Source organism: Cytobacillus sp. EB106-05-05-XG126, assembly GCF_058791715.1.
Genome location: NZ_JBYTDU010000021.1, coordinates 1 through 45,544 on the forward strand (window position 1 = coordinate 1; position 45,544 = coordinate 45,544).

At 35.0% G+C, this 45,544-nt stretch carries 42 protein-coding genes; 29 read left to right on the forward strand and 13 right to left on the reverse strand.

Going from position 1 to position 45,544, the window contains the following annotated elements; translation table 11 throughout:
* Window positions 1-72: 72 nt before the first annotated feature.
* Both AC3WTL_RS23500 and AC3WTL_RS23505 read right to left on the reverse strand, forming a co-directional pair.
* A complete protein-coding gene (locus AC3WTL_RS23500) occupies window positions 73-513 on the reverse strand; it encodes a hypothetical protein (RefSeq protein ID WP_492370122.1) in 441 nt (146 codons plus the stop codon).
* An 86-nt stretch (window positions 514-599) separates the two neighbouring features.
* Window positions 600-725 carry a hypothetical protein gene (locus AC3WTL_RS23505; RefSeq protein ID WP_256815743.1) on the reverse strand — a complete coding sequence of 42 codons (126 nt, stop codon included), beginning with the start codon at window positions 723-725 and terminating at the stop codon, window positions 600-602.
* Between the two features lie 130 nt (window positions 726-855).
* On the opposite strand from AC3WTL_RS23505, the gene AC3WTL_RS23510 reads away from it, so the two are divergent.
* Entirely contained in the window at window positions 856-1,767 is a 912-nt protein-coding gene (locus AC3WTL_RS23510) for a DUF3109 family protein (RefSeq protein ID WP_009335983.1), read from the forward strand.
* Window positions 1,768-2,167: 400 nt separating this feature from the next.
* Entirely contained in the window at window positions 2,168-2,482 is a 315-nt protein-coding gene (locus AC3WTL_RS23515) for a hypothetical protein (RefSeq protein WP_492370123.1), read from the forward strand.
* Between the two features lie 106 nt (window positions 2,483-2,588).
* On the opposite strand, the gene AC3WTL_RS23520 is transcribed toward AC3WTL_RS23515, so the two are convergent.
* The 7 genes from AC3WTL_RS23520 to AC3WTL_RS23550 form a co-directional block, all read right to left on the reverse strand.
* A complete protein-coding gene (locus AC3WTL_RS23520) occupies window positions 2,589-3,440 on the reverse strand; it encodes a hypothetical protein (RefSeq protein WP_009336108.1) in 852 nt (283 codons plus the stop codon).
* Between the two features lie 21 nt (window positions 3,441-3,461).
* Window positions 3,462-4,091, reverse strand: a complete 630-nt coding sequence (locus tag AC3WTL_RS23525) for a hypothetical protein (RefSeq protein WP_009336107.1) — start codon at window positions 4,089-4,091, stop codon at window positions 3,462-3,464.
* Entirely contained in the window at window positions 4,088-4,774 is a 687-nt protein-coding gene (locus AC3WTL_RS23530) for a hypothetical protein (RefSeq protein WP_232292564.1), read from the reverse strand. The genes AC3WTL_RS23525 and AC3WTL_RS23530 overlap by 4 nt, the downstream gene beginning before the upstream one ends.
* A 23-nt stretch (window positions 4,775-4,797) precedes the next feature.
* Complete coding sequence (locus tag AC3WTL_RS23535) at window positions 4,798-5,670, reverse strand: tyrosine-type recombinase/integrase (protein ID WP_009336105.1); 873 nt, start codon at window positions 5,668-5,670, stop codon at window positions 4,798-4,800.
* Window positions 5,671-6,186: 516 nt separating this feature from the next.
* Window positions 6,187-7,101: a hypothetical protein gene (locus AC3WTL_RS23540; protein ID WP_492370124.1), complete on the reverse strand. Its 915-nt coding sequence runs from the start codon at window positions 7,099-7,101 to the stop codon at window positions 6,187-6,189.
* Window positions 7,102-7,816: 715 nt separating this feature from the next.
* Window positions 7,817-9,172, reverse strand: coding sequence for an FtsZ/tubulin family protein (locus AC3WTL_RS23545; RefSeq protein ID WP_009336103.1), 1,356 nt, complete (start codon window positions 9,170-9,172; stop codon window positions 7,817-7,819).
* On the reverse strand, window positions 9,169-9,510 hold the full coding sequence (locus tag AC3WTL_RS23550; RefSeq protein WP_009336102.1) for a hypothetical protein: 342 nt from the start codon (window positions 9,508-9,510) through the stop codon (window positions 9,169-9,171). The genes AC3WTL_RS23545 and AC3WTL_RS23550 overlap by 4 nt, the downstream gene beginning before the upstream one ends.
* 1,093 nt (window positions 9,511-10,603) lie before the next feature.
* On the opposite strand from AC3WTL_RS23550, the gene AC3WTL_RS23555 reads away from it, so the two are divergent.
* From AC3WTL_RS23555 to AC3WTL_RS23640, 18 genes are all read left to right on the forward strand, one after another.
* Window positions 10,604-11,926: a hypothetical protein gene (locus tag AC3WTL_RS23555; protein ID WP_236566287.1), complete on the forward strand. Its 1,323-nt coding sequence runs from the start codon at window positions 10,604-10,606 to the stop codon at window positions 11,924-11,926.
* The gene (locus tag AC3WTL_RS23560; RefSeq protein WP_492370125.1) at window positions 11,916-14,690 is read left to right on the forward strand and encodes a type IV secretory system conjugative DNA transfer family protein; all 2,775 of its coding nucleotides are present in this window, start codon (window positions 11,916-11,918) and stop codon (window positions 14,688-14,690) included. Before AC3WTL_RS23555 ends, AC3WTL_RS23560 begins: the two co-directional genes overlap by 11 nt.
* 205 nt (window positions 14,691-14,895) lie before the next feature.
* The gene (locus AC3WTL_RS23565; RefSeq protein WP_009336099.1) at window positions 14,896-15,801 is read left to right on the forward strand and encodes a S1 RNA-binding domain-containing protein; all 906 of its coding nucleotides are present in this window, start codon (window positions 14,896-14,898) and stop codon (window positions 15,799-15,801) included.
* Window positions 15,801-16,757 carry a hypothetical protein gene (locus tag AC3WTL_RS23570; protein WP_492370126.1) on the forward strand — a complete coding sequence of 319 codons (957 nt, stop codon included), beginning with the start codon at window positions 15,801-15,803 and terminating at the stop codon, window positions 16,755-16,757. The genes AC3WTL_RS23565 and AC3WTL_RS23570 overlap by 1 nt, the downstream gene beginning before the upstream one ends.
* 4 nt (window positions 16,758-16,761) lie before the next feature.
* The gene (locus tag AC3WTL_RS23575; RefSeq protein WP_492370127.1) at window positions 16,762-17,352 is read left to right on the forward strand and encodes an HD-GYP domain-containing protein; all 591 of its coding nucleotides are present in this window, start codon (window positions 16,762-16,764) and stop codon (window positions 17,350-17,352) included.
* A gap of 239 nt (window positions 17,353-17,591) precedes the next feature.
* Window positions 17,592-19,118 carry a hypothetical protein gene (locus AC3WTL_RS23580; RefSeq protein WP_492370128.1) on the forward strand — a complete coding sequence of 509 codons (1,527 nt, stop codon included), beginning with the start codon at window positions 17,592-17,594 and terminating at the stop codon, window positions 19,116-19,118.
* A complete protein-coding gene (locus AC3WTL_RS23585; protein WP_492370129.1) occupies window positions 19,115-19,879 on the forward strand; it encodes a hypothetical protein in 765 nt (254 codons plus the stop codon). Before AC3WTL_RS23580 ends, AC3WTL_RS23585 begins: the two co-directional genes overlap by 4 nt.
* 16 nt (window positions 19,880-19,895) lie before the next feature.
* Window positions 19,896-21,053, forward strand: coding sequence for a P-loop NTPase family protein (locus tag AC3WTL_RS23590; protein ID WP_492370130.1), 1,158 nt, complete (start codon window positions 19,896-19,898; stop codon window positions 21,051-21,053).
* 13 nt (window positions 21,054-21,066) lie between these two features.
* The gene (locus AC3WTL_RS23595) at window positions 21,067-22,593 is read left to right on the forward strand and encodes an ATPase, T2SS/T4P/T4SS family (protein WP_492370131.1); all 1,527 of its coding nucleotides are present in this window, start codon (window positions 21,067-21,069) and stop codon (window positions 22,591-22,593) included.
* On the forward strand, window positions 22,586-23,569 hold the full coding sequence (locus tag AC3WTL_RS23600; protein ID WP_492370132.1) for a hypothetical protein: 984 nt from the start codon (window positions 22,586-22,588) through the stop codon (window positions 23,567-23,569). Before AC3WTL_RS23595 ends, AC3WTL_RS23600 begins: the two co-directional genes overlap by 8 nt.
* A 99-nt stretch (window positions 23,570-23,668) precedes the next feature.
* The gene (locus AC3WTL_RS23605) at window positions 23,669-24,502 is read left to right on the forward strand and encodes a hypothetical protein (RefSeq protein WP_492370133.1); all 834 of its coding nucleotides are present in this window, start codon (window positions 23,669-23,671) and stop codon (window positions 24,500-24,502) included.
* Window positions 24,503-24,528: 26 nt separating this feature from the next.
* Window positions 24,529-24,672, forward strand: a complete 144-nt coding sequence (locus AC3WTL_RS23610; protein WP_157380284.1) for a hypothetical protein — start codon at window positions 24,529-24,531, stop codon at window positions 24,670-24,672.
* A gap of 11 nt (window positions 24,673-24,683) precedes the next feature.
* On the forward strand, window positions 24,684-24,836 hold the full coding sequence (locus AC3WTL_RS23615; protein WP_492370134.1) for a hypothetical protein: 153 nt from the start codon (window positions 24,684-24,686) through the stop codon (window positions 24,834-24,836).
* A 27-nt stretch (window positions 24,837-24,863) separates the two neighbouring features.
* Entirely contained in the window at window positions 24,864-25,025 is a 162-nt protein-coding gene (locus AC3WTL_RS23620; protein WP_251174918.1) for a hypothetical protein, read from the forward strand.
* 54 nt (window positions 25,026-25,079) lie between these two features.
* Window positions 25,080-25,457, forward strand: coding sequence for a hypothetical protein (locus AC3WTL_RS23625; protein WP_251168841.1), 378 nt, complete (start codon window positions 25,080-25,082; stop codon window positions 25,455-25,457).
* An 11-nt stretch (window positions 25,458-25,468) separates the two neighbouring features.
* Window positions 25,469-25,966 carry a peptidase M23 gene (locus tag AC3WTL_RS23630; protein ID WP_492370135.1) on the forward strand — a complete coding sequence of 166 codons (498 nt, stop codon included), beginning with the start codon at window positions 25,469-25,471 and terminating at the stop codon, window positions 25,964-25,966.
* A gap of 357 nt (window positions 25,967-26,323) precedes the next feature.
* Complete coding sequence (locus AC3WTL_RS23635; protein ID WP_492370136.1) at window positions 26,324-27,364, forward strand: hypothetical protein; 1,041 nt, start codon at window positions 26,324-26,326, stop codon at window positions 27,362-27,364.
* Between the two features lie 2 nt (window positions 27,365-27,366).
* Complete coding sequence (locus AC3WTL_RS23640; RefSeq protein WP_492370137.1) at window positions 27,367-31,128, forward strand: Ig-like domain-containing protein; 3,762 nt, start codon at window positions 27,367-27,369, stop codon at window positions 31,126-31,128.
* 51 nt (window positions 31,129-31,179) lie between these two features.
* On the opposite strand, the gene AC3WTL_RS23645 is transcribed toward AC3WTL_RS23640, so the two are convergent.
* Both AC3WTL_RS23645 and AC3WTL_RS23650 read right to left on the reverse strand, forming a co-directional pair.
* The gene (locus AC3WTL_RS23645; protein ID WP_492370138.1) at window positions 31,180-31,368 is read right to left on the reverse strand and encodes a hypothetical protein; all 189 of its coding nucleotides are present in this window, start codon (window positions 31,366-31,368) and stop codon (window positions 31,180-31,182) included.
* 11 nt (window positions 31,369-31,379) lie between these two features.
* Window positions 31,380-32,648, reverse strand: a complete 1,269-nt coding sequence (locus tag AC3WTL_RS23650) for a helix-turn-helix domain-containing protein (protein ID WP_492370139.1) — start codon at window positions 32,646-32,648, stop codon at window positions 31,380-31,382.
* Between the two features lie 754 nt (window positions 32,649-33,402).
* Here AC3WTL_RS23650 and AC3WTL_RS23655 point away from each other — a divergent pair.
* The 7 genes from AC3WTL_RS23655 (at window position 33,403) to AC3WTL_RS23685 (ending at window position 40,614) form a co-directional block, all read left to right on the forward strand.
* Complete coding sequence (locus AC3WTL_RS23655; RefSeq protein ID WP_492370140.1) at window positions 33,403-33,729, forward strand: hypothetical protein; 327 nt, start codon at window positions 33,403-33,405, stop codon at window positions 33,727-33,729.
* Window positions 33,730-34,023: 294 nt separating this feature from the next.
* On the forward strand, window positions 34,024-34,554 hold the full coding sequence (locus tag AC3WTL_RS23660; RefSeq protein ID WP_492370141.1) for a hypothetical protein: 531 nt from the start codon (window positions 34,024-34,026) through the stop codon (window positions 34,552-34,554).
* The gene (locus tag AC3WTL_RS23665; protein WP_341003632.1) at window positions 34,554-34,973 is read left to right on the forward strand and encodes a hypothetical protein; all 420 of its coding nucleotides are present in this window, start codon (window positions 34,554-34,556) and stop codon (window positions 34,971-34,973) included. The genes AC3WTL_RS23660 and AC3WTL_RS23665 overlap by 1 nt, the downstream gene beginning before the upstream one ends.
* 17 nt (window positions 34,974-34,990) lie before the next feature.
* Window positions 34,991-35,371: a hypothetical protein gene (locus tag AC3WTL_RS23670; protein ID WP_492370142.1), complete on the forward strand. Its 381-nt coding sequence runs from the start codon at window positions 34,991-34,993 to the stop codon at window positions 35,369-35,371.
* A 285-nt stretch (window positions 35,372-35,656) separates the two neighbouring features.
* On the forward strand, window positions 35,657-36,298 hold the full coding sequence (locus AC3WTL_RS23675; RefSeq protein ID WP_492370143.1) for a hypothetical protein: 642 nt from the start codon (window positions 35,657-35,659) through the stop codon (window positions 36,296-36,298).
* A 357-nt stretch (window positions 36,299-36,655) separates the two neighbouring features.
* Complete coding sequence (locus AC3WTL_RS23680; RefSeq protein ID WP_492370144.1) at window positions 36,656-38,629, forward strand: adenine nucleotide alpha hydrolase family protein; 1,974 nt, start codon at window positions 36,656-36,658, stop codon at window positions 38,627-38,629.
* A gap of 1,046 nt (window positions 38,630-39,675) precedes the next feature.
* Entirely contained in the window at window positions 39,676-40,614 is a 939-nt protein-coding gene (locus AC3WTL_RS23685) for a DNA/RNA non-specific endonuclease (protein WP_009336166.1), read from the forward strand.
* Window positions 40,615-40,703: 89 nt separating this feature from the next.
* Here the strand turns inward: AC3WTL_RS23685 and AC3WTL_RS23690 are convergent, their stop codons facing one another.
* Both AC3WTL_RS23690 and AC3WTL_RS23695 read right to left on the reverse strand, forming a co-directional pair.
* Complete coding sequence (locus AC3WTL_RS23690) at window positions 40,704-40,967, reverse strand: hypothetical protein (protein WP_034297906.1); 264 nt, start codon at window positions 40,965-40,967, stop codon at window positions 40,704-40,706.
* A gap of 3 nt (window positions 40,968-40,970) precedes the next feature.
* Window positions 40,971-42,692, reverse strand: coding sequence for a helix-turn-helix domain-containing protein (locus AC3WTL_RS23695; RefSeq protein WP_009336170.1), 1,722 nt, complete (start codon window positions 42,690-42,692; stop codon window positions 40,971-40,973).
* Window positions 42,693-43,565: 873 nt separating this feature from the next.
* Here AC3WTL_RS23695 and AC3WTL_RS23700 point away from each other — a divergent pair.
* Together AC3WTL_RS23700 and AC3WTL_RS23705 are read left to right on the forward strand one after the other, a co-directional pair.
* Window positions 43,566-44,678: a hypothetical protein gene (locus AC3WTL_RS23700; RefSeq protein ID WP_009336172.1), complete on the forward strand. Its 1,113-nt coding sequence runs from the start codon at window positions 43,566-43,568 to the stop codon at window positions 44,676-44,678.
* 481 nt (window positions 44,679-45,159) lie between these two features.
* Window positions 45,160-45,468: a hypothetical protein gene (locus AC3WTL_RS23705; protein ID WP_034297908.1), complete on the forward strand. Its 309-nt coding sequence runs from the start codon at window positions 45,160-45,162 to the stop codon at window positions 45,466-45,468.
* The last annotated feature ends 76 nt before the right edge of the window (window positions 45,469-45,544 follow it).

The window sequence follows — 45,544 nt, forward strand, 5'->3', positions numbered from 1 at the left end:
AACCGAAAAAGCATTTTTTCGGCAAAAGTGTAAAAAGGAAACGAGCAAAAAGTGTAAAATTCGACTTGACGTCTACACCCCACCAAATCCTTCTTTCTTAATAAAGTAGAGGGTTCCAATGTGTTTATTAATTAGGTAGTGGAGATCAGGATGGAGTAATTTTATTAAATCTAACGCTTTTTCAACATTATAAACAATTTCTCTGCGTTCCTCTTCGTTGAATAAATGTTTATCATCTAAGGTATCCTTTTTTTCTATTAAGTAATTATTGATTAAATGTTCACACAGAATATCGCTATCAAAAATTATCTTAATATTATCCAATTCAAAAGGAATCTGTGATTGTTGAAGGGCGTTTAATGTTTGAATAAAGTATCCTTTTTTTTCATTATCAGGAATTCCGCTACTAGTACCTTCCCCAAAATGATAATCAATAACAGCATCAATGTTTCTGTTAATTTCCCTTTTGTTTAAAAAAGTTAGGTTTGTTTTCTTTGAGACAACGCTACTCAATATTTTTACAACCCCTTTCGATAATTACTGGTTAGGGGCAAGCCCCTTATGACTTAATAGGGGGCTTGCCCCAATCAAATCACTGCTTACTCCTCGCTTGTTTTATTACCTTCATCATGTAATTGCATTACTAGGACGACAACAACACGTCTTCCTTTTTCATTAAAATGGTTCTTTGAGAATAGCTTTATGTTTTCATTGATTTTAGACATCAGCCCACCTCCTTTTTCCAAATTCAGAATTATAATACAATATTCTGTTTTAAATTTCAAATATTTTCTATTAATTTAAAATATTGTAATTATTTATTTTGTTGTTTTATAATTATTTTATTAAATCTATTTGAAAAAGAGAGGAGGGTTTAGTATATTATCAAATAAAAAAGCGAGGGAGTATGCTTACATTAACTTTCCAATGGCAACTGTTTTAAAAGAGAACTTAGATAAATACATCTCACAAAATTACAATATTAGTGTATTTGAATTTATGGGGAATCTTTTTGATATTAAATCTCTAAGCAGACCCGTTAATCTAGATTGTATGAATTGTCACTTAGCGCATTTCTCACTTTGTTGTGATGGCTCTCCCTATCCCCCAACTAAGGAAGATATTAATAAGGTATACAACCACGTAGATAATATTTTTAAAGAAACTCAATCAAATTCCGACTATTTTAAATCAAAAAAATATTATAGTGAAAACGGGATATTAGATAAAAACGGAAGCTTTATAGAGCATTGTGGGAAGTGTATATTTTCAATTAAAATAGGTGAAAAAGGCTCACATGGTTGTGCAATTCATGGTTATGCAATAAAGAACAATATAAACTACACAAAACTAAAACCCAAGGGTTGTATGATGTATCCTTTAGATATAGTAAAGTTATCAGATAATAGTGATTTTGTTTTTGGTGCTGATGATAATACAGTACTTGATGTCGTAAAACTAACTGAAAATGATGAAGTTATTTTATCAACAGTTAATGATAATAAAGGTTTCAGCAGATGGAATAAGTTTGATTTGAACTATATCTGTTTGAACAAAAATCATCGTAAACTCATCATGGATACTAGGAAACCACAGAGCGAATATAGTAAAGCATCACTTCCTGATGGTGTGTTTGTTTTAGATGAATACGTTCCTGCTTACGAACAAGAAAAACGATTTATAAAAGAATTATATGGTAATGAGACATATGAGTTTATTAGATCAAAAAGTGAACTACTAACTGAAAAGGGAATGCTCTCATTTTAGAATAGGAAATGTATTAAAAGTTTGACATTTCCTATTTCATAGAACTGTTGATTGGAAGGAGAACATGAATAAAACATTAGTCAATTTTATTGCTAGCTCTATAGTAGTATTAGTTCCTGGCAACAGAATTCTTTAAAGGGTTCTGCCTTTTCGTCGAAAAAGCAAATTGAGAGCTGTCTCCTCCAGAGAACTATTTGATCGAATTATGGTATTACTTTTAGGAAATCAACATATTGAAACTGATATTAGTGGAGTTTAATAAAGATTGAGTTCTCATTTTAGGAATACCCAAAAGCCCAATTTCTTTTGCGTTATACCGAGAAATTGGGCTTTTTATATTGGAACTTCCTTAACGTTGTAAATCCGCATTTTCCTGACTATACCCCGGACAGAAGAAGAGTTGGAAACTTATGAACGATCAGGCTTTACGGGTCAATTGGTATGTGGCCTTAAAATTAATGGGAATGTAATTTCTGAGCCAGTTGCTTCTGTATTTCCTGATATTTTAGAAGACCAGGATCAAATTGCCCCGTCCGAACTTTCATGTACTGAACTTGCTGCTTCTAATCCGCAGAGAGTGATAACTAATCGTTACTCAGCTCTAGCAGCATCCACAGTATTGAATGAAATATTCGAATTAGGAACAGTATCTACCCATAAGATATTTTATCATTCTAAGAAAGGATATATGAGAAGTGAGCCGATAACTCAATAAAATAAATTAATTTTTATAAGACCATCATTTTTTAGATGGTCTTTTGTGTACTTCGAAAAGAAGATATGTAAAGACCAAGCAGAGGCAATCTGCTTGGTCTTGTTTATTAGTTGTATTGAAAGAAACTGTCTACTTGAGCTAAGTTAACTGTAAGTTTATCTGTATCAAGAGTATTCATAACAACTGCTCTAGTAACTATTTGATCTAAAAGATTGTCCTGCTCTAAATCAGTTAGGCTAGTTTTTATTGAGATATTCAGGAAAAGACCTTTTTCGCTATCCCCGATATCAACAGCCAAAACTGTTACTTCTCCTATTTTGTCTAATCCTCTATAATCTGAATTTATAATCTCCCAAACTTCACTTAAACTATTTACTGCAGTTAAACTAAGATAGTTCTGAGGATTAATAAAGGTAATGTCATCTAGAGAAGCCATAATGCCTTTGTGTTGAGACTTATAAAAATGTATACCTCTTTTATTAGCCTCGTCTTTAAAAGCCCATAATGCCCCTAAACAAGCCGTATTTAAGGATATATCCATCAGGGTAGGGTAAACACCCTCATATTCAATTACCATCCATTTGATCAACTCTCTAAGGCTATCCATGGTTATTACTTCTTCTAGGTTATTATTTGAGCCGACTCGGAGCATATCGGGGATTTGTTGCGCTATTACCCCTTCTGCTTGTTTAAACCAATCATCCTCAAAGTTCGATTCGCTGTTTTGCATTAATTCCATTGCCATAAAGTAACCATTAAATATTTGTGATTGAATTCCTGCAAATAGCATATTCTCCATTTTCTCTACTTTGTCATGCTGCACGTATTGTAATAATCTATTTTTATAGAACTCATAGATTGTTGCTAAATCAATATTGAACTCTTGATTATTCTGTTGGTGGGCTTTTAATTTCTTTTGTGTGTATTCATAAATATTAATCTCAGTGGTTTGTGTCATCTAAATTCTCCTTTGTAAGTATTATGAAGCATTATCCTGAACTTCATATGGAGGTGAAGGACTATCATCAGCATATTTCCAAACTCCATTTTCCTTTTGAATTATAGATATAAAATACTCCTCCCCGTTTGTTGTTAAAACCTTACGATAAAAACTCCCTTCATTTTTAAGCCGGTTAAAAGTAACATTTGTTAATGTGTAGCTTTCGCCATTAATATTTTGTTTTAGATACAGGTCCTGTAATGAAGAAAATACAGTTACAGCATCATCCTTAGAAGGTAAAGATTCCTTTACTGACTCAGTTCCATATTGTAAAAGGAATTCATAATAGTTTTCCGGAGAAAGTTGCACTGTGTAGAATTTATACAATGCGTCTGCGACAAATTTTGAAAACTCTGCAGCATCCTTATACTCTTCTAAATTTTTGTAGTCTAGATTTTCAACTTCTTTTAAGGTATCTAACTCATTTTCATAGACTACCTCATTAACTGGTCTCTCTTGTTCTTCTTTTTCTTTGCTATCCTTAAGTTCACCTTGCTTCTTTTCTTCTTTTAGAGCTTCAATTCTTTTTGATTCTTTATCGAATAAACCACCGCATCCAGTTAACAGCAAAGAACTAGATAGAATTAGAGAAATAGCTTTAACTTTCATCTTAAGATCCCTTCTGTCAAAAGCTTCTTTTCTTTAGTAGTAAGATAATTTATTAGTTCTGCGCTATGTAAAGCAGAGATGTCACTCACTGCAGATGTGACAAGTTTAGGTATATCTGTTATTTTCATTTGGTTATTGCTAGGTGTTACTGGTACTTTTAAATGCTTTTCTAAACAATATGAAAGAGTTTTAAGATGATCTCTATCAATACTGGTTGGTAGTGATATGCTTTCTAATTTTCTAATTCCAAATAAGTTGATGCAGACAATAATCGATTTTAAAGTAATCAAGCCTGGATCTAAGGTTAAGCTAAATATCTTTGAATTATCTTTGTACCATTGGTCCTTCAAAGTTTTTAAAATTGGATGTGAATGTATACTAAGCTGTTCTTTTTTACTATTAATTTCAATATAGTTACTAATCTGCTCATTCTTTAAAACTTCCGATAAGTATAAAGATTTTTGTTTGTTAAAAGGTATAGATAATACATCATTGGAATTATTGAAATTAAAATCTCCTTCTCCTATTAAGACTGCTTTGGAAAAATCTAATAGGTTTCTAGCAACTTGCTTATCTTCCAACGCTACAGCTCCTTTCCCATAAAAAAAAGCACTCCAGAATAAAACCATCTCCAATAAAAGATAGTTTTTCTGGGTGCTTCCCATTGTTGTTTTTGTTTCCACAATTATACACTTAATTTTGAAGCCTATTCAAGTTCTTTTTGGGTATAGGTTCCTTCGACTATCTGTTTCAGATAGTATGATGCAGTATTTTCTTCAATTCCTAATTCGGCGGCTATGAGCTGGATTGGTACTTTTTTAGAATAAAGATCAAATGCGATAGCTCTTCGAATTATAGTAAGAGTTAAAGCTGGAGATCCTTCAGGGAGGTAATCACGAGATATTGCTCTTAAATGACTTTGCATGGACATTACTTGTATAGGTCCAGTTACGTTCTCTCCGTGATGTTTTGTCGTAAATACATACTCGCTGCCATTAAAAAAAGTGGAGTAAAAGTACTCATGGAAGTACGCCACTTCAGATCCCTGTAGGGTAATGGTTCTATTTTTCAATTGAATTTCAACTATATCTTTATTTGCGTTATCTTTAACTTTATCCTTGGTAAATCCAAACTCAGCCATCTTTAAGCCTTTAGTGGCCAATAAAAACAATACTTTTCTAAGCGGCGAATATTCATCATTAAGCAGAACTAGATCAAGCACTTTTAGAATTTCGTGAAATTGAATGTTCACAGTTGGCTTTTCTTTTACAACAAACCTCTTGATTTTGACTGCAGGATCAACACTTAAAGGTACTTTGTCAGTTTCCCAAAAATAGTTAAACATAGTCTTTAAAATGGCAAGTTCTTTATTTATTGTCGAGATACTTTTTTCTCTTATATCACGTTGATACTCTAAGTATTTGATTATGTCTGAAGAGGTAATTTGAAAAGGTTCCTTATTCTCCGGATATTTATCTTTAATAAAGGCAAAAAATTGGTTTATAACCTTTTCGTAGCTATTTACTGTTTCCTCACTATACCCTTTATTTTCGATATGCTTAATAAATCCGTAAGGCATTCATTCTCCCCTCCTAATATCAGACCTTTATATTTCCTATATTATACTAGATTATATGTTCGTATCTTCCTTAAAAACTAAAATACTGCCAATTTTAAGTGGTTTTTTGTTGTAATTTACTACCGCAAGTTTTAGACTCACCTTAACTACTCAGCGGTTTTGAAACCTAACTTTTTTAGAGTTCAGTTGTACCCTGTATTTTATTTATTTTTCAAACCAAGAACGCAGCTAAGGTTTAACAAAAACCCATTAGAAATACAATAATAATGACTAAAAAAAGCTCATCCCAGTAAATATTTACTGAATGAGCTTTAATAGCTTTAGGAGATATTGAACTTACCAATTAATGATTGTCCTGGCGATAGCTGCTAGCAGAGTTACTGCGGTTGCAGCTACCACCACTTTATCAATTGTTCTAACTGTTTTCTCTTTAAAATAATATGTTAACACTCTGCCCCACCCCTTATGAACAACTTTAGTAAGCCCATTATAAAACATATGTTCGGAAATTTCAATCTATTTCATATTTGCACTTAATAGTTTTTTGTCATCTACATCAGTATCGAGCTGCATATTCGAAAAAGATTCACGCTCTTGCTGTAATAACGTATTTACTTTCCTCTTTTCCTCTTGAAGTGTTTCTATTTCTTTTCTTGCTATATTGATCTTCTCTTTAATTTCTTGATCCATTTTTTCTTTTAGCTTTGTTTCTACATCCTTGTTAATTTGCTCAACATCAATAATATCAGGTTTCTTAAAAAGCCCTAAAAAAGAAGGTTTTTGAATACTTTTTTTCAATGAGGTTGATAGCAGCTGCGTTTGTTTTTCTTCTAAGTACTTCATATAAGCATCTGTCTTGATTTGGTCTATCTCAACTTCTTTTCTCTCTAGTTTTCTCTCAATATCAGAAATATCTTTTTCGTACTTAAGTATGTTCAGCATTTTACTCTGGAATCCTAGATTTCGCTCCATAGTTGATAAACGTTCTTCATAATTATTCTGCAGCTGATCGCTATACTCTTGAAGATCGGCACTTTCACGTTGAACCCTCTTTACATTCCCTCCCATGGAAACACCAGGTTGCATTCCTAGCTCAGCAAGTAGATCCACAGAAGTTTTAGAGGCCTTGTCCATTAATACAAATATTAAATGTAAACGAAATACACTTTTATAATTTAACCTGTAAAACTTCCCGAACTTTTCAGGTTGAATGTACTCGATTAGATCTGAACGAAAATGATTTCTAATTGTAGAGTCTGACCGTTCAATAATACGACCTGCCTCAACAGTGCTATATGTCATGTCTTTATGCATTGATTGAATACCCATTGTGAAAACGCTGTCCTCTAATCCATTCAAAACAGCCATTCTGTATATAGGATCATTTTCAAATTCTTTCATAAGCAGTTCTTTCATATCTAAGCTTTCCACACTATCACCTCCAGTACTGTAGATTTCTACAATCATTTATAAAAAATATTACACTTAATAAATCCATAAATCAACTCAAAACGTTGATATATTAGGCGTTAACAAGCTCCGAACGATTCGCAGCGCTTGCGATATTTGCCACAAACGAACATCAGCGCGAACGCTACCTTACGAAATTTAATAAATCAATAACGTAATTGAATCAAACGCATATGTATGAATCTATCGTTTTCGTAATTGAATTAAAAAGAGCGCTATTTAACGTTACAAGAACGTTAACGCTACATATCGTTTGTACTTAATAGCGCTTGAGTTATAAGGGTTCTTGTTTTGTTGTTTGCGTTTGATTGAGAATGAATGATGAAACATCGTCCGTGTCATATTGAGTGAAGATGAATTTTGTGAATTACTAGTTTTTTATCCAGGTTAAGAGCTTTTTTTGCGTCTTGGATCAAGCACAAGTCTTTTCTTTGAATTTCAAAGCGAACCTAACATAACTTAAGGGCATTCTTTGATTTTAACTTATAGTAATAACAGTATTAGTAAGCTAAAAATAATTTTATATGTACCGCAATTGAGGTTGCTAATTATGATACACATATAAAACGTTGATACACGAGGGATTGATGGTTTACGGTCCTTTTAGGTACATAAAAGGGGTACACAAAGTTTGGAGGAATAAATACAAAAAGACAAGCCTAGAAGGCTTGTCTTTTTAAAAATCAATATCATTCAAATCGGCAACTTTAGCTTTCTTTGGCTTATTCTCATTATCTTCAAATTCCAGATCATCTAAAGTCATCTTTTTCCGTCGGACTGTAGTGTTTCCAGAAGAAAAGAAGTCATCAAATTCATCTAACCCTAGTGCTGAAGAAGCTTGTTTCTTAGCTTCCTCTTGTTCTTTTTCTAACTGTTCCCACTGAGATAATTCTTCTCTTAACTGTTGAATTCTTACAGAGGGAGAAGGGTAAACGGCAAGGCCATATAAAGTAAGGTTTTCCAATTTGCTATTTTTAGATATTGATAAGTTTACTTTGGTATCAAGCAAGTCAGAAGTATATCTGAAAACATCATCTGCAATCTTAGGTGATATATTCTTCGAAGAAGGATATAGAACTGCTACAGCACCAGCCACTGCATTTTGAACTTTATAAGTAGCCAGTACTTCATTGTTATTAAATAGATTTCCTATAACAGATTCGATATTTTCATCGTTTCTCAGTTCCTTGTGCTTCGATATAGATAGCCAGCCTGGAGTTGATAAGGTAGTAAGTAGTTCCGTTTTATCAAATACGGACCGTCCATCTAAAAGAGGTAGAGATGAAATCTCTGCCAAAGCACTTGCGATCACCATATTGCTATAGGATTTAGCATCAATTTCAAGGCCTCCGTAAGTTTTGAGAGGGCTATTTGCGTAATAATCTTTCATTTTTTCATTATCAATAACTACAGCCGCGCCCATTTTGTTTTCATTCATAAGCTGCTGAATTACACTAATACCAGCAAGAGCGTTCCTTCTAAATGCAGAACCTCTTTCGTCAGATGAAGGCAGGGAGCAAATAACACCTAAAGGAATTTTCCCGCCTGGTAGGGCTCTGTTTTCTCTAACTTTTGACAAGTAAGCTAATGCTACTTTTAGCGCTCCATTACCAGTCCCGCCGCCTAAACTAACACATACCCAAACGAACTCTGAGTCCTGTACTGCATCGTCAAGTGCGACCTTTTTATATAAGTCTGCATTTTCTTTAGCGATTTCAAATCCAAGCTGTGCATTTTTATCTGTACCTTCAAGTTCAGGAAAGTCTTTACTGGAAGTTACAATCCTATGAGTTTCCGGTATTAAATTTTTATGTTCTTCCATATCTGATTTTGATGAATTGAGTAAGAAAGTTGGATAACCAAACCTTGATAATTCAGCAGCGATTCGGCCACCACCTTGTCCAAGACCAATAATTGCTTGTGAAGGATAACGATCCATTTCAGATTTTAGTTCATCAGATAGTAAATGTGGGGATAGCAGCGCTTTAATTGCACCTAACTTTTCATTTTCTCCAAAAGTCTTAATCATCATATGTGTTGCTCCTTCCTTAACTTTTCTTCATAAAGTAGTTGGGCTAATTGTTTGCCTCTTACTGTAACAAAATAGGGAGTCGCGGTTCCGTCTTCTTTTTTCTCAACGAACCCTTGAGCTTCAAGAGTCAAAAAAGCGGAATCATACTTCTTTCGTTTGCTATGAAAATTATCTAACCTAGTCTTAACAAGGCCTCTATGTATCTTGTTTTCTTTCACAACCTGCCTAAATACGTCAATAGTAAAGTCATCTAGCTTTTTTCTAAGGAATCGCAGTGTGTCATTATCGTATTCCAGTTCATCTAAGTCTCTGAAACTCTTAGCTTCAAGTTCACTCATTCCTTCACCACCTTATGAACCTAAAAAGACCTCTTTTGTGTACCTTTAAGGAACATTATAGAAAACAAGCCAAATAAATGCAATATATATACTTTATTATCTCAAATAAATGTACTTTCCTTCCACCCTTGTGTACCTTAATTATGGTACACAACACAAATCTAAGACAGCTTGATTCCTGAAAAAACGTACCCTCCAATGACGCTCGATGTGTACCGCAATTGTGCACCTTAATTATGAACCTTAAAATTTACATAATAAAGTCCCCCATATTTCATTTTCGTATCATTAAATTCATTTTAGTTCTGTTTAAAAAGGGAAGACAGATCATCTTCGATCACAATTCAAATTCATTCAACTTACATATTTACCGTTGTCTAGCAATCATTCAGGTTCATTCAAGCTCATGTACTAGCATTATCATTAAAATAAATTTTTTTAAGTAAAAACAGCAATTGTTTTATACGATTACTGGAATACGGAGTATTAAATGCCGGGGAGACATTGCTAGAAGGAAAATGATTGTAAGAGATTGTCTGTAGTGGGGAGGTCTCGAAAGGATTCCTAACCATCTTTTACATAGGGGTATTCACTTTTTCATTCAATCCATGATTTTATATTTAGTCCTCAAGATATAACATAATCAGTAAAGTTCCGCATACCAGTGGAAAGGTTGCGGTGGAAAGATTATCGTTCCACCAAAAGTTTTCCACCATGGTACACCAATAAAAGTTCTTTGAAGTCTTGGTATTTTAGTATATACGGGTTCCAAAGCAAGTGTGAGTTCTTACCGTGTTTTCACCCCGTTTAAGTTAAAGGATTGAGACTGAATTCTATTGATTTTACAACATCGATTTGTACCCTAAAATATAGCTATTTCTTAACAAAACTTATTAATTTCGAAAGTCACCATTCTTTGTATATCCCTGTATAATCATTCGCTAGATATCACGATATTTTATTGCCAGCTCTTATATAAAATGGTATACTCAGGTCGAAATTTCATATCTAAAGGGACCACCCTGGACTCACTAAGCTTAGGCTTGGTTTGTTCGGGGTCTTTTTTTATCTCATAGAAAGGAGGCTATAAGTGGTGAGTGAGAAGTCTATCTATACTTACAATAATGGTAGGGCATGGATAACTGAAAAGGATAAAGAATTATTAAAGCTAATATGGTTACATAAATCAGTAACTGTCTCACAAGTAAGGTTTTTTCTTTTAAAGGCATATGGTATGAAAAAGAGTGCTGTCTACAAGAAGCTTCAGAAATGGAACGAGCTTAAGATTACCAAAACACAAGTTTATAGCGGGAGGAAGAAGGTCCAATTAAGATGTGTACAGATGAATAAGAATGGAATTGATATTTTAGTAAATGAAGGGGTTATCCATAATTCAACTTATCCTTTGGTAGAGCTGCCAAATCCTAAAACGGCTGATCACTTCTTTTTAACAAGAGAAATAGTTATAAGAACGTATTTAGAATTTTATAAAAAGGGCGGTAGGTTTACTTCAATTCCTCCATTAGAAACTCCTTACTATGACACTAAAGTGAAGAAGGCTTATAAAGAACAAGGAAAAAATCTCTTAAAAATACCAACTCTAGTAGAACCAGATTGGATTTTGTACAGTGATTCATCAATACTGAATATTGAATCGGATACCGGGCATGAAAGAGCAAATACTATCATCGACAAAGTTAAAAGGTATGTAGAATATAATGCTCAGAATTTAGAACATAAAGACCATCATATATTGATTGCCCCTATAGATTCAGCAGATGATGACATCCTATGCTATGTGGAAGATCGGCCAAAAGAACGTAAAAAGCGTGTAAGCCAAATAAAAGAATATGTTATTAGGGCAAGCGCTCATATCATTCCTAACCTTCATTTCCATGTGGTCACTTCTAGCAGAGCAGGGAAAGTAGCTTATAACATACTAACAGGAAAGACTAAGGAACATTCCTATGTACTAAATGAAAGTATTGGAGCTTTAGAAACTAATAAACACCTCAATGTTTCAATGGTAAAAAGGCTACCTGAAGAGTTTTATACCGGAAACGTATTAAATTCATATTTTGCTGACGGCCATTTTGACATGAAAAGAGAAGGAGAGAAGGTAAAAACATTTTTAATCAAAGTAATGGATGAAGGCTGCGTAAAGTCCTTGGACCAACTTGCTTATTTAAACTGGCTTTTAGAAAAAGACCGTTATAAAAGTCATGTCGATGGAATCCTTGCTATCTATCAAACAGAAGAGGAGAGACTGCATGATAATCTGGGTGACCTTTGGGAGTTAAATCATGTCTATTTCAGTTCTTTAGAAAGGCTACAAAGAAATAGTATTGACGGATCAACATTTTATCAGCAAACCTCTAAATTTAAGAGGAAGAAGGTCTTGCTTTATGAGGGATAAACTGCTGTTAAAATTGCCGGGCATTGCCGTTTCAATACTGGGTATTCTCTCTTTGTATCTAACAATCCGGGCAACCATAAATTATTTCTTTTTAATGTCTGCTCAATTTAAAGGTGTGGTACCATCATTTATTTTATTTGGTGATTCTACAGAACCTGGCCGAATCGGTTTCTGGTTATCAGCAATCTGTCTTATAGTGGGATGGCTAATCAGTACAAAGTTTAAAGCATTTCAAACGAAAAGGTGGAGAATTGCTTGGTTTGGAAATATGGCTTTAGGAATGTTTTTTCACTTCCTTTGGTTGATTAGTGCACCAGTATATAACACCCTGATCCCGTATTTAGGAAATCGCATAAATCAAATGGATGTTCAAAGTATATGGTTAGAAATTGCGGTGGGTGACACTCAAACATTGCTTCTAACAGTTATGTTCGTTCCTACTACAATTACTTGCGTAAGTATGCTATGGCTATTTGGACAGTACTCACAATATTCAAAGGAACTTAATCAAGCATTTTGCGAATTTGAATACAAGAATGTTCATCTGCAAAAATTCTTTAAGATGAGCAAAAAGGAACTATGGCCAGATGTGGTATTGGGGCCAGACTCAGACACAAAAGAAATGGTTGTCCAACCAGGTAAGGACCGTACTCTCAACAATGTCATTATTGGTAGTATCGGTACAGGTAAAACCGCTGCTTTGGTTCTACCTATAATTAATCAGGATTTACATTGGATGAGCCGCTACATAAATGAATATCCTTCTCTGTATCAGAGGGAGGACTTCCATACGGAAGATGTTAAGGGTATGTACCTAAATGGTGTAAGCATAATAGAGCCTTCAAACGACCTTTGCCAAAAGGCATTTCAGTTAGTAAAAGCACATGGCATCCCAGAGGAGTCAGTATTTTACATCGACCCTACAAATCCGAATACTCCATCTATAAATCCTATGGAAGGACCTGTTGATAAAGTGGCTGAAGCTTTCGCTATGGTTATCGAGGGTCTAGCAGAAGGCGGTCAGGCAAACTTCTTTTTCCAACAGAGTGAAAGGAACCATTTAAAGCACTATATCTATTTACTAAAACTGCATGAGCCTGAACAAGAAGTTACTTTCGACATGTTGTTAAAAATGTACGATAATCCTAACCTTGTTCGTGTAATGCATGAGAAACTTAAAAAGACCTTCCCAGAAAATGTGGACCTGATGGAAGATCGTGATGAGCGGAATCATTGGGCTATCGTAAAACAGATAGATGAATGGTTTGACACAAACCTTCTTCCGAAAACAGAAAGAGCAGGTCAAGGAAACGTACCAAAACTTGTCCAAGAAGGGGAGTTTCGTGGGCAGCAAGAATATTACGATGCTAAAGCGGAGTATGTACAGGGTTTAAGAAACATTCTTAACGACATAGGGGCAAGCCCGTTAATACGAAGAGTATTATTTGGGAAATCTGACTTTTCATTTGACCGCCATCTAGAATCAGGCGGTGTTTTACTAGTGAACTCGGCCAAGGGAGAACTCGGCGGTCTATCCAACGTATTAGGTAAACTCGTATTGTTGAGTCTTCAGAATGCAGTTTTCAGAAGGAAACCTAATATATCAAACTTTCATCATATTTTAGTAGATGAATTTCCAGATTACATTTATCAACCATTCAAAGAGTTTCCAGCTCAGTCACGTAAATATAAAGTTATTGTTACCGTTGTAGCACAAACTGTTACCCAGCTAGCGGATAAGTATGGAGAAACCTATATGCATACTTTGCTAGGTACCTTACGACACAAAATGGTTTACGGGGATATTCCTGATTTTGATGCTCAACTTTTCTCAAAAATATTCGGGGAGGTTGAAAGATTTGAAGAAGGAGTAAATGAACAAGCAGTCAGCCCGCTGCAAGAAAAGCCTATGTTACGGGTTGGGAATTCCTATCAGAAGAAAAAGGAGGCTATCCTATCTCCAAGCGATATCATTTTCCAGAATCCATTCCAATGTGCAGTTAAAATTGTTGCTAATAATAAGCCGGTGCCGGTTATGCAAATTGATGCAAACTTTGTTCCAAAGGAAGAATTTAATGAGGCCGTGATCCAGGTAAATGAAGAAGCTGCTAAAACATGGCTAGAGTCTAGAAAGGGCATAGTTTTGTTAACCGAGAATCAAACTCTCGAAGAATTTGAAGTGTTAGATGAAGAAGAGGTTATTAAAGAATTAGAGAAATCGGACATTGAGCAGGCAGCACCACTTCTACTAAATCCCGGTAATGATCATCCTATTACACTACCAATTTTTAATAAAAAAGACTCGGACCCAGAGGCTGAAATACCAGCTGGAGTTTCAAGTGACAATTTAGTAGCTGTTCCGGAAGATTTAAAAAAGAATACTGACGCAATAGAGCCGATTGTTCCTTTAAGTCCCGCTAATTCAGAAGATATCAAAACAGAACCACCTTCTAATAGTGTTATTCTAAGTAGCCATGATGGTGAACCCACTGTCAATGTTTTGTCCAAAGAAATGCCACAGGGTTTACCAAAGGAGCGCATAAACATAACTCATGAGTCAGACAGTAATATATCAAATAAAGAGGTGCAGCGACCAGTACTGTCTCAATTAGGAGAAAAGCAGGAACAGCTTCAAAACGAATTACTAAAAGAGTTAAGTGAAATACCCGCAAAGTCAGAGGTTGCTGTAGCTTCTGAAACAGGCAAAGAAGCAAAGAACAATTCTAAAAAGGCTGAAATTCTATTCAGTGTATTCGAGGAATAAAGTAGTAATATAGTTAATTATAGTAAATTAATTATTGCCAAATCTATAACGCTTAGTATAAACTTTTGGTAAGGTAGCAAGAGCGAAAATTAAATTACTTTAAAATGGGAGTCCCCCAAGAACCAGAGTAGTACTACACTACTCTCGTTTTTGGGGGGCTTTTTTTGTTTGCTTACCTGCCTTTTTAAAATCAGGAGGGATACAAATGGAAGAACTCACAACAAAATCTTGGAAATCTGAAGAGCAGCTAGATGATCTTGCAAGATATAAAAGAAATAAAGAGATTGTTAAAGGGGTTGTTACCTCTGTAGGAGTAATTAAAGCAAGGGTCCTGGACGCTGACTCTCAAGAGTATGTAAATAAAGAGACTGAAATTGCTTATCTAATGCTTGAAAACGGGGTAACAGCTTATTGCCCGGCACATGAATTCTCATCACATGAGTTCCGCAGCCTAAATGGATTTGCAGGTACGATGCAGGAGTTCCTCATCGACCATCTGGATTTAGAACAAGAAATTTTACTTGTCAGCATAAAAAAGGCAGATGAAATTAAACGGGCAAAATTTTTAAGCCAGCTTGAGGTTTTAGAAGAAACTGATCAATTGCATGAATTTGTGTTTGATGGAACGATAACTGGTTTTGATAGAAGAACTAGAAGAATTTTCGTTCGTGTAAATGGTGTTGATTGCACTATGTACCCAGACGATTACAGCTGGGAGCGGGGAAGACGTATTGAAGAACAAATTCACCGCGGAGAAAATATCAAAGTAAAGATTATCAGATTTAACAAAGAGCGCAATACCATACGTGTCAGCCGTCGTCATACAATGGAAGATCCGTATGAAAAACTAGAATCGTTACAATCCAGAAATGCAATCGCTGGTAAAGTTTCAGGTGTAGATGCTGTTCACGGCATCTTCATTCAACTGGATGTTGGATTAGAAGTAAAAGGCGTTAAACCAAATTATCTGGAGGAGCCAGTGGTCGGAGATGTGGTAAGCTGCGCCATTCGAAGCATCGATAAAGAAAATCGGAGAGCCAAAGTTGTCATTACTGGATATCCAAGGGGTAAAAAGAAACGCAGGGACGTTGGAGCGTTCTTGTTTGAATAATGGAAGCTCTTAATCAAGACCAGCCTAACCCAGGAGTAACACAGGAGTATCCATTACTCACAACAAAGAAAGGTGAAGTGCCTTTATGGGATCACCCCTTCCTTAAAGGCACTAAGGTCTTGCCGAAGAAATACTACCCTTACACTAATTTAGAAAGTGTTGTAGAACATTTTACTAGGGGTAGGTTAGACGAGAAGGATTTCACACTCTTAAAGGTTCTTGGTGATGCCATTTGTGCAAACGAAAACCAATTACGAAGGTATCTATTGCCTATTATGAGTTCTTCTCAAACATCTTTAAGACTAGACCGCTTGCGCCGAAATGGGTTTGTTGAACGCTGGAAAATACGAATTCACGGAGAAGAGGATATAGTAAAACCACCCGCTCCCTTTACTTTGGGAATGGCCGGATTTAAGCTTTTAAAGCACTATTATAATTCTGATTTCTTTATGGACTCGAATCGTTGGGATTCCTTAGGTGTTGGCGGAATCAAACGATATGTATCCATGAATGAACTTCGCTGTTTAATGGCGGAAATGAACATCTTAAAAAAATGGAAGTGGAATCCGGTCATTGCCACTAACCATCAAAATAACCGACCATTAGGAGCGGCAATCATAGAGTTTCCCCAGGGTCAAATGAATTTCCTTATTGATCGAGTTCAAGGGACTCAAAACTATATTGGGTATTTCAAGGAAAGACTATTCAATTGGAAAAACATTTATGAACACTATGGAAGAATTCCAGTAAGTGAGTTTCCTGATAATACTTCCTATATCATAATATTTGCTTCCACCCTAAGCATTGCGAATCATATACATCAAGAACTAATGCTGGATACCTTCCCATTTAATATATGGGTATGTGTCGAAGAGGATGTTCTTGAAAGTGGATTTAATACTTCTTTTTACATTCCGAACAAGCAAGACCTAAAACGAATTAGACTTGATTTTTAAGGAGGTGGAGAAAATTAACGAGGAGCTTTTAGAAGAAACTCACACTCTTGTTACGGGCTTATTTCATCACTGTCTTGATACGTACATGCACTCATTTAGGGTAGGGGATGAATTATATGCTTTCTCCAACTTCTTAGGATTTAGTAATGCTCAAGACATTTTTGTGGTGGGGCTTCTCCATGACATTGGTAAACTTAAAATTCCATACTCCTTGCTGAATAAAACTACACCTTTGACTGAAAGTGAATTTGCAGAGATCAAGAACCATGCCGACTACGGGAAAAAAATACTTAATAAGCTTGTTGTCTTTCCTCCAGAGTATGCAATGTGTATTAAATATCATCATGAAAACTTTGATGGCAGCGGATATTTTGGAGTTGCAGGCAAAGAAATTCCACTCCTTTCTCGGATGATAAGAGTTATTGACAGTTACGATACCATGCTGAATGGCCGAATTTATCAGCATACTAAATGTCACGATGTAGTAGTTGACGAATTGTTATCTAATAAGGGAATACTATACGATCCAGATATAGTTGATCGATTTATACAATTTCTTTCTAAGAGATTTACTCTGCAAGCTGCCCGAATATAATGGTTGAATTTAGCAAATCGGAGTGATACAATGGGACTACAACAACGCAGTTGCTTTATAGCCTTGAAGCAACAGCCTTTCTTAAAGTTTTTTAGTGTGGGCCTTCTAAGTGATTAGGAGGCCTGAAAAAAACTATAATAAAACGGGAAAAACCCGAAACCTAATTTCCAATCAATACTACATGGTATTGTTGGTGATTACGTTTCGGGTTTTTTGTTTTTTCCAGGAGTGATTTTTAAATGCCTAGAAAAGTGCTTATTGCTGTAGGGGATAAATCCTATACAGACATATTGATTAATACTTTTCAGCAGCATACAGAGGATTTCACCTTATCCTCCCAAGAAGTGCTGCATAGACGTTTCCTTCAAGAAATTGTTGAAATTGAAACCCCAGAAATATTAATCATACACGATTATTACCTTGAAAGTGATTATAACCGACAGGAATTGAAAGACAAAGAGCTCATATCATTCCTTAAAGATATGCGGATACAGTTTGAAGACTCTTTACGTATCGTTTATTTATGTGAAAGGCCAAAAGGGGATCCAATCCTTTCTACAATAGCCAGTTTAGGGATTATGGATATTTTCAATACAAATTCATTTGATTTGAGTGTGTTTGTTGAACAGCTAAAAGCCAAACCACAATTCTCAAAAGTTGCTAAGTTTCTTTCATCAGATATCTTTTCAGATACCTCTAAACTCAATGAAGTTGACCACCGCTCCAGTGAGGAAGAAATAAACGGAAATAAAAGTGAAGTTGATGAAAATCCCACCCCTGAAAAACAAAAGCAAGTCGTCCAAAAGGTAATAGAAAAGAAAGTTGTTCAAAAAGTTGTTAACAAAACCACTATCAAGAGGGACTACACTTTTCATGTACATAACCATACTGAAAAGATTGTAGGCATACCCGTAAAAAAGAAATTAGTGATGATTGGTAGTCCGATTGAACGTAGTGGCAGCACATTCATTTCACATCTTTTGGCAAGGAGCTTAGCAAAAATGGGAGTTTCCACTACCTATGTAGAATCTCCATTCTCCAAATCGTATACATATGATCGATTTTTCGGGCATTTATATTCGGATGAGTACAAAAGTAAATTCTATCAATTCAGCAAGTACATAGATCCAAAGATTAAAAGCATATATGACTGGAGCAAATCAGAAGTAGATATTATTTGCAAACACCCTATTAAGGAGCCGCTTTATCAGGAGGAGGACGTTACATTTGATGCACTTATCAAAGTACTGTTCTCTTCTAACTCGACAGTAACCATAATGGATGTTGGTACTGACTGGCAATACGAACTCTATCAAGATGTATTTGACATTGCTGATCACGCTTACTTCATTCTTGAACCAGATATTCCTTTTATCCAGCATTTTGAGGAATCTAGTGAAAAATCAATTGAATTTCTTCAAAAGCAGCTGCAATCTGATAAATCTTCATTGATAGGAAATCGATTTGATAAAGCTCTAATGAAAAACGAACTGCTTAAGGATCTTTACTTGGAAAAAATGATAACCCATTTACCTTCTTTTCCAGTAACAGATGTGTTTCAAGCACAGTTCCAGGGATTATTCTTAAATGATACAAAAGATTACGAAAAACAATTGGATTCAAGCTTGCGGCCGCTATTGGAGGATATCCTTCCTGGTGATTTTCTTAAGAAACAAAAGAAAGCTTCTGGAGTATTTAAGGGGCTCTTTAATAAGAAGATTAGTGTTGAAAAAGCGGAATCCAAAGGAGAGGAGACAACTGTATGAAGCCGGGAGTCAAAATAGCTTTAGGAATATTCACTTCTGTGGCTACTGCAGGATTTATCTTTGTATACGATTTTTATATAAAAGATCGTATTGATTCAGCAGAAGTAGTCGTTGTGAAGGCTGGGGAAGAAATTCTTAAGTCTGAAAATATAACCAAAAATAAGTTAGCTATAGAAAGAAGGCCAAAAGAGGCATTAATTGACGATGTGGTACTTGCACAAGATATGGACCAAATAGTGGGGCAGGACTCATCCGTCAATATCGTAGGAAACTCAATGATATCAACTAAAATGATTGATTATGAACAATTGATTCCCGATGAAACCGAAGGAGAAGCTATTCGCCCTATTACAAAGGAAATGATTTATGCTCAACCAGGTTCATTGCGAAGGAAAGACACTATTGATATATATCTTATCAATCAGGATGGAACTACGAATCTTATTACCAACGGTGCTCCCGAAGTTACCTCTGAAACAAAGGAAGAAACAGATTCAAAAGAGGCAGAGTCTAAAGAAAAAGTTGAAAACAATATTTCAGTCAACACTAAGCCATACCTTAAGGATGTAAAAGTGGTGTACGTAAAGGATTCCGGCAATAAAGAAGTCGTATCGGCTGCTGAAGGAAACAAAGGCGATAAACGCTTAGATGCTACCTCTACCATCAGTGATCTGGAAGTGATATTAAATGAAGAGGACTTTACTAAATTAATGGGTGAGGTACTTGGTAAGGGAGCCCGCTTATATATTACTTACCATTAAAGGAGAGTATTATCCCATGAATCTATTAGTGATATCAAAAAATTCTATCTATAAAGAACGGTTTGAAAAAAATGAGGAAATCACGACAGTACTCATTATGGACGAAGCAACAAAAACAAATGTTGAAATCAGTGCCATTTTATTAGATGGTGAGAGTTTTGATTTAGACAGCTTACAACAAGTTAGAGATTTTTTCCCGGAGAGTTTAGTCTTTTATAAACCACTTGGAGTAAACAGCGATATTATCATGCGAAATATTACCCGCTTATGTGCTGCCTATAAGGTCAAGGTCTTAAGCGAATATTCAACAGTGGATCAAGTTGTAGATGAAATTATTAATCAGATTACAAACAAGGATGATTACCTTTCAAAAAGACTTGTCAGTTTTTTCGGTACCCATAGCGGGGCGGGGGTTTCAACTACTACCCTAAATCTTGCCCGGTCTCTTACGAATAAGATAGAAGAGAAAGTCCTGGTCCTAAGTTTAAACAGCTGGGATCCATCTGATTATTTTTATCACTATAACGGACATTATTTAAATGACTTAAAAGTTGACCTGAAGACCCAAAACTTAACACCAGCAAGGCTCTCAGAAGCGGTTTCACATCAAAATGGGTTTTATCACCTTGCAGGAAACCGGGATATTAAGATGCAACGGTTTTACCAACCAAATGAAATTGAACATCTTATTAAAGTCGCTCAGCAACTATTTGATGTGATTTTAATCGATGCCGGTACTCATTTTGATACCGCTCCAACGGTTCAATCCTATATATCTAGCAATTTACGCTTTTTGGTCACAAATCAAGAAGAAAAAGGTTATAGAGGTTACTTTCCTTACGTTTTCCAACAACTTATTGAGCCTACAGGTGGTGCGTCAGACGACTTTATGTTGATTATTAATCGTTTCCAACCGGCCAACACGCTAATTAATGAAAAGGCATTAGAAGAAGAGCTCGGAATGACAAAGGTAGCCACACTGCCTGATATGGGTGACCTAGGAGCGATGGCCGCATATCAAAAGAGGCTCCTATATGATGTATCGGATTCTTACTATACAAAAAACTTAGACCTGCTATCAAATTTAATTATTTCTGAATGTAGGCTAACCGAAAAAGAGCAGCTTATAGAAGAACGGAATGAGAAAAAGAGATTCTTTTCTTTCTTGAAATAGGAGGTGGTTACCGTTGAAGCAAATAGAAATGGAATTGGGAGTCGAAAAAGAATTTAGCTCTTCTGATTGGTTGGCAGAGACCGTTCAAAAAAAAGGGTTAAAAGTGAATTACATTACAACCTTTGCGAGAAAGAGGTCCTTTAAGGATATCTGCCAAAAGGTCCGGGAGCAACTTAATGACATTATTGTAGATGGATCCATTTCAGAATCTAACAGAGAAAAAGGAAAAGACCTCGATGAAGTACACTACAATGAAAATATTTGGTTGGAACGGCAGCATAAAGCGGTAATTGGTGATGCACAAGCCATGTCTTACTTTATTACGAAGATCAATGAAGTTTTACAGAAGGAGAATATCACCACTAATGAGTATCCTGGTTTTTATGATTCACTTGCTGAAGCTATCTTTCATGAGGTATGGGGAGTCAGTATCCTTCATAAATGGGACAAGCTTCCGAACAGTGAAGCGGCCGTCATACGTGGAAAAGAACTTTGGCTCGATATTGATGGTCAATTCAAAAAACAAATAGAGGAATTTGAAAATGTAGAGGCTGTTGAACGTATAAAAAGGGCTTTTACTATGAGGGTCAAAGATGCGGTTATTAATGAACAAACACCGGAGCTTGAAATAGAAAGAGAAGACGGAAGCCGCATCACCATGATCCAAAAACCAAGAGGGAAAGAAAATTACATCATGTTCCGCCGTTTTGTTGTAAAAAATATGAGCCTTGAGGAACAAGCTAATTTAGGAACTATTCTTGAAGATGATATTCCCTTGTTTCGTGCTTTATCCAGGGTAATGGCAAACACCATCTTTGCTGGCCGTGTCCGTTCCGCTAAATCGACTTTTATGAAATCTATGTTGAGAGAACGGGATTCCAGCTATGTTGCTGCTGTTATGGAGAAGCACTTTGAGTTGGATTTATCCAAGCAATTTAAAGACCGGCTTATCTTTGAAATTCAAGCCAAAGAAGGAGATCTCCACCATGCTGTCCCAAGACTGCTAAGAATGGAGCACGACTATATCATTGTTGGAGAAATAAGAAGTCTTGAAACTGAAGGCTATCTCCAGGCTTGTGAACGTGGGGAAAGGGGAGCATTTTCGACCTATCACCTTACATCTGTAGAAAATGTGGCACCGCAGATTACCCGACATATTTTAGACGAGTTTCCGAATCGGAACTTTGCAAATGAATTGGAACGTGTAGCGCGTAATATTGACATTATTGTAACCATGAGCGCGGATCGTGATAGAAGAAGAAAGCGGGTTATTGGAGTCACCGAAATCATTTGGGATGAAGATAAAAGGGCTCACCGGACACAAGATTTAGTTCGATATAGTCCTGTAACAGATAAATATTACTACTCTTCTAATATCACAAAAGATTTATTGACTCTTATGGCAGCTGAAAGTCTAGAAGATACAAAAATTCTCATTAAGCATTTAAAAAATAAAGAAAGAAAATCACCAATGAAGGATTACTTAAAAATAAAGGACCAAATTATCGATACCCTTTTGGGAGAGAATCTAGATGGATAGCATCTTACACTGGGTATGGCAAATTGGCGTAAATTACCTTCTATATGCAATTCTTCTCAGCCTGTCATTATGGACTGCTAAAACAATTATGCTGTCATCAATAAAAACGAAGGTAAATGAGTGGAATTACAAATATAGGATCCGTAAGGTCAAAACGAAAGCTGTTTTGTCTAGAACTCACGAATACAAAAATCCCCTTTTAAAGCATCTTAACCTATTAATAAAAACGACTAGTGAAGAAAGGAATGAAAACAGTGTAGAAATTTTCCTTATTCTTTCAACACTGTTAGGGATTTTATCAGGAGTTTTTATCCTATTCGTTTTTGGAGATATTTTTGTATCAGTGATGTTTGGCTTTCTATTACTTTTAATCCCTTATTTATTCTTAAGGTTAAAACTTAATAAAATACGGTATCTCATGAGTTTGGAATTTCTGAACATTGTACAAAAACTTACTCAAAATTACAATGCAATGCATAACGATATGTATCATGCTTTATCTGAAACTCAAAAAGATATTAGGAGTCCAGAATTAAGGAAAGTAATCGTTAAGTTAATTTCTGATCTCCAGGTCTCAAGAAATGAGTATGAATTGCGTGAAAGTGTTCAGGTATTTACTTATACAGCAGGGACAAACTGGTCCAAACGCTTAGGAAGTATTATTTTAAAGGCTTACCTATATAACGAAAAGGTTCTTAATGCCTTGATGGTATTAACAAAGCAGATGGAAGAAACAGAAGAAATGTTAGAAGAAGAAAAATCTCAAACAATGGATTCTGTTTACAACGGATATTTAACCATTCCGGTTTTTATTGGTTCGCTTATCCTTGGGTACTACTCTTCTGGTGCCCAGGATTGGTGGAAACTGCAGTTTGGTAGCCAATGGACAATCCTATTATTTTCAGTTTGTTTATTAGGACTTGTTTTCTCCATTATTATTTCGGCATTCCTGAAAAGGCCGAAAAATGACTTATAAGAAGAGGAGTGTTCCCCCCTGGCCGAGACAATGTTCTTTAAATATCTTCCGTATGTAATGTATACACTCTCTTTTCTTTTATCATGTTTAGCCGGTGTATTGGTTTATACAGGACTAAGTTCACAAGCAGAAAGAGTACAAACCCGAATCCGTTTCAGAAATAGCTTAATAAAAAACAAAGAGAAGCTCGTTTATAGTTCAAAAGAAACCAAAGCAGAGGAATGGCTTAAACTTGCTCAGTATCCTTTAGGTATTAATGGTTTGAAATACTATCTTGTCACTTTTGGATTCATCCTTTTCTTAACGATGTACTACGTAATTCTTCCGATTCTCATTAATGGGGGAGCACAAAAATTAACAATGGTAGCAGCTGTTATTATCTTATTACTTGCTCTTCTGGCTGCACCAAGCAACCCGTATTCTTTGTTTGTTTATTTGATGAAGAGAGTGATCGAATACCACCAAGCCAAAAAGCACGCGGAAGTTTTTATGTTATATGACTTACTGATTAATGAGATTGAAATGATGAACATCAGTAGGATCAATACCTATAATATATTACGAAATATTAAACCCTACTTCGTTGTTTTGGACAAGCCACTCACAAAACTTCTAACTTCCTGGAGTAACGATGAAGGACCAAAAGCAGCTTTAGAGCAGTTTGAAAAAGAGCTTAATTCAAAAGAATCCCAGGCGTTAATAGGTGTCATAAAAAGTTTAGATGACTTAGACAGAAAAACCGCTTTGGGACATTTACGCGGAATGCATAATATGTTTGTTCGTTCGCAAATTGAAAATTATAGAAGGAAGAGAAAAATCACTACTGATCTATTAGGAATTCCTATTAAGATAACTCATTTTTTGATAATCCTGAACTTCCTTGTGGTCATCGTAACAATGGTATCAGTTATATTGAAATCTTCCAGAATGTAATAATTCTACATTCCTTTAAGGAGGTGATGTCGATAAATACTTCACTAAGCACATTTATGAAAATTGCCATCACTGCAGTTGTAATTAGTGCCTTTATTTTTGGAGCCATGTTTACAGATATGGGCAGCATTTCAGATTCCATTGCTGATTACATAACAAATAGTGGATAGGGTGAAAACGTGTGAATAAATCATTAGCCACTTTTATGTTAATGGCATCTATCGTAATAATTATCACTGGACTTCTCTTTGGAGTAGCCTATGATTCTTTAAAGCAAAAAAATAATCATCATGAAGAAATGCTAAATACTGAGCATCAAATAAAATTTAAATAAATTATTTACTATTGGAGGAATTTAACCATGAATCAAACATTATCTACATTCTTAAAAATTGCAGTAACAGTAGTATCGATTAGTGCATTCCTATTTTTTATTGGGTACAACATGATCAGCTCAGAATCTACCGAATATCAAACCGAGATTACTGGTATTAGTAACAACCTGCCATCTGATGGTAAATAATTTCTAATGAGGGGGAGGCATCATGGCTTCCCCCTTACTAAGGAGGATTCTTAAATGTCAAAGACATTAGGAGAATGGATGACCCTTTTTATTGTCATTAATATTATGTTTGCTCCAATACTGGCTTACCTGGATAGCCTGCATAGAGAGGCAGTAGAAGTAGTTCTCACTGAAGGTGCAAAGAAAGCCTCGATAGAAGGCCGCTTCACTCCCGCTATTATTGACGAAATGAAAGATACTTTAGTAGATAGGTATAACTTTGATGAATCAAAAATAAAGGTAACAGCCACACAATCTTTAACACCCCGTAACCAATATATAGAAGCAAGTATCGAAGCCCCAAGAAGTTTTATTTTTATCCTAGATATTTTTAATCAAGGTCCAAGTACTTTTAAAAAGGAAACGAAAATTTTAAGTGAATATATTAATTAGGAGTTATTTGTATGGCCACTACACTTAGAACCATTCTATTTATTCTCTTATTCGCATTTATAACTCAAATCCAATTTAATCTCGATGCTGACAAAACAGCTACAAGGCAACTTAAAAACGCCCTAGAGTTAGCTGTTCATGATGCTGCCCTAGCTGTCAATCCTGAGCAGCTTGGAAATGGGAGAATTGTTTTTGACCAGGATAAGGCCATAGACAATCTTAAATCCAGCTTGGAAAAAAATTTAGATATTAAAAGTGGTTCCGGATTTGTTTATACACCAAATAAAAGTTCTTTTTATAAGAATGATATATTTCTTTTGCATCTTGAATTTATAGATGATAGTTATCCAAGGACCTATCCTTTTACTTACGTTAATGACCAATTTAAGATTATGGACACTGTTGATGGTCCTAGTGTCATAGCAGTTATTAGTACTGAAAGCCCCCGCTGGTTTGTCGGAGATTCGAGCTTTATAAGGCAGGCAGCGGTTTATGAATATAAAAAATAAATTATGACCCTTATTTAATTGACCCATAATACCCATATGTATTATGATTAAATTAATATATGGCTAACGGGAAAAACCCGAATGAATGATTGATCTTATTCAATCGTTTGTTCGGGTTTTTTTGTATTCATATCAAATCAATGTTTGAAAAGTCTTCCAAAATTTAATATAATAGTCTCAAATGTTAGCTTTTACTATTTTATTGCATCTCCTACTTTGGAGTTAGCGGATTCACAAAAAGAGCGGTTCTTTGGGACTTAAGAGTTACAGGGATAATAGTATTTATTTGCTATTGCCTAAAAACCTCTACCAAAGAGCCGTTTTTGTTTTGTGAAAAAAATATATAGGGGGAAGAACATGTTGAGACAAAAGAATGCAACCAAAAATGAGGAAAAATCCAGAGGAAGAAGGGGAAGACGAATGAAAAAATTTATGAAGACAACGTTAGCAACACTATTAGCTGCAAATATAGGAGGGATCTTTCAAAGTAATTCCGTAGAAGCAAGTTCAAAGGCCAGCTGCAGTATGACAATTCAATCGGATATTCATACAGAAAACAACTGGGCAAATGCAACAGGTCCCTGCAATGGGTTGGTTAACGGCTTTTATTCTGCAAGCGCTAATAACTTTCATGTTGTTGGCCACGTTACTACTGAAGTAACAAAAAGCGGTCAAAAGTTCACAATATCTATCTTCGAGGAGCCTTTTCAAGCGGAACTAACTGTAACAACTATCTTGAAGGCGAAACCGAAACCAGAGCCTAAGCCCGAGCCAAAACCAGAACCTAAACCAGAACCGAAGCCTCAGCCTCAGCCTGAGCCAAAACCACAACCAAAGCCAGAACCGAAACCTCAGCCTAAACCTGAGCCTAAGCCACAGCCTAAGCCAGAGTCAAAACCGACAACGAAGCCGGTGTCTAAACCTACAGAAACTCAAAGTCAAACAAATAAGACATCAACTTCATCTAATAGTAGCGGTGGAAGCAGTAAAAACACTTCAACAAATACCACAACAACATCAAAGGCAAAAGGCAATGAGGAAAATTCTAAATCAGTCACTGAAAAACAAGTAAAAGAGGTGGCGAGTGCATCAACTAAACCTTCTGGAGATAAAGAAAGCTCCAATGATGAAGCAGCAAAAGAAAAAGACGATAGCAAATCTGAAGATGAAAAGTCATCTGAAGATACTCTAAATCAAGATGAGGATAACGGTGGTGATGGAGAAGAAAAATCAATTCAAACAGAAGAAAAAATTAATAGTCAATCTGCTTTAAAAGATGTTTCCAGTGATAGCAACCAAAATTCTAGTAACAATAAAATTTGGGTTGGCTTTTCCTTATTAATCTTAATGGCGATTGGAGGAGTTATTTGGTTTTTCAAATTTAGAAAGGTGAGATAGATTTGAATCGTATCAAATTCAAATTAATAGCATTTCTATTCTTTTTTCTTGTAGGGGGAAGTATTTTCTTTTTCCCCTCTGCAAGTTCCGCTGAATATTCTCCTTTTGATGTTCCAAGTACAGTAAGAAGTGGTTGGAATAAAACACCTGGTGGCAAACATTACAAAGAGAATACCGGGAGAATGCTCATTTACGATGTATATTACAACAAATATATATCTGGCGGACAACGTATTGTTAACAAGAATTTTAACGGCACGGGAACACAACCTTATTTAGAATTCAGAGGCTGGTCAGTAATATTTGGACATAAACGGCACTTAAGTTCTAATAATGAAACCTACATCGCAGCTCAAAAAGTTGCTGGTAGTGGAGCCGGGGCAATAAAAATATTTAGAGCACAGCAACGAGGATTATACGCTACCGAAGATCTTGAGTACAATAACCAAGGATCTGGTATCTATAACGAATGTTCCGCTTCAACAACGAATACTCCAAACTATGATTGTAATATGCGTTATGAAAGTGTAGGATTTGATGCTTATTTACCTCTTAATGAATTATTCCCTGACGACAGTAAAGATGCTGTTTGGTCCCTCTATCTAATAAAAAAGGTAGACTCTCATATTGTCTATACACCTCTAATAGTTCCTTTTGATTTTTCAAATAGAGATTTTAAATATGGGAGCATTTCTTTATCTAGCGGACAAAACACCAATAAATTGACGATGAATACCGATGAAGTTTTAAGGCGTTCCAAACCACGTGAAGCAGCTGCAAGTGTACGGGATGAGTTAGGGTCTGATCGTTACTTTACAAACAATACGACTTATACTCGTGTTGATTCGGAGGAATCTCAAACAGCTGTATGGTATGGAGTAAGGAGCCCTAAAGATAGCAATAAAACCAAATGGGCTGCCACTTCTTATTGGCGCTTTTCAGGAGATCAGGCCAGAATATCATATATTACCGAAAACGATCCACCTGAACATATTGCCGATAGTATCACTAATCATCGTTATCGAGATGGCAGTAATCATTGGGTTCAACCTAATGATACGGTGACTGTAATGCTCCGCCAATACGATAAAGAATCAGGAAATAAAAATCAGTTCTTAAGAATGCTTGGAAGTGGGGTTGAGGTTCGAGCACGACATGATTTCTTTGATGCCACTAACCATAACTACCATTGGATCAAAAGTAATCATTTAGTAATTGAAGCAGTAAAAAGGACTGAAAATACCAAGTATGGAAAAGTCGAATGGAGTGTCACTCCTAAAACACATGGCCATACATATGACGTCCAGTACCATTACACTGATAATGTGGGAAATGCTGTAGGATATGATACTGGCTCAGGAAATACAGGTCTTAAATTAAGTGTTGATGGCGTCGCTCCGACTAATATAACAAACAGTCTTACAGGGGCAAGATATATTAACGGAAATGATTACTGGGTAAGAGAAAATGAATCAGTAACCATTACATTAAGACAGAGGGACCCTCATTCCGGAAACAAATACCAATATCTTAGATTATTAGGAAGTGGGGTTGAGGTTAGATCTCGCCATGATTTCGCCGCTGCTTCAGATTATAACAACCATTGGATTAAAAGTAACCACCTTGTTATCGATGAAGCTAATAGGACCGAAAATACTGATTATGGTACTGTGAAATGGAATGTTACCCCAAAAACACATGGACATAATTACGATATCCAATATCACTATTTTGATAATGTAAACAATGGTAGAGGATACGATAGCGGTGAAGGAGACACAGGTATGAATTTACGTGTTGATAGCGTTTCTCCTTCTCATATATCGCATAGCTTAACCGGTGCCAAATACGTTAACAATAATGTTTATTGGGTAAACTCTGATGATAAAGTCACAGTACAATTGAGGCAACATGACGGTGATTCTGGAAATAAGCGACAATATTTACGTTTGGCAGGCAACAATATCGATGTGCGTTCCAGCCACTATTTTAGTGAAAGTACTAATCACCAGGACTCGTTCTTTAAAAGTTCACACGCAGTTATTGAAGCGGCTAACAGACAAGAACAAACAGCTTATGGAAAAGTGAATTGGACAGTGGTACCCAAAACACACGGCCACCTTTATGATATCCAATATTATTATCAAGATAACGTCGACAATATTAGCAATGTTGTAATTGATGAAGCGGCTAAAGGTTATCAATCTACAAATATGAAACTTGGCGTTGATGATGCAGGACCAGTTATTCAATACCGAAATAATGAAGATACATCTGATTTTTCTAGTAGAGATTGGAGCAAGGAGAGCATTAAGGTTCGACTCAAATTTATCGATGCTCATTCTGGTTATAAAAGATCCCGATATGTCTGGACACAATCCTCTAGTACTCCAACTGAATCGCAATGGTCTTCCTGGTCAACCAACTCAAATTATGTAGTAACGAAATCAGGAAAAGGGCAATGGTACCTTCATGTACAATCTGAAGATAATGTTGGTAACGTGTCCACTACGTATAAAGGAGCTTATAAGTTCAATAACCCTCCAGTAGCTGGGTTTAATACAGATAAAACAACCTATTTTCGTGATGGAACCATTAAGGTTACTTCGACTGCCACTGACCCGGATGGAGACCCACTGACTTACCATTATGTGCTTGTAAAAGCAGATGGCACTAAGGTAACCAGTACTTCCGTTAATCCTTCTTTTACTGGATTGGATAAGCCTGGTACCTTTACGATTACTCAAACCGTAAAGGATCCTGAAGGGGCAACAGATAGCATTACAAAATCGGTAGAAGTCGTGAATAGACCGCCTACTGCAGGATTCAATACCGATAAAGCAAAATATTTTAACAATGAATCAATTAAAATTACATCTACTGCTTCTGATATTGATGGTGATAAATTAACATACATTTATGAGTTAACGAAGCCTGATGGCAGTAAAGTTACTTCTTCCGCTGCTAATCCTACGTTTAATGGTTTGCAATTAATTGGTGTTTATACCATAGTACAGACTGTTAAAGATACCTATAACGCTACAGACACCATCACTAAAACAATCGAAGTGGTTAACAGACCTTCAACAATTACGTTGACGTATGACCCAACTGATCCTTATGAAGGAGATACAATTAATGTTTGCGTAAGGGTTCATGATGCAGATGGTCATAAGATGGATGTTAAAATCTTTGTTACAGAAGAGGGGACATTTGAAAAGACAGTACTTACTAAAACAAAAGTAGTCTCCGATACCAAACATTGCTACAGCTTTGTTTCCAAACATAAGAAATATACATTCCGGGCAACCTCCGATGACGGATATGATGAGACTGAGGTTTCAACCTGGGTGAATGTAAAACCTCTAATTCTAAAAGGTTACGTCAAACACACCCCAGATTGGCAAAATAAACACCAGTCATTAGGTCACAAAGATAATCAGTTTTATAGCGGAGAAAAATTCTTGTTAGAAGCTGATGTTTCACCATATCCAGTCGAATATGTTAAAAGTACTTTAAAGGCATTACAGGCCAATTCTGTTTCAATTAACAAAACGGTCAGCCTTAAGAAGGGAACTTCAATTCTATACAAAGGAGAGTTGTATGACCCTGCTTTTATAGAATACCCAACAAATATAAAGCCAGGGCCGGCTATCTTTGAATTTGAAGTAAAATATACCAACGGTGTTATTAAAAAAGATAGTGTACCAATTGATATTCTTGCAGATTCTTATAAAGCATTTCAGCTTCATAGAAAGTATTAATCACTTTAGAAAAACTCCATCGCTACTTTTGTAGCTTTGGAGTTTTTTATTTTATACATAATTCCTATTTTCAAGTTTAGGCATTGGTTTAATAATTAGCGGTGGAAGAATTTCATCGTCCTTAACAATTGTAATGTTCTCGGAATCATTTATATTTTTAGAGTAATTTGCTCCCGTTGAGCAGCCGCCCATTAACAATCCGATAGTAACAGAGGAAATTACAAGCAATTTTTTACCCATGATGTCACTCCTTATTTGGTTAGGTTAGATATATTAAGAAATTCTCTAGAAAACGAAAAATATTTTGCAGCATTCTTATATTTTCCATTAGCATAATAGTGATCCCCCAGGAACAGGCAGTAATTAGATAAGGAAAAATACTTCTTATCTTTCTCTAAAGCTGGAACTACTTGAGAGAACATTATTTTCTGTAATTCTTCATATTTATCAAGTAATAATAGATTATAAAATTTAAATTCTAAATAAAACTGGGTTTTTAAGTCAGGGTATTTAACTAATAGTTCAAAGCCTTTTTGTACTAGCTGAAATGCCTCTTTTTTATTATCTTTTTTATGGAGTTCCCTAACTAATGAAAGGATAGTCTGAACATGAACATATGGGGTCAATTGATCTACCTTATTTAAAATAACGTAAAAAAGTTCAATTGCTTTATCTATCTCTCCAATTACACCATACAAATAGCCTAAATTATGCTGGATCGTTAAGAAAATATCTTTGTAATGTATCTGGGCAGCTAAGTCTAAAGCTGTTTTATACTGAGAAATTGCTTCTTCAATATTATTATTCCTTCGATGGGTAATTCCTAATAAAACATGACAGTCAACACATCTCTTTAGAAGGTATAGCTCCTGGTAAATCTCTAGTGCTGATTGACAATATTTTAAACAAATAGCGGTTTTTTTCAATCTTGCTGCAGCAAGTGAATAGGCATAATATAGGTCAGCTAGTTCTAAATTATTTAACGTAAACATCGATACTAGGCTCACTGATTTATCAAAAAAATAAAACGACTTCTCTGCCTTTTGGGTGTGGTAGTAATAATAACCTAAAGCTTTATAAAAGAAATATCTTAACTCAGATGAAAGCTGGGCTTCCTTGGAAAAAATAGATTGAATCCGTTGGGGGAGTTCTTTGAAATGCTTCATTTCCACAAAATAGAAGATAGAAATAACTTCGAATCTTAATTTTAACGCTTCAGAAAAGTCTTTATGTAAAAGTTCTTTATAGACTTTTTCAGCATTTTGAATGTCCTTATTTAACAAAAAATTATATAACTCTTGAATCTCTCTTTCTCCAAATTCATTGTTTAGAGGGTTATCTTCAATACCTAATCTTTTAATTAATAAATTTTTTATTTCTTCACTCGGATAAATGACTCCATTTTCAATCTTAGATAGATAAGAAATCGAACAAATCCCCTTAGCAAGTTCACTCTGGTTTATCCTTTTGATAGTTCGTACATACTTAATCTGCTGGCCAAACGTAAACTTCTCGAGCATTTTGCCCCCCCTTCCATATCATGCTCATATGTATATTTTACTACCATAAGTAATATATTGTAAGTTTTTCGTGGTGAAATTTGTCGCTCGACAGGTGTGTAATTTCAGATAAATTTGGTATATAAAACAATCATTAGTTCAATATATTGAACTAATATGAGAGGAGTTTCGATTTTTTTGGGGTTTTTTCTAGTTTTTTTTACAACTAATTGAAATATCTAAGAAAAAACTGTCATGAAGTAAACTTATTTCTATACTTGAGGTGTTAAAACATTTAGGTATATGGTTGGTGAATGAGGGTTTGTTAAAAGATTCGAAGTTAATTATTAGAGATACATATAAAATTTACGTTAATTTGCACTATGTACACATTAAAATTTTACGAAAGAAAATATTTACTATAAATTAGGACAAATGTATTATTAATTAGCAATTCAAATTAACATTTTATGTCTTTAGCGAACGTGGGTTCGCTATCAAGAAAAGGGATTTTTTAGTATACTTTATTAAACCAAAGTATCTGAAGTTTTATGAAACCTTATATTCATAGGGGGAATAAACAGCTTAATATAAAGTAGAGTATCATCAGGTTTATCCTACTGATCGTTTAAAATCAGATAATCATAGGAAATGTATCAGTGATTTGAACTGTTTTTAAATTTGTACTCTAATTTATTGTGAAAAAATACAATTAATACTTCATTCATCTTGTAAATTAAAACTAAGAAAATCAATAGTTAAAGGGATGATAAAAATGAATCAAGAAGTCATTTTAAATGTACTGTTTTATATAAAGAGAACTATTTTTAGAAATGAAGAAAATAATAATCTTATTGAACTTATTTATATAACAAAAGAGGAAAAGGAAATAAAGAACGGTATTTCTCTTACTACTCCTGAAGTTATGACATCTTATATTAATGAATTTAACCAACAAAATGTAACAGGGTTAAAGTTGTCTTACGAGGAAGGGGTAGAACAACAAGTTTACATTAAGCAAGAAGATGCAGAGTACTTATTAGAAATTGCAGCAGATGAACAAAAGTTTGTTGAGGCTTGCCATAACATTTTAAAAGCTTGAATTAAGATGGTGAGAAATGGTAAAATCAAACTATAGTTTTTATTGATTTTGTCATTTTATTGCAACCATATTTAGGTTAGCAGGTCCTTATATAAAACATATGCGTCCTTTGGGATGATCTAGAAAACACTATTTTTGTGTTTATTTTAGAACATTCTAAAGGGCGTTTTTTTGTGTTTTAGAGGGGGCCCATTAGAATCATTAAAACTATAAAGTAAAAACTTTATAGAAGGGTTGTGTTGTTAATGTTTAAAACAAAGGCTAATTTTTTCTGGCGAAATAGAGGAGATTGTTATGTTTAAGTTAACATGCTTTGCTCCGATTGAGCCTGAACAGTTAGGAAAAGCTTTAAAGGGTATCCACTTCAAACAGGTGAGAAATGGATTTGAATGGGCTATTGATGGTTCAACTTTTCGTATTGAGCCATTTGAAAACCAGCCTAGAACTTCGCTAAAAGGATATCGAATTACATTTAATTGTGATTTATCTGGAGGTTTGTATTTATTTGACTTATCTTTAGGATGCCTCGGTGCATATGTAACAGGGATTGAATTTATTCTTGAACATCCTTCAATGTTCCATGCTAATTGGATGAAAGAAATGCGGAAAAGGCCATCCTTTAATATGATAGATCCAAGAGGGCTATTTTTCAAAGATGGAATTAACATTGTTCTAGTAAATGACTCAGTGACAATTAAAATTCATAGCAGAAAAAATAAAAAACTAATATTGGCGGATTGTATAAAACAGATTGATCTTATTCGGGAAGAACTGCAGCCGAATGATTTCAATCTGTTTTCGTTTCAAAGGGAGGATATCGCATAATGGTTGAGTTTTACACTAAAGATGCAACGCAGTTTATTGTTACTTCTGAAAAGATCTATAGAAATGGTGAAGTCGTAATTCAGGGCAATATTCATATTCATCATCTCATATTAAATGAGCCAGCGTGGATTGATGTTCAGCAAGGAGATAATAAACCACCCATTTTTCTTAAACTTGATAAAGTATCTGCTGTATTACCTAGCCAGGAATTCTTTAACGGGGTTAGGTGCCATCGGAATGCTTACCAGGTTTCCTTTTATGTTCATAAAACAGAGGGTTGGGTCATGAAAAAGGAAGTATTATCAGCTGTTAATGATATGCATGTTCGCCAAATTTTAAAGGCTAAACATGGTAGAGATATTCGTTCAGTTTCTTCTGAGCTTTTACAATCTAAAACTGAACTTTCAATTACTAATTAACCTGGAGGGGATTAAAAATGGAATCAATTATTTTTAGAGTTTTACTAAGCGGCCATAAGTTTGCTAAGGATGTAATTGTGAACGAGGATAATCTGTGTAGCTTTCTTCATACAGTACGAAATTGTCCATTAGTTGTAGTTATGGGACCTGAAAATACTATATCTCTACGCATAGAACATGGAAACATTATTGGAGATGAAAAGATCAAAAACCAACTGCAGGAGATTGAACATGCAGAACAAGCGGGAAACTGGAGACCTTTATCTCTGTATCAGATCTCTTACTATTGTATACTTCATGAAACCGTTTACTTATATGCAGCAAACGGGGACCAGGCTAAGAAAGATTTCTTAACTTGGTCAATTTTTGAACCAGAGGTCATTGTTTTAGTGGCTTAATCTTAGAACTCCATACTCCCTTTCTAGTGGGGAACTTATTCTCAGGTTCCCAATACTAGATTAGGGAACCTAATGGAGTGAAAGAAATGAGTAGAATACCAGCTGCAACATTAATGGAAAAGTTCATTGAGGATGGACACTACCCGGAGTTAAAAAAAAACTGAGGGGACGTTAAAAACCCTTACTAATTCCATTAAAACAGCTTTAGAATCTTCAGATTCCAAGCGACATGTATTTGAAAAATGGAATCTGGTAGGAAGGTTTACTGCAAAAAAGATTTATAACGTGGATTACATAGGCCTAAATGAATATCTGTATGATGTTGGTTTATTGCTTCAAGTAGCTGAAATCGACAACAAAGCGATAAAAACCAATGAATTGTATCTTTATATGATTCAAGATTTTCGTTTACCAGAAACATTCTATGTTAAGCCAAACTTCAATAAAGCAGGCAAAGAACTGATAAAAAGTGATTTCGAAATTCCGGATCATTGGAGCATTAACGAAGCAGCGCAGCATATAGGACAGCTGAAACCGAGAGCGAAGGAATTGGCACATCAATATGAGGTGCTAAAATCAAAATTGCTCCATTTAATAGAAAAGGACCAGCAAAAATCCATAAAGCAACCCATTCCTCATAAGTATGGCAGTCTTTCATGGGTAGCAAACCAACCTAAATACGACATATCTGCAATTTATGATTATTTAGGCGAGTGGCTGCTAATTGAATATGGTAAGCCAAACTCTAAGCTATTAGAACATTATATTTTGAATGGGATGCTTTCTGAAAGAGGTATCGAACCTTTTAAAACTGTTAAGGATATTCGGCTGGATTTTTCCGTAATGACCTTAGAAGATGAAGAAAAGTTCCTAACTATGATGGACATAAAAAAGCAAATATCAGCGACCAATAAAGTCGGTGCATAGGTAAAAATTATTTCTTATGAGGTTTTCTTCATATAATCTTAAAACTAACGGAGGGAAAAGGATGGTTTATAATAAAACAGCTTTTATTGCAACTCTACCAACCCAGATACAAGAGGATATATTTAAATGTTTGGAGTCTACAGGTATTTGTACGGAAGATATTCAAAATGCCATGGATTCTAGACTATGTGACTTAGAAGAATTAATAAATGTTAAGAGGTATTGGACAAGTAGATGTATTTAAAATGATGGGAATCATGAACAGAATAATAAATATTTTATAGGGGGTGAAAATCCTCTGCTAAACTAGTATTAGCAGGGGGTTTCCCCCTTTTACTGTTTAGCAGAGGATTGTTTATGACAATTAATGTGTTAAAAAAACAATCTGATGATAACTTTATGGAATGGATACTTGATCCAGAATCTAAGCTAAAACAATTCCAAGACATAAAAACACTTATGAAAAATGAATATCTTAATGACCCTTTTGATTGGGTGGTTGCATTCTCCTCCGGAAAAGATTCGACTTTAGTTTTAAAACTTCTTTGGGAAATGTTATCTGAATTGACTCAAGATCAACGACACAAGAAGGTACATGTCATTTCATCTGATACTACTGTTGAAACAAACAAGTTAACATCTTTTCTTCATAAATCACTTGAAATGATAGCTGTTAATGGCGCGGAATTTGGTATCGAAGTCCATTTGGTGAAGCCTCGTCTCATCCAGCGGTATTTCAGGCACGTAATAGGTTTGGGAGTAATTCCACCCGCTCCTGGTAAAGGTTTTCAATGGTGTACTGATCGATTAAAAATAGCTCCTCTAAACTCAAAAATGACTGAGATTCTAAAGCAACAGCCAGTAATTATACCAGAACCCGAGTATAACCATAGATTAACTCTACTCCTGGGTGTTCGTTTAGATGAGAGCATTAAAAGGGCGGCCAGTATCAAGAGACATACCTCAAATGATTTCTTTGGGGAGCATGATTATATACCCAATGCGAGAGTATTCCATGATGTGAAAGATATTAGCACGGATGATACCTGGAATTTTCTTAGGTATAAAAGTAAAGAACTACCATGGGGAATGCCTGTTGAAAAATTGGAAGCAATGTATGGGGGCTCCAATATTAAAGAGTGTCCAGTGATCCGCAGCAAAAAAGAATTGAACAAATCATGTGGAAATACACGCACGGGTTGCTGGGTCTGCCTATTAGGTGGCCGAAAAGATAAAATGTTACAGGAATTAATCGATGGTGGAGATGAATCCGTTACTTATTTGGCAGATTGGAAAGAATTTCTTTTCGATGTAACGTTCGATTGTAGATACAAGGATCCCATAAAAGGAATTAAGGAGATTGAAAAAAGAGTTCAAAAGAATTCAAATAAGGGATTCTTAGATAATCCTGCCGTGTGGCATGAAGATGAGTTTAATCGTTATATCGACGATTATAAAGCATATGAGCGAGCTACAAAAGGAAATGAAAAAGGAGAGTATGAACCTGGTAAATTCTCTTTTGAAATGCGCCGTATGTTGCTCGAAAAGTTATTTTATGCTCAGGAAATGGCCGGCTACACACTGATATCCGATGAAGAAGTACTTTTGATTATTCAGGAGTGGTCCAATGAAGGTTATAGTGTGGCCCTGGAAGAACTTAAGCCGATAAACCACCATTATGATGGGGCAGTAGTGCTAAAAAGAGACTGGACCATAAATGAAAAGGAAACGACCAATAAAAACCCTATTTTCTTTGTGGATGTCCCATTAAATATGCCCGCTAGTGAATTAACGGTATATCATAAGGAACGCCAACGTTTAACAGGTGAAAGCATTTTTTGTTTTTACAGTCATGCTGATTATAGCCATGCTAAGATGGTTTATAACACAGCTACTTTCTTGGTTTGTAAAAAGGACATTTTAACCCTAGAGGAAGCTACGTCATATGTTTATAAATGGCTTTATCTAGAAGGTCATAATACAACCGGCATTGATGGCAAGCCCTTTACGAAAATGACAGAAGAAGCTAGGAATGCTGCTTTAAATCACCTAATGATTGATACTCTTGGAGTAGTAGTTAAAAGCGTGGATGAAAGGATAGGGTCTTTGAAAAATCAATCTGTAAACCTTAAGACTCTATCGGATGAGGAAATAGCTAAATTATCAAGAAGATGGTCCTTGCTTCAAAAGTGGATAAGAATAGAAAAAGAAAATCACATTGAACAAAATGAGAAAATAAATAATAAATTAACTGTAAACAATAAAAAAGTAGAGTATGACTATAATAGTGTTGACCTTACAAAAGATGGTCAACTTGTATTTACATTTTAAAACGAGGACTTTGTCTTCGTTTTTTTTTGAGGGAAAACCTTTTGCTGTGCACAGATAATAATGTCGCTTAATTTATAATATAGTCATTCAAAAAATAATAAGTTGTTTAATAATCCTTATTCCACAAACGGGGCAGGTTTGCTCAATAAGGTATTTTAGTTAGATTAGTAAAATGTTACAATAGTTAAAAGCGTTAAAAAACTAGCTTCTTCCCATTTAAAAAGGTTTATTGTCCTCGTTGCCTCACCGAAGTACAGCAAGCACATAACAATTTCCCTGGAATAGAAAGTATTAAAATAGCGATTGAACAACAGGGAGAAAACCCTAGCTAATGCTAAAATTAAATTTTAGGGGTGATTCCTTTGTTTAGTTTTAAAACTTTTAAAGATAAGCGTTATTGAATTCTTTTGGTGCCTTTCTTAATAATCTTAATATATTTCGTTGTTTTTGCATCAACATCAGATTTTTTCCTTGAACATACTTCAATTTTCTCTTTGTTCTCAATTTTATATGTACTCTTGTTTTGGATCACATATCATTTGTGGAAGTATTTTGGTGATAAAAAGAAGAAAAAAAACATTAATTAAATATTGTATAAAAACGTTCAGAAGTCTGAGCGTTTTTTTAAAATTCAGGTGTTGAGTGATGTTTAATAAGTCTGGGGAAAAGAATTACTCATATTCTCTTATTCATACAGAATTGAACGCTGTTCACGAGGGTGATGATATTACTGTAATCATAGAATGTAATAAACAAGGTGAACAGATATTTATAGCTACTATGAGATAGAAAAAAAACCAATGGGATTGGAAGCAAACTTGAGGAGCATAAAAAAGGTGTGAAGTTGAGTTTGTGAAGCATTGCACTTAACTATAGGGTGCTTTTCTCCAATATAAAGAGCGGATAAACCAGCTCTTTCTTATGTCGTAGAATAAAAATCTTCGATTGCTTAATTTCCTTTCGTATGTAATTAAATATAATTCAGAGATAAACATTATGATAAAATACACTTAAATGTGTTTAAAGTTATTATAAGGGGTACAAGAATGAAAAACTATTTAACCTTGCTTTTTGCGGTTATCTTTATGGTTGGATGTACGAACACAGAAGATGTATCTGTTACAGAAGAAAAAACAGATTCGCAAGTAACCACAGTTCATACAACTGAAAATATCAATCAAGCGGAAATTGAGAAAGAAGAAACTACTACAATTGTTGATGAACCAGTAGAAAAGGAAGCACCAGCCCAACAAAATAATGAACTGTTTCCAGGATACAAATTGATTGAAGTTGATGGTGGAGATTTATCTGGATATCGTCAATCTAACATAGTTGTTGATATTGGCTTTGGAGATCGTAAATATTGGGCGTTTACAAATGAACACGGACAACTAGTGCGTGTCATTGCCGATGAAATTATTCTACAAGATGACAGTACAGAACCTGTATTATCGTCTGGCAGATACTACTCTGATGAGGCAAAAGTTCCAGGTGTTGAAAGAGACGATATGGACGAAGGACACATTATCGCAGATTCTATGGGTGGGGTATCGAATGCTTACAATATTACTCCACAAGAAAGCACACTCAACCGTCACGGTGACCAAGCTTATATGGAAGACGCAATCCGTAAAGCGGGTGGAGCTACAGACTTTGAAGCATTAATAACATATCCTAATACAGATACGCAGATTCCTTCACATTATCAGTATACCTATACTTTAAAAGGGAATAAGATTGTTGATAAATTCGACAATGTCAACCCTGATAAAGTAAACGAATCGCTTGGTTTAACAGGTAGCAAACCTTCAAATTCAATTAGCTCAAACAAAAAAGGTGATATTTCTAGTGTCGATACAAATGGCAACGGCCAGGTAACTATTCAAGAAGCAAAAGATGCAGGTTACAGTATGCCAATAATGAGCGATCATTGGTTATACCCGTATATGCGAGATAATGACAATGATGGTATGGTTGGAGAGTAAGCATCTAAACTTTGTGGAAAATATATGAAAGAAGGACCATTTTCTCCAACTGAAGAACAAGGCCAAACTCTTCTATGAGTTCGGCCTTTTCAAAATGGTAAGTCATCTTTTATTATTGGTCTAATTTGCTTTACGTCTTCTGTAATATCCTTATTTTCATTCCATGTCACTTTTTCAATTACAGTTTGTCTAAAGCCACTTTCCCTTATTTGAGACTGTATCCATTCATATGCTGTTACTGCCACAGTAAAAGTAGGGTTTTTCTTAAACTCACAATCAAGGACATGAAAAGTACCTCTTCTTAACCCCCTGTTACCTTCAATGTTCAATATTGTTTCAATAACAATTTCCAACGTTTAATTAAGCTTTTGCTTCAGCCAATTCAACATTTTCTCATCGTTTTTCTTATTCTGTCTTTTATTTTCCCTTTTTATATAGCGCGATAGGGTAGTGTGAGCAATGCCTATTTCCTCAGCTGCTTGCCGGATGCTAATATTTAAAAACTCCAATGCTTCCTTCATTTTTTCTGGAGTTAAAGCAATCGGCTCTTGTGAGTCTTTTGCACTTTGTATAGCCATGGAATGTCCGCTTGGTACTAATTCAATATCTGCTGCACTTTGCGCTATGGATGTTTCAATTAATCTTTTGTTAGTCACTGGTTGCGAAGAAAGAATCTTTCTGTTTTCCTTTACAATATAATCAGCCGGCAAAATATGTACATTTAACTTACTCCAGTATTCTTTAACCCAGTTTCGTTTTCCTACCATTTCTTCGTCTAATTCATCTAAATACATCCATTTTTTTATAACACCATCAGCCTGGAGATCATCCAAAGTGTTTTCAAATTTATCCCTCAGTGCAACTCCAGTATAACGGGAGGAGAAGTCCATTTCTTTTAAAAGAGTTCCTACCTTAAATGGCTGCCCAAGCGTGTTCCTAACCGTTCTGATCCTCCATTGGAGGTTTAAATACCTTGTCAGCCGTTTATGAGCTCTTTGGCTGGTATGGCTGTATTTAAAGACCTTTAAATCTAATATACCAAGTGTCTTTTTAGGACCTTCCAGATAAGGAGTTAGAATAGAAGTAGGGCGCACCTGGACAGCATATATTCCTTTAGCTTCTCCTGTGTTCTTATCATAGGCTATACGTATTTTTCCTATTTCAAACATCTTCTGGAAATCCTTAAATTTATACAGCTCGCTATCTTGAAGGCCTTCCGTATTTACAATCTTAATAGTCTGATCGCCTAAGGATACCCAAATACTTGAGAGTGCCGCTACTCTTCTCATAATGTTAAAACGGTCTTCTTCCCGGTAATCAAATTCTTTACCAGCAAAACTTCTCTTTTTAATATTTCTTAGTCGCAAAGCATCATTACTATGAAACTCTATGTATCCATCACTCGACTTTGGCTGTGTAAGCCATAAATATGATATCAAATCAAATAAATCCGCGGTCAAGTCATCTAACGAGTTAAGCGTTTCACCCAAGGTTTCTAGCCATACTTGCTGCTCTATCGTTAATTCAGTTTGTAATTCATGGGGCCGCAGCTCAGCAACCCCTTTAACGTTACCTCGATTGTCTATAATTTCAGTCGCTAGATAACCTGCTTCGCCTTCTTTGAAATCATTCTTCTTCGTAACCATATCTCTCATTAGATGAAAATCCATATTCGTGCTGGAAAGGATATAGTCCTTCTCTAGCGCTTCTTCAATTTTATTGTCGTTAAAACTATATTTCACTTCGACTTCAGGAAACTCCTGGTGCAGATGACCTGTTATAAATGCTTTTATCGTGTCACCAGATGAGGAGACAACATCTTTGATCATTTCCTTAGTAATTGGTTTCTGGTGAAAAAATGCTTCTGTAAAAAGGGAGATTAACACTCCAAAAGAACGCATATCATCTGTGGGCTTTTGATTTAATATTTCTTCTTTTGTCATTTGATACGCTAAGCTGCTCCACTTTGACAAAACATGAGGGCGATCCATAAAGAGTGATTTAACTTCCTCAAAAAGAACAATTTTCAGAGCTTCATAATTTAGGATTAAATGTTCTGGTATGTCTTCATATTTCATTTTTCTAACCTCCTTAGAAAAAGGGGTGAATTTGTCCTCTTAATAATATCAAAATGCACCAAATAAAAATTAAAAAATCGAGAAATGCACCATTTTACCCGACATGCCTAATCAAAATGCACCACTTATCAAAAGAAATGCACCACTTTTGATATAACTAACTTATATAAACCTTTCTAAATCAAGGGTTTAATAGATATTATATCTCTTTTTCTCTGCGGAGGTTGTAGGGGTTAACAGCCGGCTATTTGAATTTATAGCGGAACCCGTATAGAAATAAAAATAAAACGCACCACTAAAAATGCACCATTTGATGGGCATCTAGCGGAACCTGTATGGATTAAAAACCTTGATTTTAAAAGAAAGTTGGTAATTAATTTAAAAAAATCCAAATGAAAGTTCAAATACTGAAAATCAATTACTGCGACTGCTGCATAACTTAAAATGCACCAATTCAAAGATATTATAGCGGAACCCGTATAAATATAATCCTTTACATTATAGATAAATCTACAATTATCAATGGTTTATTAATAAATCTTCATTTATTTTAAATGGTGCATTTTATATCTATTGGTGCATAATCTAGCGGTAATCGTATAAGAAAAAAATAATAACTTTTTCCAAAAGCTTATTATACCAATGTTTAATCCACTTTTATTTGTGGTGCATTTTCTCTAGAGAGGAACATTTTCCAAATTTCGATTGAGTTATACTTATTTCAACAATAAGAGATTAATAGAAATGTCTTTAGAAAAGCTATTTTTTCATGTCTTTAGAACAATATGCATTCAGGAAAAAAGATCTCTAGTACCTGGTCTTTATTTAGCTTTCTGAGAATAAAAACATAAATTAGAAAGGAGGAGCTTGAGCATGAAAAGAGTGAAGATTGATGGTTTCAGAATGCACCAATCTATACTAAAAGAATTTCATATGTTGAGAGACCAGACGTTTGAACGGCCCCCAGCATCCGCTTATGTTGTCTACCTAACTATGCTCAAGCAGCTGGACATGGAGAAAAACCAAAGAGGTATTCTCAAAGAGTTCAACCTTTCTTACTGGGCCAAAAAACTCCAGATTCCTTATTCTTCTTTGTATTCAGGGAAATTATATTTAGAGAAATATCACTTTGTTAAAGAGGAGATTCAAAATGGAATCTCTGTCTTAGTGTTAAAAGATATTGAAAAATGCAATAACCCGGGAGTGGAAGAAGGTAAGCTAAATTACCTTCTAATTCCTCATTCTCTTTTTGAAACAAATATACTCGCAGAATTGGTTAGGACAGCAAACCCCGAAGCAATTGAGTTAATGCTGTCTTTATTTAACCAGTTCCGTACTGCTATGTCTAAAAGAGAAGACATTGACTTGAAAATGCTTAAACAATCTCGTAACATGTCAACTTTAAAGAAGCAATTAAATAAAACTGCGAAAAAGGTTAGAGAAATTTTAGCTTTGCTGGAACCCTTATTTGATATTAAATTTGAGGGCTTACAGTTCCGTGGCAATCAGATTTGGGTTAAAAAGGTATGGATTACATTAAAAGAGGATTGTGTTAAAGAACAAAGCAGCGATGAATTTAAAGTTGATCATCTCATCGCAATGCTTTCCCATGAATTAATATATTTTCTCGATGGCCATAAGATAAAATACAAGCCCCGGGACCAGCTTGACATCATGCTTTCTTTTAAGCAGGAGGTATATGATAAGATAAAATATATTAATAATAATGAATCCTTCAATCTTGAAAAGTCGATTAAGCGATACTTTCTTAGCTGTATAGATAGTATTGGTTCCTACATAACTGAACAAAGTGTACTTAAATCAACGTTTAGAATTCATTCCCTGGGAGCCTTTTTCAGGAAAGCGTTCCGAAAAGATTTATTAACTTTACTAAAGAAGATCCCATATGAATTACTTCACGATGCTAAAGTTGAACAATATCAATTGACTGGGGAAATACCGGAATTTGCAAAATTTGATATCTAGAGAGCCTTGTAAAAAATTATAATTGCTACAAGGCTTTTCGTGTTTCAATAATCTTCTTGATTCATAAAATCTGCCAAAAAAAGAGGTATCTATTATGGAACCTCTTTTTTTATTTCAAACTTTATATCGAATATTTACCTGTGGAATACTTATTAATTTTATAAATATCCTGTGTATATGTATACAATTGATTTAGCAATTTGTTGAATTGTTAATCTATTTAATTCACAATTGTTAAGTTCTTAGTTATTTGAATGATTTTGTCTTTGGAGACTTAATAAATCCTTGGGGGAGAAGGGGAAAGAGGATAAACTCTTAAAGAGGTTATTTAATATGTATCCTTAATATTTTTGTCTTTCTTATTATATATATGTTTCTTTTATCAAATATGAGCTTTTATCATCAAAATATCTGAATTTTAAAGATAGTAATCTCTAAATAACAATTGGTATAATTAACCTATTAAATAAAGGAGGATATCATGACTATTCATAAGGATCCTATAGATTATATTGATATACCTGCACCTCAACATAGTCCAGGTGCATATTACAGAGTCGTATACGGTGATGTAGATTGGAACCAAGATGGGAAGTTCAGAAGAGCTATATATTTTTTAATGGGGTATGAAACTGGAATTAATTATAGAAGGGTAGCGCATATTTTGACTACTTCTAATGAACCCAATGGTTTGAGTGACTTAGATTTAGTCCAAGCTGCCATACAAAAATTAAAAGAAAAACATTGTTCGAGTGATCAGTATACCAACAATATTATGGATGTATATTAAATCGAGTAGGAGGGGGTGACTAACCCCCGACCTCTCACACCACCGTACGTACCGTTCGGTATACGGCGGTTCATTT

Excerpts from the sequence above, each read along its gene's own strand:
- AC3WTL_RS23505 (WP_256815743.1), bottom strand. The coding sequence starts at position 725 with ATGTCTAAAATCAATGAAAACATAAAGCTATTCTCAAAGAACCATTTT.
- AC3WTL_RS23520 (WP_009336108.1), bottom strand. The coding sequence starts at position 3,440 with ATGACACAAACCACTGAGATTAATATTTATGAATACACACAAAAGAAA.
- AC3WTL_RS23525 (WP_009336107.1), bottom strand. The coding sequence starts at position 4,091 with ATGAAAGTTAAAGCTATTTCTCTAATTCTATCTAGTTCTTTGCTGTTA.
- AC3WTL_RS23535 (WP_009336105.1), bottom strand. The coding sequence starts at position 5,670 with ATGCCTTACGGATTTATTAAGCATATCGAAAATAAAGGGTATAGTGAG.
- AC3WTL_RS23545 (WP_009336103.1), bottom strand. The coding sequence starts at position 9,172 with ATGATGATTAAGACTTTTGGAGAAAATGAAAAGTTAGGTGCAATTAAA.
- AC3WTL_RS23550 (WP_009336102.1), bottom strand. The coding sequence starts at position 9,510 with ATGAGTGAACTTGAAGCTAAGAGTTTCAGAGACTTAGATGAACTGGAA.
- AC3WTL_RS23560 (WP_492370125.1), top strand. The coding sequence starts at position 11,916 with ATGAGGGATAAACTGCTGTTAAAATTGCCGGGCATTGCCGTTTCAATA.
- AC3WTL_RS23565 (WP_009336099.1), top strand. The coding sequence starts at position 14,896 with ATGGAAGAACTCACAACAAAATCTTGGAAATCTGAAGAGCAGCTAGAT.
- AC3WTL_RS23570 (WP_492370126.1), top strand. The coding sequence starts at position 15,801 with ATGGAAGCTCTTAATCAAGACCAGCCTAACCCAGGAGTAACACAGGAG.
- AC3WTL_RS23580 (WP_492370128.1), top strand. The coding sequence starts at position 17,592 with ATGCCTAGAAAAGTGCTTATTGCTGTAGGGGATAAATCCTATACAGAC.
- AC3WTL_RS23585 (WP_492370129.1), top strand. The coding sequence starts at position 19,115 with ATGAAGCCGGGAGTCAAAATAGCTTTAGGAATATTCACTTCTGTGGCT.
- AC3WTL_RS23590 (WP_492370130.1), top strand. The coding sequence starts at position 19,896 with ATGAATCTATTAGTGATATCAAAAAATTCTATCTATAAAGAACGGTTT.
- AC3WTL_RS23600 (WP_492370132.1), top strand. The coding sequence starts at position 22,586 with ATGGATAGCATCTTACACTGGGTATGGCAAATTGGCGTAAATTACCTT.
- AC3WTL_RS23610 (WP_157380284.1), top strand. The coding sequence starts at position 24,529 with ATGTCGATAAATACTTCACTAAGCACATTTATGAAAATTGCCATCACT.
- AC3WTL_RS23620 (WP_251174918.1), top strand. The coding sequence starts at position 24,864 with ATGAATCAAACATTATCTACATTCTTAAAAATTGCAGTAACAGTAGTA.
- AC3WTL_RS23625 (WP_251168841.1), top strand. The coding sequence starts at position 25,080 with ATGTCAAAGACATTAGGAGAATGGATGACCCTTTTTATTGTCATTAAT.
- AC3WTL_RS23630 (WP_492370135.1), top strand. The coding sequence starts at position 25,469 with ATGGCCACTACACTTAGAACCATTCTATTTATTCTCTTATTCGCATTT.
- AC3WTL_RS23635 (WP_492370136.1), top strand. The coding sequence starts at position 26,324 with ATGTTGAGACAAAAGAATGCAACCAAAAATGAGGAAAAATCCAGAGGA.
- AC3WTL_RS23645 (WP_492370138.1), bottom strand. The coding sequence starts at position 31,368 with ATGGGTAAAAAATTGCTTGTAATTTCCTCTGTTACTATCGGATTGTTA.
- AC3WTL_RS23650 (WP_492370139.1), bottom strand. The coding sequence starts at position 32,648 with ATGCTCGAGAAGTTTACGTTTGGCCAGCAGATTAAGTATGTACGAACT.
- AC3WTL_RS23655 (WP_492370140.1), top strand. The coding sequence starts at position 33,403 with ATGAATCAAGAAGTCATTTTAAATGTACTGTTTTATATAAAGAGAACT.
- AC3WTL_RS23660 (WP_492370141.1), top strand. The coding sequence starts at position 34,024 with ATGTTTAAGTTAACATGCTTTGCTCCGATTGAGCCTGAACAGTTAGGA.
- AC3WTL_RS23665 (WP_341003632.1), top strand. The coding sequence starts at position 34,554 with ATGGTTGAGTTTTACACTAAAGATGCAACGCAGTTTATTGTTACTTCT.
- AC3WTL_RS23670 (WP_492370142.1), top strand. The coding sequence starts at position 34,991 with ATGGAATCAATTATTTTTAGAGTTTTACTAAGCGGCCATAAGTTTGCT.
- AC3WTL_RS23680 (WP_492370144.1), top strand. The coding sequence starts at position 36,656 with ATGACAATTAATGTGTTAAAAAAACAATCTGATGATAACTTTATGGAA.
- AC3WTL_RS23685 (WP_009336166.1), top strand. The coding sequence starts at position 39,676 with ATGAAAAACTATTTAACCTTGCTTTTTGCGGTTATCTTTATGGTTGGA.
- AC3WTL_RS23695 (WP_009336170.1), bottom strand. The coding sequence starts at position 42,692 with ATGAAATATGAAGACATACCAGAACATTTAATCCTAAATTATGAAGCT.
- AC3WTL_RS23700 (WP_009336172.1), top strand. The coding sequence starts at position 43,566 with ATGAAAAGAGTGAAGATTGATGGTTTCAGAATGCACCAATCTATACTA.
- AC3WTL_RS23705 (WP_034297908.1), top strand. The coding sequence starts at position 45,160 with ATGACTATTCATAAGGATCCTATAGATTATATTGATATACCTGCACCT.